The following is a 55,639-nucleotide window of genomic DNA, read 5'->3' as shown; positions in this document are numbered from 1 at the left end:
GGCTTTCATACTCCTTGGAGACGAAGGGATAGATGTGGAGGCGGCCGAGCTTGGCGACGATCAGATCGGGATTGGTCGGCGGCTCGAGCTGGATCGCGATATCGGATTCGAGCCGCGCGACGTCGGCCTGCTCCATCGCGCAGCGCAGATCGACCGTGATCTTGCGGTACGTCTTCTGGAAGTCGATCAGCCGCGGCAGGATCCAGAAATTGCCGGGGCCTTCCGTCACCGCGACGCGAACGGTGCCCGAGGTGTCGTTCGAGGACCGCGCCGCGCGGCGGAAGACGTTGAAGGCATGACGCTCCATATGCGTGACGTCGGCGATCATCGCGGCGCCTTCATCGCTGAGCGTCAGCCCGCTCTGGTCGCGCAGGAACAGCTTGCACCCAATGCTCTCCTCGAGCCGGTCGATGCGGCGCATCAGCGTGGTGGAGGTGAGGCCGAGCTCTTCGGCGGCATTCCGAAAACTTTTAAATTTTGCGCACGCTAAAAACAGCTTCAAATCATCCCAGGACGCGCCCAGGGCTTCTTCACGGTGCTGCATCATCGCAGCACCCCGGTGCAATAACTGCTGCATACTCCTGATCCCCAACCGCTAAGCTCGTCGTAGCGGGGCATGAAAGCCTCGAACGATAGAGGCGCGACATGAGTATGGAAAGGGGCACGTTTGCCGCAAGGCATGATTTCGATGCCTTGCCGCTGAGCCCGGACGTCGACGTCCGCTGTGCGCAATTTTCCGAAATTGGAGCGCTTTCGGAGATGGCGCACCGGCTGGTGCCGGGCGTGCAGATCGGGACGGCGGAGCTTGCCAAATATTACGTCTTCGATCCCCAGAGCATCCTGACATTCAGCCGCAAAGGCAAGCTCGTCGGCGGCATGGCCTTCCTGTTTCTCAATGACCGCGGACATGACGCGCTGCTGCTCGACGAGATTTGCCTCACCGCGCCCGAGACGCGTTATCTCGCATCGGCAGACGAAGACGTCGCTGCCATCTACATCTGGGCGATCGCGGCGACGGGCCGCGGCATCGCCGGTCTCGGTAAGGCCGCGGCTCATCTGCGGCAGATAAGGTTTCGCGATGCGGATTGCTATGCGCAGCCGTCAACGGTGGCCGGACGCGACATCATGAAGGCGACAGGCTTTGCGCCCGTCCCGAGCTTCCAACCCGACCTTTGGTGCTACGAGCGGCCCTGGCATCGACAGCCGATACGCATGCCGGGAGCGATCATCCAATCAAGGAGCTTTGCAGATGCACGGTACTAGGATTCCAGTCGCCAAGCCCTGTTCCCGCGCCATCACCATCCGCCTCGCGCGCGACCCAAGCGATCTCATGCTGGTGACCGCCATCCGCTCGGCGGTCTACCTCGCCGAGCAGGATTGTCCGTTCGAGGAGGAGTTCGACGGCAACGACATGGTCGCGGCGCATTTCATCGGCTTCGTCGGCAACGAGCCTGCGGGCTGCCTGCGGGTGCGCTTCTTCGGCGATTTCGCCAAGGTGGAGCGGCTTGCGGTGCGTCACCAATATCGGCGCTCGCGCGTCTCGTTCAAGCTGGTGCAGGCCAGTGTCGATTATGTGAAGCGCAAGGGCTTTCGCAAGATCTACGGCCAGGCGCAGGACCGGCTGGTCGATTTCTGGGCCCATTTCGGTGCCAAGCCGCTCGGTCACAACCGCAAGATCACGTTCTCGGATTTCTCCTACACGGAGATGCTGCTGGAGATCGAGCCGGGCCCGGACGCCATCACGCTGGACAGCGATCCCTATGTGATTATTCGTCCCGAGGGCGATTGGGACCGTCCTGGCGTGCTCGATGCCTCGGCCGGGCGGGCGGTGACCTCGCCGCTGCGGGACCTCGCGCTCGCCGACCGCTGAAACAGGTGCAGCTGCGCGCAACTCGATGCTGGTTTCAATGCACGATGATCCGCCGATCCTGGTCTGTGCGGATCTTCAGGTCGAGTACCTGACTCCCGGCCGCCGTCACGTTATCCGCGACGGCGATGCGACGGCGGCGCGCTGCCTGGAACTCCTGACGCTGTGGCGCAGCAATCTATGGCCGGTGATGCATCTGAAGCGCATCGCGCAGGCGGCCTGGTTCAATCCGTCATCCAGGCTGACCGATTGGATCGCGGAGACCAGGCCACAACCGGGCGAGATGACGTTCGAGCACCCGCTGCCGTCCGCCTACAGCTCGTCGCGGTTTGGCGGCCACATGTCCGCTATCCGCACCACACGCTGCATCCTGATCGGCTTTTCCCTGGACGAGACCATCCTGGCCACTGCCGTCGAGGGGTTTCACCGCAGTCATCGCTACCATGTGATCACCGACGCGGTGGCTTGCCGGCAGCCGGGCACGGACGATGCCGCGGCCTACCGGCATGCGGTAGTGGATGTCATTGCGAATTTTGCTACAATCCAGTCCAGCGCCGAACTGATCAGAACCAGCGGCGCCGTTGCGGTGTAGGCGGCCGCGGCCGGTCGATGGGGTTGAGAATTGTCGCGGGGAGACGAGCTCAAGGAGCTGGCGAGCGATCTGTCGCATGCCGCCGAGAAGGCGCGCAGGCTTGGGCTGCCTACCACGGTCTACTTGCTCTCGATGGCGCTGATGGAGGTGAGGGAAGCCGTTTCCGCCACCGACGAAGTGGACGACGACGGCGCGGCGTGAGAGCTGCCCAGCCCGATTCTGCGATCCGCGGTCCTGTCATGTGCGGCTTTGTGCATCGCTGCTGAGCGCTTGCCGCCGACGAATTGGCATTGCAAGTTTTGCGTCGTGGCAATAGCCAAGTACTTGAGACAAGTACTCGCCATCGAGTGATGACGCCGGCCCGCCGGCGGCGTGACGCTTTTAGGGATCATCGCAAATGTCCATGCTGCCCAATTCGCAAGAGGCCCGGGATGTGGCCTATCAGCTCCATCCCTACACCAATGCGCGCACGCATCAGCAGGCCGGTCCGCTGGTGATCGAGCGCGGCGAGGGGCCTTACGTCTTCGACGCGTCGGGCAAGCGCTATTTCGAAGCCATGGCGGGCCTGTGGAGCGTCGGGCTCGGCTTCAACGAGAAGCGACTGGTCGAGGCGGCGCACAAGCAGATGCAGGCGCTGCCGTTCTACCATACGTTCTCCGCCAAATCGCACGGTCCCTCGATCGACCTCGCCGAGAAACTGGTCGCGCTCGCGCCGGTGCCCATGAGCAAGGTGTTCTTCACCAATTCCGGCTCGGAAGCGAACGACACCGTGTTGAAGCTGATCGCCTATCGCTCCAACGCGCTCGGCCAACCGCAGCGCAAGAAGGTGATCAGCCGCCTGCGTGCCTATCACGGCGTCACCATCGCATCCGCCAGCCTCACGGGCCTGCCGAACAACCACCGCTCGTTCGACCTGCCGCTGCCGAACATCCTGCATACGGGCTCGCCGCACTTCTACAAGGACGGCGCCCCCGGCGAGAGCGAGGAAGCCTTCGCCACGCGCCGGGCCGAGGAGCTCGACGCCCTGATCCAGAAGGAAGGGCCGGATACGATCGCGGCGTTCTTCGGCGAGCCGGTGATGGGGGCGGGCGGTGTCGTGGTGCCGCCGGCGACCTATTGGGACAAGATCCAGAAGGTCCTGAAGAAGTACGACATTCTCCTGGTCGCCGACGAGGTGATCTGCGGTTTCGGCCGCACTGGCAAGATGTTCGGCTGCGAGACCTACGGCATCAAGCCCGATGCGATCGTCGTCTCCAAGCAGATCACATCGAGCTATTTCCCGCTCTCGGCGATCATCCTGAACGACCGCATGTTCGAGCCGATCGCGGACGAGAGCAACAAGATCGGCGTGCTCGGCCACGGCTTCACCGCAGGCGGCCATCCGGTCGGCTCGGCGATTGCGCTGGAGAACCTCAAGATCATCGAGGAGCGCGGCCTAGTCGCACACGCGGCCGAGCTCGGTGGCTACATGCAGGGCCGCTTGCGTGAACTCGCCAGCCACCCGCTGGTCGGCGAGGTCCGCGGCGTCGGCATGATCGCCGCGCTCGAGCTCGTGCTCGACAAGGCGCGCAAGACCGCCGCCACTACGCCGGGCGCCGTCGGCGGCATCGCCAGCCGCATGCTCCAGGAGCGCGGCGTGATCTCGCGCAACATGCTCGATGCCATCGCGATCTGCCCGCCGCTGATCACGACCAAGACCCAGATCGACGAACTGGTGGACGCGATCTCCGGCGTGCTGAACGACATGAAGAGCGAAGTGGCGAAGCTGACGCCGGCGTAAGGCTTCGTCGCTCTCTCCGTCGTCATTGCGAGCGCAGCGAAGCAATCCAGAATCCCTCCTCGGAGACAGTCTGGATTGCTTCGTCGCAAGAGCTCCTCGCAATGACGATCGAGTGAGCGGAGCGGCCCTACGCCCGCTGCACCCCGATCACGCGGCCTTTCTCGATCGCGAGCGCGAGCTCGCCGCGCTTGAGCTTCAGCGCGGCGTCCCCGAACAGCTCGCGGCGCCAACCGCGCAAGGCGGGCACGTCGGCCTCATCGTCCGCCGCGATCTCCTCTAAGTCGTCGACGGTCGCGATCACCTTGCTTGCGACTGCGTGGCGCTCGGCGGTCATCCGCAACAGCACCTTCAACAGCTCGACGATGGCGGCGCCGTTGGAATTGTTGCGCGGTTTCTCCAGCTTGGGCAGCTTCGAGAAGTCCCGCGCCAGCCCCCGCTCGACCGCGGCGATGATGTCCGCGCCCCATTTGGATTTCTCGAACCCCTTCGGCACCGAGCGCAGATGGGCGAGCTTCTCCAGCGTGGTCGGCGCGTGGGTCGCGATATCGGTGACGGCTTCGTCGCGCAGCACGCGGCCGCGCGGCACGTCGCGGCTCTGCGCCTCCTGTTCGCGCCAGGCCGCGACCTCCATCAGCACCGCGAGGTCCTTGGGCTTGCGGACCCGCGTCTTCAGCCGCTCCCAGGCGCGCTCGGGATGGAAATCATAGGTGCGGGGCGAGGTCAGGACCTCCATCTCGATGGAGACCCATTCGCTGCGGCGGCGCTTCTTCAGGTCGGCGTCGAGCGCGGCGAACACGTCGCGCAGATGGGTGACGTCGGAGACCGCGTAATGCATCTGCTCCTTGGTCAGCGGCCGGCGCGACCAGTCGGTGAAGCGGTGGGTCTTGTCCGGGCGGTGGCCGGTGACCTTCTCGACCAGCGCGTCATAGGCGATGCTGTCGCCGTAACCGAGCACCATCGCAGCCACCTGGGTGTCGAACACCGGGTGCGGGATGATGCCCGCCTGGTGCCAGATGATCTCAATGTCCTGGCGGGCGGCGTGAAACACCTTGAGCACGCCCTCGTTGCCCATCAGCTCGAAGAACGGCTTGAGATCGATCCCCTCGGCCAGGGTGTCGATGACCACGGCTTCCTCGGCGCTGGCCATCTGCACCACGCACAGCAGCGGGTAGTAAGTGGTCTCGCGCAGGAATTCGGTATCGACTGTTATGACGGGGTGCTTGGCCAGCCGGCTGCAGGCAGCCGCGAGGTCAGCGGTGGTGGTAATTAAATCCATGAACGGCCCATGACACTTGGTATCAGCCGTTCCGCCGAAAGTGCTGTGATGTCAAGGGGCTCTAAGCGAATTCGAGCCTTGCATCGGGCCGGAATCGTCCCTTTCCGACGAAATTCCTATTCGTAACGGATCCGGTGCGAGGATTTGCGGGCGCAGGGCAGCGCCACCACGATCACGCACATGGCGACCAAGGCCAATCCCAGGAACTCGAAAACCAACAGATCCACGGCGAAATCTCCAGAAACATTGATAGATTTGTCGGGGGTGCGTTGAGGGTCTGTTAATTCTCGTGGTTACCGGCGCCAGGCCGGGCCGGATGGTGGACGAGAAGTTAATTGGGCGCAGCCATGGTCACGCCATCAGCTTCGGCAAGCCGGTCGCGAGGATGTCCACGGCGGCGCGCACCTTCGGCGGGAGCCGGGGTGAGCGCGGCCAGAGAGCGTGGCACTCGTAGAGGAATTGGGGCTGACTGCTGAAGAGATTGACCAGCGCACCCGTGTCGAGGCGCTCGCGGACCAGCCAATAGGGAAGCCAGGCGAGACCCATGCCTTGTGCCGCGGCATCGGCAATCGCCTCCAGGTCGTCGAGTCGGAGCCGGCCCGATGGCATGATCTCGCGCGGAGGCGCGCCCTCCTGCGGAAAGAGCCACGGCCGGACACGCCCTGAGCCGCGATAGATGATCGCTTGATGGGCGGCGAGATCGTCGAGCGATTTCGGCCTGCCGCTCGTGCGCAAATACGACCGCGCGCCACATACCACCATGCGCTGGCTTGCGATGCGCCGTGCGATCAGGCCGGACTGGTCGTCGAGATCGCCGGTTCGGATTGCCAGATCGTAGCCGGCCTCGACGATGTCGGCAATCGGATCGCCGAACGAGAGGTCGAGTTCGAGATGCCGATATTTCCGCGCGAGCTTCATCAGCAACGGCGCAATGCAGTGCCGTCCCAGCAGGGCCGGCATGGTGACGCGCAGCCTGCCGCGCGGCTCCGACAGCTGGTCGGCAACGACGCAATCTGCGGCTTCGGCCTCGCTCAGCACCGCGCGGCAGCGTTCGTAGTAGGCCTGGCCGGCGTCGGTCAGGCTCTGGCGCCGCGTGGTGCGGTTGAGGAGCCGTGCCCCGAGGCGCTCTTCGAGGAAACGGACGTGCTTGCCCACCATCGGACCCGACATCTCCAGGGCATCGGCCGCAGCCGCGAACGAGCCGAGATCGACGGCCCTGACGAACACGGCCATGCTGGTCAGGCGGTCCATGATTGAAAACTCCTGGTTTCGACTGTTGGTTTGCTTGGGCGATTTATTCTCTTCGCACGGATCGGCATAGCTCTATTCAGTTCAACTGTTTTGGAGTGCATCCATGGCCCGTGCCGTTCGCTTTTATCGCCATGGTGGTCCCGACGTGCTGCGCATCGAAACCATCGATGTTCCGCCACCGGCGACGGGCGAGGTGCAGATCCGGGTCAAGGCACTCGGCCTCAATCGCGCCGAGGCCTTGTTGCGAACGGGGACCTATATCGAGCGCGCGACATTTCCATCTGGGCTGGGTCTCGAGGCGGCCGGCATCGTTGAAGCGGTCGGGGACGATGTGACGAGCTTTGTGCCGGGCGATGTCGTGAGCATCGTGCCGCCGCTGTCGATGGTGCGATGGCCGGCCTATGCCGAGCTCGCGACGTTTCCGGCCGAACTCATCGTGAAACATCCGCCGGAGCTCGGCTTCAAGAAGGCGGCGGCCGTGTGGATGCAGTATCTGACGGCCTACGGCGCTTTGGTCGACATCGCCCGACTTGGTCGAGGGGACATCGTCGCCATCACCGCTGCATCCAGCAGCGTCGGGATTGCGGCGATTCAGATTGCGAATCGGGTCGGCGCGACGGCGGTCGCGCTGACCAGGACCTCGGCCAAGCTTGGGGCCTTGCGCGATGCCGGCGCGGCTCATGTCGTCGCCTCGGACGAAGACGACATTCGGGCGCGGCTGGAGGCGATCGCCGGATCTAACGGGGTCCGCGTCGTCTTCGACGCCGTCGGTGGTCCCGCGTTCGAGCCGCTGACCGCGGCCATGTCGCCGGGCGGGATCCTGATCGAATATGGTGGATTGAGTCCTGAGCCGACGCCGTTTCCGCTCTTCAACGTGTTGACGAAGAGCCTGGTGTTGCGCGGCTACCTCGTGCACGAGATCATCCGCGATCCGGCGCGCCTTGCGCAGGCCAAGGCGTTCATTCTCGACGGGCTGTCGGATCGCACGTTGCAGCCGGTCATCGCCAGGACGTTCCGCTTCGAGGACATCGTCGAAGCGCATCGGTTTCTGGAGTCGAACGATCAGTTCGGCAAGATCGTGGTGACGATCTGATCGAGCGCATTCCCAACGCATTCGGCGCCCCGCATGACGGGGCGCCGAAGCTTGTTCGTGCGATGGACAGCCGATTTTACGGCAGCTTCAGCGACGTCTCCGCATTGTACGGCTTGAGCGTCTCGTCGGCGGCTTTCTGGGCGGCGGCGAGGGCTTCCTTCGGCTGCTTCTTGCCGTTGAGGACCAGCATCACCTCGTCCTCGAGGTTCTTGCGCACCGGCACGGTCTTGTAGGTCGCAAACCACGGCTTTGCGACGTCGAGCTGCTCGACGGCGGTCTTGGCGTCCGGGTTCTTGCCCAGGAATTCGACCATCTCCGGCGTCTTGTACGCGGCCATGTTTGGCGCGAAATAGCCGGTGGCGCGGCTCCACCAGCCGCTCTTCTCGGGCGAGGTCATCCACTTGATCAGCGTCCAGGCGGCCTTCTGCTTGTCGGCCTCAAGCCCGGCCGGCATGATCAGGGAGGCGCCCCCGATCGGCACCGCGTTGCGGACGTTGCGCGGGATGAAGGCGACCTTGTAGGCGAACTTGGCGTTGTCGCGCACGTAAGTGAGCGAGCCCGTCGACAGCATCATCATCGCGGCATTGCCCGAGATGAAGGAGGTGCTGACGGCGGGACCAGGCGTGGCGCCGGGCGTGTGGACCTTGTGCTTGTAAATGAGGTCATTCCACCAGGTCAGTGCACCCAGCATCGAGGGCGTGTCGTAATAGACCTCGCCGCCGAACTCCTCGTTGTAGTAGCGGCCGCCATTGCTCATGGTGAGCGTTTCCATCATCCAGCCGCAATAATCGTAGGCGCAGGGGATTGCGATGCCCCATTGGGTCACCTTGTCGCCCTCGCGCTTGGTCAGCTTCTTGGCCCAGTCGGTGAGCTCGGCCCAGGTCTGCGGCGGCTTGCTCGGATCAAGGCCCGCTTCCTTGGCCTTGTCGGCGTTGATGTAGAGCAGCGGCGTCGAATTGTGGAACGGCACGCCGTAGACCGAGCGGTTGATCACGGCATTGCCGTGCAGCGCCGGGAAGAACTGGCCGAGGAACTGCTCCTTGGTGGTGCCGTCGGCCTTGATCAGCGCATCGAGATTGGTGAGCTCGTTCTCGATCTGCATGTCGAGCAGGAAGTTCGCCGACATGATCACGGCGGCCGGCGGCTTGCCGGCCTTGATCGCGGCGCGCGTCTTGATCAGCGTGTCGTCATAGGAGCCGGTGTAGACGGCAGTCGCCTTGACGTTGGGATGAGTCTCGTTGAACTCCTTGATCAGGGTGCCCATGTCGCGGGCGAGCTTGCCGTCGACGGGGACGGGAAAGAACAGGTCGACCTCGGTCGGACCTTCGGCCTTGGCCGGAACGGCGAGGGCGCCTGCCATGGTGCCTACCATAGCAAGGCCGAGCATGAGCCTGCGGGAGAACAGCATCGGAAAATCTCCTATTTGATGCCTGAGGTGACGAAAGAGCTGATGAAGCGTTTCTGGAAGATCAGGAAGGCGACGAGCAGAGGCGCGATCACCATGAGCGTGCCGGCGGCGATGGTGCCCCAGGCCTGCGTGCCTTCGGCGGTCTTGGTGAAGACGGAGAGGCCGATCGTGAGCGGGCGCTTGTCCGGCGAATTGATCACCATCAGCGGCCACAGGAAGTCGTTCCAGTGGCTGGTCACGGAGATGATGGCGAAGGCCGAGAAGCTCGGCATCGACAGCGGCACGTAGATGTGGCGGATGCGCTGGAATAGGCCCGCGCCGTCGATCAGGGCTGCGTCTTCCAGCTCGGTCGGAATGGCCTCGAACGCCTGGCGCATCAGGAAGGTGCCGAAGGCCGAGGCGAAGAACGGCATCATCACCCCGGTGAGCGTGTCGTAGAGACCGAGCTGCGCCACCAGCGACAGGTTCGGCACGATCAGCAGCACCGGCACCAGCATCAGCTGCATCAGGAACAGGTAGAAGATCGGCGTCTTGCCGGCGAAATCCAGGCGCGCGAAGGCAAAGCCCGCCAGCGTGATCGTGACGAATTGCACCAGCAAAATGCCGGTGCAGATGATCGTGGTGTTGAGCGTGTAGCGCGGGAAATCGCCGATCTCCCAGGCGTCTCTGACATTGTCGAGCGTGGGTTTGAGACTCGGCATCAGCTCGGCCATGGTGTTGATGCCGTCGGAGGCCGGCCGCAGCGTCGCGATGACCATCCACAGGAAGGGGATCAGCCAGACCATTGCGAGCAGCACGGTCAGGGCGAAGCCGAGCTTGGGCGTGATCTCGCCGCGGGTGGCGAGCGGGGCGTCCTTCCACAGTGTATCGATCAGCTTCATGGCCCGCCCTCGCGGTTCGCCATGGTGCGGAAGGACAGCGCGGTGAGGGCCATCAGCGCGGCCAGCGTCAGCAGCGTCGCCGCCGAGGCCTTGCCGATGTCGTAGTGCTCGACCGCCTGCTGGTAGATGTAGAACAGCACGAGATTGGTCGCGTTGGACGGCCCGCCCTGGGTCATGACGAAGACGTGGTCGACCTGCGTCACCGCATTCAGCGTGGCGATGACGGTGACGAACAGGAAGGTGGGCTTGAGCTCCGGCAGGATGATGTGGCGCAGCCGCCGATATGGTCCGGCGCCGTCGAGATGCGCGGCCTCCATCACGTCCTCGGGCACGGCCTGGAGGCCGGCGAGGAAGAACAGCATGTAATAGCCGGCGTTCTTCCAGATCGTGATGACCATGATCGCATAGAGCGCGATGTCGGGATCGCCGAGCCAGTTCGGCAGCACCGGCAGCAGCCGGCCGATGTAATAGTCGAGCAGGCCGACATTCGGCAGGAAGATGAACAGGAACAGCGCCGAGGCCGCGACCATCGGAATCAGCACCGGCAGGAACAGCGCGGCACGCAGCGCGCTGGTCACGGCGTTGGTGCGCGCCAGCGCCAGCGCGAACAGCAGCGCCAGCGCGATGCTCGGCACCGCCGTGCCGACGGCGTAGATCAAATTGTTGACGACGGCGCCCGCGAAGGCGGGATCGGCAAGCACCGCGCTGATGTTCTCAAAGCCGACGAAACGCACCGGCGCCTTCGGCGTCGCGCGCTGATAGAGCGCATCGATCAGCACGCGCCCCATCGCGCCATAGGTGAACAGCGCGAGGAAGACCAGCGAGGGCAGGAGCAGCAGATAGGCCGGCAGCGAGGCCTTGAAGCGGCTCGTGAAGCGCTTCAGAAGGTGCAGACGCGGTGCCGCCGACGTCGCGACCGGGAGAGCCGCGGGTTCAGCGAGGCTCATCTCATCGCGCCCGGAAATTGAGCGCGTAGTCGCGGCCGTCCACTCCTGCCGGCGGCTCGAAGGGGAAGCGCAGACTCTGGTCGAGGAAATCGTGGCTGTGCACGACGAGGTTCCCGTCGTCGATCAGCACGACGCCGTAGGCCGGCGGCTCGTGGCTGGCGAGATGCTCGCTGGCCGCAACGTCGAGCTCGAACCAGACCTGGTGGTTGGTGCCGCGCAGCGTGGAGAACGGGATCTTGCCGTAGCTGCCGAAGATCGGCCGGTGCACATGGCCGAAGAAAAGGTGGCGGATCCGCGCGCGATAGGGCGCGATGACTTCCGCGAATTCGGCGCTCTGCTTCAGCGCGATCTCGTCCATGGCGTGGACGCCGACCGGGAAAGGCGGATGGTGCATGAACACGACGAATTCCTGGTCGGCGGATGCGGCGGCGAGCGTGCTCGCCAGCCAGCCGAGGCGCCTTGCGCACATCTCGCCGGCATGGCTGGTCTCGTCCAGCGTGTCGAGGAAGACGAACAGGCCGTGCTCGGTGGTGCGCGTGCCCTGCACGAAGCCGTTGGCATCGCGCGGCGCCGCCTTCAGCGCGTCCAGGCAGGTGACGCGCTTGTCGTGATTGCCGACCATCGCGATGTAGGGAATCTTCAACGCCGTCATCGCCTCGGCGAAGTTGGCGTAGGACTCAGGCTCGCCCCAATGGGTGAGATCGCCGGTCACGACCGCAAACGCAGCGTCGGACTGGTGCTTGTTGATGTCGGCGATCGCCGCATCCAGCCGGGCGCGCGGATCGAGGCCGTAGAGCATCGAGCCGGGATTCGCGAGATGCGTGTCGGTGAGGTGGATGAATTTGAAGGGCATGGCGCGCCTAAATCGGGACGGTTGGAGGATCGGCGCCTCCGGCAAGACGGCGCTGTCAGCCCGTTAGAGCGCGTGTGTTTCAGTTTGATGACAGCGGTTCCCCTGGCCTGCTGAACATGTGGACACGCTTCGGCGGGCAGATGCGACGGGGACGGCGCCTCACGATTGCGCTGCAGTGGAGAAGCTACCTTGCCGTGAAGATGCGGTCATGGTTTGCTGGTCCAAGCCTCATTGCATCACGAGTTTCCCCAATGCCGCCGCGAGTCTTCCGCAAGCTGGGATTGCTTGCTTCTCTCTCCGTCCTGCTTGCCGTGTTGAGCACCGGTCCGCGTGCGACCGCGGCCGAGTTCAACTTCGCCCGCTACAAGGAGACCGATCTCGACGAATTCCTGGCGCGCCGGCGGCCCGCCACCGGCATGGACGTCTACCCAATGTCGCCGCTGAAGCTCGATGTCACGCTGGCCTCTCACGGCGAGCCGTGTGCCAACGGAGCGCTCAAGCGGTCTCTGATCATGAGCGGCATGCCCAAGCAGGATGCCGACAGCCTGCAGGCGACCAACTGCATCACGGTGCGCTCCGCCAAGGGGCGCGAGCTCAAGGTCTTCATGCAGGACGTGGTTTACGGGTTTCTCCCGAACGAGGTGCCGGTCGGCGGCAAGCTCTCGCTTTATGCGATCCATGCCTTCACCTCGCCCGACGGGCCGGGACTGCTGGTCAGCGAATTCCTGACCCCGCGCAGCTTTCCACGTGCCGACAAGCCGGCGGACACGACGATGACATCCTGCGGATGCTGGACCCACGACGAGCATCCCGGTGTCGATTTCACCGCCGACAAGCCGGGCGCTCCGGTGGCAGCGATGGCGGACGGCGTTATCGTCAAGATCGAGGCCGGCGAGCAGGCCCCGGCCGATTTTCCCGGGATCGGCGGCTGCGGCCGATACGTCGTGCTCAAGCACACCTATCCCAATGGCGGCATCGTCTACACGCGCTACGTCCAGCTCGGCCGCGTGGTCGGTCCGAAAGGCGAGACACTTAGGGTGGGAGCGACCGTTAAAGCGAAGGACACGATCGGCGAGATCGGCCCGAGCAAGGTGCTGCATTTCGAGCTTCGCCCCGTCGCTCCCGGCAACACGACGACGGACAAGGCCTGGAGCGAACGCTACGGCAAGATGCCGGACATGGAGTGGTCACGCTACGAGACCGTCGATCCTCAGAAATTCGACGTGGCATCGTTCGGCGGCGTCAGGAAGGCGACGAAGTAGGGGGTTAACGATCGATCGTGCGCAAACGCTCGATTTCGGCGATCAGTCTTGGAATGTCCTGCCGCGCGTGAGCGATGAAGTCCTGATCGGCTTCCGTTGCGCCGGTGAGGTAAATATCCTCGCCTTCGGTCTGGATGAAGTCAGATCCGCTGATATTCTCGCGCGTCTCGATGAACGATTTCCACGGACCGGCGGTAGCCTGTTCGCATCGCGCTTTGATCGCCTCGATCTCGTCGGCAGTGAGTGGATCATTCATGTCGGCGACTCTCCGTTGCCCGCTCGATCTCGCTTCGCAACATGGTCGGCCCACCAGCGGATCCAATCGCGCGCATAGGCCCTGTCGACCGGCGTGATCCAGTCGGCATCCTGGAGTGACAGCTGGAAAGCCTCCAACACTTCGCCGACAAATGGTTTGACATCGATCTCCGCGATATCTTGCGCATCAACCTCGACCACAGGGCCCTTTGCGCCGAGGTGCTCGACTGCATGCGCGTGCTCGGTCAGAAAGAGGGGCCGCCCGGATTCCAGCCTCACGAACATCGAGGCGGCCCAGCCGAGGCCGTCGTCCTGATAATGGATCAACGTGAAGCCGAAGCGTTTTGCGAGGTCTGCGATCCGAATTGCGAGGGAGCAGAGCGGCATTTCGGGTCCGGAGAACCGAAAGTCGTCCGGGAGTTGCGTGATCACGACCGATCGCTCTCAGTTCGCTGGACCAGAGTGACCGAGTGGGCGGACGCATTGCTGCCGGAGATCTCGCGTTTGCGCCGCGTTTGCTCGATGTGTCGATAGAGCCTCTGCAATTGATCGGCGGCTTCAACGCTACCTTGCTGGATTGCATGTTTGAGCCAGCGGACGGCCTCGTCCTGATTGGCCTCAACGGACAGCGTGCCCATCCCGTATTTGATGGCCAGCGCGGTCGTGTAAACCGGTCCGGCTCCGAGTTCGACCGCTTTCAGCAGGTGGTCGAAGCACCGCCTGTCCTTCTCGAGATAGGGGAGGTTGCCGAGCCTTCGGTCATACGCGCTACTCAATTCGAGATGCGTTTCGACGTCTGCGGGGGCCATGGTAGTTTCGACCTCATCGATCAGACGATCGACCTCATCACGCACGAGGCCTGCATTCTCGCCCATCTTCGCGAGAATCACGCGTGCGGACATGTTGCCTTCCTCGATCGCTTGGCGAACCAGCGTGAGCGCTTCCGAATAGCGTCGGGCAACAAGTAGTTCCGCCACTTCGAGGCGCCATTCGGGATGCATATTCCGCTTGCCTCACGTCCCGCAGAACGTCTGCAACACGCGCTGATCCGGCAGCGGCGGATCGGCGTAGGCTGCATACTCCGGCTGGTCCTCGAACGGCTTCGCCAGCACCTTCACCAGCTCCTCGAACGGCGCGTAATTTTCGTCGTTCACCGCGGCCTGGATCACGGCCTCGACGCGGTGGTTGCGCGGGATGAAGATCGGGTTGACCGCGTGCATGGCGGCCTGCCGCTCGGCTGCGCTCTGTGGCTCCAGCGCGATGCGCGCGCGCCAGCGGCCGGCCCATTCGTCGAAGGCTGCGGGCTCCATGAACTGCGCGCGCACGTCGGCGCCCTCATCGGCCGCGGCGTCGCCCAGCTTGCGGAAGGTGAGGGTGAAATCGGCCTGGTTCTTGGCCATGGCATCCAGCAGGTCCTGGATCAGCGCATCGTCGCCGTCGCGCTCGGTGAACAGGCCGACCTTCCGCCGCAGGCCGGCCTGATAGGCGGCGCTGAACTGATCGGAGAACGCGCCGAGAATGTCCTGCGCCTCGGCCACCGCCTTCTCCTGCTCGTCCGAAAACAGTGGCAGCAGGCATTCGGCGAGGCGCGTCAGATTCCACAAGCCGATGCGCGGCTGGTTGGCATAGGCGTAGCGGCCCATCTCGTCGATCGAGGAGAACACCTGGGCAGGATTGTAGGAATCCATGAAGGCGCACGGACCATAATCGATGGTCTCGCCCGAGATCGAGCTGTTGTCGGTGTTCATCACGCCGTGAATGAAGCCGACCAGCAGCCAGCGCGCGATCAGCTCGGCCTGGCGCGCGACCACGGCGGCGAGCAGCGCGTGATACGGCCGCTCCGCCTGAAGCAGCTCCGGATAGTGACGCGCGATGACGTGGTCGGCGAGCCGGCGGATCGCCTCGGTGTCGCGCCGGACGGCGAAGAACTGGAAGGTGCCGACGCGAATGTGGCTGGAGGCGACGCGGGTCAGCACCGCGCCGGGCAGCGCGGTCTCGCGGATGACATGCTCGCCGGTAACGACCGCGGCGAGCGAGCGCGTGGTCGGGATGCCCAGCGCGTACATGGCCTCGCTGACAATGTATTCGCGCAAGACCGGACCGAGCGCCGCGCGGCCGTCGCCGCGGCGGGAGAATGGGGTGGGGCCGCTTCCCTTGAGCTGGATGTCGCGGCGGACGCCGTCTTTGTCGATGACCTCGCCGAGCAGGATGGCACGGCCGTCGCCGAGCTGCGGCACGAAATGCCCGAACTGGTGCCCGGCATAGGCCATGGCGATGGGATCAGCTCCGGCGGGAACCGTCTTGCCGGCCAGGATCTCGGCGCCATCAGGGGTCTCCAGCACATCAGGATCAAGCCCGAGCTGGACCGCCAGCGGCCGGTTCAGCTTGATCAGCCGGGGGGCGGCGACGGGGGTCGGCGCGACGCGAGCGAAGAAGTTGTCCGGCAGCGCCGAATAGGAGTTCTGGAAGGGGAAATGCACCGTCATGACCTCAAGATAGGGCTGGAACGTCAATCGGCAAAGGTTCGTCCCCGGATAAGCCAAAAATGGGCATCTGAGGTCCAAATCCGGCCGTTCCCTTGGTTGCCGCCCCCGTCCTGCCGGGGTAAACCCTGCCGCAACTTCGGACCGGCCATCACGGGCCGTTCGATTCGCTTCCTTCCGAAATTGATTTTGGGACGACCATGCATCGCTACCGGTCACATACATGCGGCGCGCTCCGCGAGAGCAACATCGGCGAGACCATCCGCCTCTCCGGCTGGGTCCATCGCGTCCGCGACCATGGCGGCGTGCTGTTCATCGACCTGCGCGACCATTACGGCCTGACCCAGTGCGTGGTCGACCCGGACTCGCCGGCATTCTCGCTGGCCGAAAAGCTGCGCTCGGAATTCGTGGTCAAGATGGACGGCAAGGTCCGCCGCCGCCCCGATGGCACCGACAATGACGACCTGCCGACCGGCAAGGTCGAGGTCTACATCAGCGAGATCGAGGTGCTGGGACCGGCCGGCGACCTGCCGCTGCCGGTGTTCGGCGACCAGGAATATCCCGAAGACATCCGCCTCAAGTATCGCTTCCTGGATCTGCGTCGCGAGAAGCTGCACCAGAACATCATGACGCGGGTCGAGATCATCAAGTCGATGCGCCGGCGCATGGAGGGGCAGGGCTTCTTCGAGTTCAACACGCCGATCCTGACCGCGTCCTCGCCGGAAGGTGCGCGCGACTTCCTCGTCCCGTCGCGCATCCATCCCGGCAAGTTCTACGCGCTGCCGCAAGCGCCGCAGCAGTACAAGCAGCTGCTGATGATGTCGGGCTTCGACCGCTACTTCCAGATCGCGCCCTGCTTCCGCGACGAGGACCCGCGCGCCGACCGTCTGCCCGGTGAGTTCTACCAGCTCGACGTCGAGATGAGCTTTGTGACGCAGGAAGACGTCTTCGCGGCGATGGAGCCTGTGATCACGGGCGTCTTTGAAGAGTTTGCCAAGGGGAAGCCGGTGACCAAGGGCTGGCGCCGGATTCCGTTCGCCGAGGCGTTGCGCAAGTACGGCAGCGACAAGCCGGACCTGCGCAATCCCATCGAGATGCAGGACGTCTCCGAGCATTTCCGCGGCTCCGGCTTCAAGGTGTTCGCGCGCATGCTCGAAGATCCCAAGAACCAGGTCTGGGCGATCCCGGCACCGGGCGGCGGCAGCCGCGCCTTCTGTGACCGCATGAACTCGTGGGCGCAAGGCGAGGGCCAGCCCGGCCTTGGCTACATCATGTGGCGCGAGGGCGGCGAGGGCGCAGGTCCTCTCGCGAACAACATCGGGCCCGAGCGCACCGCCGCGATCCGCGCGCAGCTCGGCGTCAAGGAAGGCGATGCCGCCTTCTTCGTCGCCGGCGATCCCGACAAGTTCTGGAAGTTCTCAGGTCTCGCCCGCAACAAGGTCGGCGAGGATTTGAACCTCACCGACAAGGAGCGGTTCGAGCTCGCCTGGATCGTCGACTTCCCGATGTACGAGTACAACGAGGACGACAAGAAGGTCGACTTCTCGCACAACCCGTTCTCGATGCCGCAGGGCGGCCTGGAGGCGCTGAAGTCGCAGGATCCGCTGACGATCAAGGCGTTCCAGTACGACATCACCTGTAACGGCTACGAGATCGCCTCGGGCGGCATCCGCAACCACGTGCCGGAAGCCATGGTGAAGGCGTTCGAGATTGCAGGTTACGGCGAGCAGGAAGTGGTCGACCGCTTCGGCGGCATGTACCGCGCCTTCCAGTACGGCGCGCCGCCGCATGGCGGTATGGCCGCCGGCGTCGACCGCATCGTGATGCTGCTCTGTGGCACCACGAATCTGCGCGAGATCTCGCTGTTCCCGATGAACCAGCAGGCCATGGACCTCCTGATGGGCGCTCCGTCGGAAGCCACCACAAAACAGCTCCGCGAGCTGCATGTGCGGGTCAACCTGCCGCAGAAGTGAATTTGACGGTTTCTAGTCTGGTGCCCCGGACGCAGCGCGGCACGCGAGTGATGCGCTGCTGAGCTGGGGCCCAAGAATTCCGGTGAACTTGCTCTTTTCGTCTTCGTCGTGTTCAAGTTGACGTTAATCGTGACATCGATCTAAGGTCGCGTCGTGGACGGAGAGCTCAATGAGCAACAGTCGCGTCGCCGCCCTAGTCTTGGCAGTGATTGCGCTCCTTATCGCCGGCATGATGCTCGACTTTTACTGGGACTGCCGCCTCCTGAAGGGGGGAACGATGAAAGACTGCATGCCCGGTCGCCCCGGACCGACGGGACTTCACTGACGACACGAGTTGAAGCCCTCCCGAGCCGCATCCGGGAGATCGAACTACAGCCCCGTCGAGGCCTCGATCCTGAACTGCGCCAGCGCGCTCTGCGGGTCGGTTTGCGAGAGCTGCATCAATTGCATCAACGGCACCTTGGCGCGGGGCGTCAGTTTGATGGTCAGCGTCTGCCCCGGCGCTTCCACGAATCCGGCGAGCGCGTCGACCGCGCCCCTGGCATCGCTATTGGTCCCTGCGATCTTCTCGCCTTGCGCCCTGATCATCGCGACGATGGCGCTGCGGGCAGCATCGCGGCTGACATTCTGCATGCGTGCGAACTGCGCCACGACGAGATCGACCACGCCGCCGTCACGCAGCGAGGCCTCAAGCGCGCCGGTTTCGACCAGCGCTGCCTGACCCATCGCCTGCGCCGGGTCGGTCGTGAACAGGCCGCGCGGCACATTGACGAGCGCGACGCGGGTCTGCAGCCTGGCGAGGTTGCCGAGATCGAGCGTAGCGGGGGCGAGCGCGAACGCGCCCGACGATTCCGTCCAGGCCGCGCCGAGATCCAGATCGATCGCCAGCTTGTCCACGCCTGCCACGATCAGCGGCTGCAGCGCCGGATTGGCGGGATCGGTCGGCGCGACCATCTTCACGACCAGATTGACCTTGCTCGGGATCGGCCCGACGAACTCCCCCCAGTTCAGGCTGATCGTATCGATGGTGAAGAGCTGCCGCGTCGTCTTGTACGGCGAGACCACGCCCTTGATCTCGGCACCTTGGAGCACGCGGAATAGGCCGACCATCTGATCGGGCGAGGGCGGCCGTCCCGGCGTTTGGAGACTCGCCGCCCAGCGCATCAGATTTGCCACGCTGAAGGACTTCAACGCGAAGCGGTCCATCTTGAACTGGCCCTGCGGCATCGGGATGTCGAGGCCCTCCAGCGTTATTCTGTCCTGATCGTATTTGACCGCGTCGAGCCGTCCCGTCCCTTGCGGCGTCTCGGCCGTTTGCCGGCCAATTTCGGCCTTGCCGATCTGGAAGCCGTCGAAGAGGTCGGCCACCTTCTCGATCATGTCACGCGACTGTGCCGGCGTTGGGATCGAGCCGTCGGCCGGCACCAGCGCGATGATCTCGGCCGGCCGGAATTTCGAGGGCCGGATGGCAATGTCGTCGAAGGTGAACCCGTCCACCTGCATGCGCATGCCGGGAGCCGCCGTCACGACATAGGAGTTGACCGAGATGCGCCGATAGATCCTGTGAAAATTGTCGTCGTTCGATCCTTGCGGATCGAGCGCAGCCCTCACGGCGGTTGGGTCGAATTCGTAGATGGCCAGGCCGGACAATTCGCCGGTCATCTTCGCGGGCCTGCCCGGCTGGGTCAGGTCGACCGTAAGGGCGACGCGGTCCATCTTCGCCGTTTCGATCTTGCCCCGGTTGACGTTCTGGATGGACACGCCCGAATAGACATAATCACCGCCGCCGGCATTGCCGCCCGCATCGACGTTGACCTCGAGGGTCGGCACCGCGATCTCCGACGCCGAGATGTTCGCGTATTGCGCGAGGATGAAGCGGTACATGTCGATAATCGAGCCGGTCACCGGCGTGCCCTCTGCGCGGGTCGGGCCGGAAAAATCGCGCGCGGTGATCTGCGGGAGCTTGTAGTTCGCCTTCACGGTGATCCGCTCGGTGGATGTAAAGCCGACCTCGACGCCCGACGCCTCGATGCTGTCGGCCGAGAAACGAGCCTCGTCCGGCTGGCGCACACCGACGGCCGTGATCTTGGCGACCTTCAAGGTGGCGAGCTGCGCCTGGGCAGGCTCGACTTTGATGTCCTCCACCGTCAGCGTCCGGGTCGCGAGCTCGAACCCGATCTTGCCATGGCTCGCCTTGCCCCCACCCGAGCGGATCTGCGCGAACACCGCCTCGACCTCGGCGGTCGCCCGGTTCTGCACATACAGATTGAAGCCGAACCATCCGCCCGCGGCGAGCACCGCTCCCACGACGAGGCCGATCAGGATTCGCTTCATTCCCAGCTCCGATTGCCGATTTTGGATCGCGCAACCTGCCATATTCGCGAAACGCCGCGAGGTCCAGAGAAAGCTATGGTTTCAAATATTTGACGGCGCGCCCTGTTGACGGGGATGCAATCGGATGTTGCCACCGGGCCTTCGGCCGTGCTTCATCCCGTTTCCATGACCCGGAAATACGGTCCGCTTGGGCCGTCGAATCGCATTTTTGAGGCCGGTAACGCGAGGCGAGACACCGCATGTCGTCCTATTCTGATGATCTCCACCAGGCGGCGCTCGCCTACCACCGTCTGCCGCGCCCTGGAAAGCTCGAGATCCAGGCAAGCAAGCCGCTTGCCAATCAACGCGACCTCGCGCTGGCCTATTCGCCGGGCGTCGCCGCGGCCTGCACCGAGATCGCCAAGAATCCGGCCGAGGCGGCCACGCTCACCACGCGCGCCAACCTGGTTGCCGTGGTCTCCAACGGCACCGCTGTGCTCGGCCTCGGCAATATCGGTCCGCTGGCCTCCAAGCCGGTGATGGAAGGCAAGGCGGTCCTGTTCAAGAAATTCGCCGGCATCGACGTGTTCGACATCGAGATCGCCGCCGACACCATCGACCGCGTGGTCGAGACCGTGGCCGCGCTGGAGCCGACCTTCGGAGGCATCAATCTGGAGGACATCCGCGGGCCGGAATGCTTCGAGATCGAAGCGCGCTTGAAGGAGCGCATGAAGATTCCGGTCTTCCACGACGACCAGCACGGCACTGCGATCATCGTCGCCGCCGCCATCACCAATGGTTTGAGGCTGAACGGCAAGAAGCTGTCCGAGGTCAAGATCGTCGCGTCGGGGGCAGGGGCCGCGGCGATCGCGACACTCAATCTCCTGGTCTCAATGGGCGCGCAGCGCAAGAACATCTGGGTCTGCGACATCGACGGCCTCGTGCACGAGGGCCGCAACACCTCGATGGACCGCTGGAAGGCGGTCTATGCGCAGAAGACCGACAAGCGCACGCTCGCCGACGTGATCGGCGGCGCCGACATCTTCATCGGGCTCTCGGCGCCGGGCGTGCTCAAGCCGGAGATGGCCAAGGCGATGGCCGACAAGCCTTTGATCATGGCGCTCGCCAATCCCGTGCCGGAAATCATGCCGGAAGAGGCGCGCAAGGCGCGCCCCGACGCCATGATCTGCACCGGCCGTTCCGACTACCCGAACCAGGTCAACAATGTCCTCTGCTTTCCCTTCATCTTCCGTGGGGCGCTCGACGTCGGCGCCACCGCGATCAACGAGGAGATGAAGCAGGCCGCCGTCGAGGCGATCGCGCAGCTCGCGCGCGAGGCGCCGTCGGATGCCGTCGCGCAGGGTTTCGACACCGGCGAGACGCAGGGCTTCGGTCCGGGCTCGCTGATCCCGAGCCCCTTTGATCCCAGGTTGATCTTGCGCATCGCGCCGGCCGTGGCGAAGGCGGCGATGGAATCGGGCGTCGCAACGCGCCCCATCACCAATTTCGACGAATACACCGCGCTGCTCGAGCGCTTCGCCTTCCGCTCCGGCCTCGTCATGAAGCCGATGTTCGCCAAGGCCAAGACCCAGCCGGTGCGCGTGATCTATGCCGAAGGCGAGGACGAGCGCGTGCTGCGCGCCACGCAAGTCGTGCTGGAGGAAAAGCTGGCGCGGCCGATCCTGGTCGGCCGTCCGTCGGTCGTGGAGGCGCGCATCAAGCGCTTCGGCCTCTCGATCCGGGCCGGCAAGGATTTCGACCTCGTCAATCCCGAGGACGATCCGCGCTACCGCTCCTACGTGCAGTCCTATGTCGAGGTCGCCGGTCGCCGCGGCGTGACGCCGGATGCAGCCCGCACCGTGGTGCGCACCAACAATACGGTGATCGCCGCGCTCGCGGTCACGCGCGGGGAAGCAGACGCCATGCTCTGCGGCGTCGAGGGCCGCTACATGAGCCATCTGCGCCATGTCCGCGAGATCGTCGGCTTCTCGCCTGGAATCAGCGACTATGCGGCGCTGGCGCTATTGATCACCAGCAAAGGCGCCTTCTTCATCGCCGACACGCAAGTTCGCCCCAATCCGAGCGCGGAGGAGCTTGCCGAGATCGCATCGCTCGCCGCGGTCCACGTCCAGCGCTTCAACATCAAGCCAAAGATCGCCTTCGTCTCGCATTCGGATTTCGGCAGCTACGACACCGATTCCTCACGCAAGATGCGGCTGGCGACCCAGCTTCTGAAGGACAAGCATCCGGAGATCGAGGCCGACGGCGAAATGCAGGGCGACACCGCACTCTCCGCAGCTGCGCGAAGGATGGTGCTGCCGCATTCCAAGCTGGAGGGCGAGGCCAACATCCTGATCATGCCGACCCTGGATACCGCCAACGTCGCCTATCAGATGATCAAGTCGCTCGCGGACGCGCTGCCCGTCGGCCCGATCCTGGTCGGCCCGGCGCGCCCCGCGCATATCCTCACCCCCTCGGTGACGGCACGCGGCATCCTCAACATGACGGCCGTGGCCGTGGTAGAAGCGCAGGAACGCGCCTCGCGGCAGCAGCCGACGTTGTTTACGTAAGGCACCGCTGTCGCGCCGCTGGAGGTGCAATCCTTCTCCCCTTGTGGGAGAAGGTGGCGTAGGCGGCCTTCGGCCGCCGTTCTTAGCGACGCCGAAGCGAAGCTTCGGCCGTGGCGCCGGATAAGGGGTTGTTTCCGCGAGTCGGGATCTCGCGAGTTGCCCGTGCCGATAGATACCCCTCATCCGTCTCGCCGCTTCGCGGCGAGCCACCTTCTCCCACAAGGGGGAGAAGGGAAGAGACCGGCAATTTTGAATTCCTATCAGTTCGCCATTTCCCCGTTTGTAAACCGGCGCACGACTCTCCATAATCCCCTTCAAGCGTTCTGCGTTCTGCGCTCTGAGCTTGCCAAGAGGCCGATCATGCCAGCGTTCGTGACTTTCGGGCGAATCCTGTTCGCCGTGCTGTTCATCTACACGGGCGCGACCAAGCTGTTTGCCATCCAGGCCACCGCCGACGTCATCGCAACCAAGCTCGTGGTGCCCGATGTCGTCGCGCCTTATGCCCAGCAGGTCGAGACGGCGACCGCCATGACCACGCCGCAGCTGTTGGCGATCGCGATCGGCGGGCTCGAGATCATTGCAGGGCTGATGATCGCGTTGAATTTCGGCGCGCGTTTCTTCGCGATGCTGCTGATCGTCTACGTCGCCGTCGCGACCGTCCTGTTCTACGATTTTTGGAACATGGCGGCGCCCGACAACGCAAAGATGCTGGTCGACGCGCTCAAGAACCTCTCGATCATCGGCGCGCTCTGCATGATCATCGGCTATGGCCGCACCACGCGTCCGGCCGAGGCGGCCTACGGCGACGTCTAGCGGTCACTCCGCTCTCGGCGGCGCGATCTCGCGCATCCAGCGGGAAATCGTCGCGCTGCTCGCTCCATCGCTGCCGCGCTGTCGGCCGAGCAGGGCGGCCTCCCGTGCGGCGCGGGGCGTGATGCCGTAGGCGGCCTTGAACGAGCGCGTGAAATGCGCGTCGGTGCCGAGCTGCCAGCGCCGTGCCACCTCGCTGATCCGGGGGCCCCGCGCGCCCGAATTGGCGAGGTCGAAGAAGGCGCGGTGCAGCCGGCGGCTGCGGATGTAGTCGGCGATGCCGCCGACCGGGGCGAACAGCCGGTACAGCGAGGCCCGGGACAGGCCGAAATGGGCGGCGATCGAATTGGCCGACAGATCCTCGCTGGCAAGGCCAGCCTCGATATATTGGCGGATCCGCATCAAGGACGGGCTTGCCGCGACGCCATGGTCGGCATCGGCCTCGCCCCGTTCGATTTCGTTGCGAAGGCACGCGGCCAGCAGCGACACCGTGCCCTCGACCACGGATTGGCATTCGTCGAGGCTCATGCGCGGGGCAAATTCGAACAGGGCGGTGAGATGCCCCGCCAGCAATCGCGCGATCACGCTGCTGCCCGGCAGCACCAGGCCATGCAAATCATCGACCCGCAAGAGATGGGCGGCGAACATCGGGCGCGGCACGACCAGCGTGACATTCTCGAACGCCGTCGCCTTGGTCTCCAGCGCCTGGGCGAGATCGAACAGGCAGATGTCGCCGGCGCGTACGCGCATCGGCCGTGTGCCGGCAACGCCGCCATAGCCGCCCTTCAGATAGAGCTGGAGGATGATGTGGTCGACGCCGCTGCGCGCGATCGTTTCGGCCGTCCGGCGGAAACGCTGGCCGCTGGCACGGCTCAGCCCGATCAGCACCGGTCCCATGGCGTAGGAGCTGAGGTCGGCGCGAAACGGGCCCGGTTCGCCGGCCGCGAGCTCGTCCACCTCGAACAGCGTGGCGACGGCTTCCCGCCACGCTGCGATGTTCGCCTCCGTCTCCATCTGATCGGCGCTGAAGCCGAATACCGGCAGCAGGGACGATATCGGGGCGACATCGTCATTCAATCCGGAAGCGTCCGTCGGACTAGTCGTCGTGCAGTCGTCGCTCATTCTGGCCGTGGGTTAGTTTTTGCTCTTTTGTCTCAGTCTATTGATGCGGTGTGTCGCAGCCGTTGGCCCGTATTGACGCCGCGCCTCGGACGTTGGCTATAGCGCCACGACCGCCGTCGGGGCCGATTTTCGGGTCTCGGCAAATATGCTAGCCGGCTTTGCGCTGGCCGGCGGCGGGACCAATTTTAACGCGACACATCAACAGTATGTCCAACGGTATGATGTTGCCGGTACTGTGCATGGGGTTGTTTTTCCAGTTTGAGTCGGAGCCGGCGTAAGCGCCGCCACTGCCGGCAGGCTACCCCCGCCGCCACGGGGTCACGGTCACCTCATGCGCCGCGTCGAGGAGGTAGGGCGCACCCGGCCTCATCCCGCGCGCAGCCAGCACCTCGTGAGGCGTCCGCTGGGGTACGCCGACGAAGCAGCCTTCACCGCCGGGCAGCCGCACATGCGGAGCCTCCGACAGCCAGAACGTGTCGTAGCGGTCCATGAACAGGTCGAACACGACCGGGCCGCCGATGATGGCGACCATGCCGGATGCGACGTCGGCGAAGGCGCAGGCCTCTTCGAAGCTCGCATGCTCAGGATTCCACAGCGTCGCGTTCGGCATCTCGGGATAGACGGTGAGGTCCCTGATCTTGCGGGTCAGGATCAGCCGCTTGCGGCTGGCCGAATTCGGCTGCTGCTCGTGCGAGTTGCGGCCGTGCACGATCAGCGCGGCGCGATCGAGCGCCTGCTCGAAGAACCGCTTGTCACCTTCGAATTTCAACGTCTCAGGCATGATGTGCGACGGATCGGCGAGCATGCCGTCCGCGGAGACGATGACGTAGCCTTCGATACGGAAAGACAAGTGCGACGGCTATTCGGAAACGGTGGTCACCACCGAATTGACCGGGCGCTGACTCACCGTCGGCAGCTTGAGGTCCTTGAGCAGCTCCTGGTCGTATTCCGGCAGCGTCGAGGCCGGGAACTTGGCGCGCATCGCGACCACCTTGTAGCCGCCGGCCTTCAGCCGCTTGAGCAGCTCGGGCAGGGCCTCCGCGGTGTGCTTCTGGAAGTCGTGCATCAGGATGATGCCCTTGCCCTTTGTGTCGAGCTTCTTCATCACGGTCTCGACGATCTTCTCGGGCTTGGAAGCCTTGAAGTCGAACGAGTCGATGTCGCAGGAGAAGCTCGCGACATTGCGGTTGCCGAGATAGGTGACCATCTCGGGCGGATGCTGCAGCGCCGGGAAGCGGAAGAACGGCGCGGGCGAGATGCCGCCGAGCGCCCACTTCACCGCCGCAAAGCCCTTCTCGATCTCGTCCTTGCGCTGCGCTTCGTTGAGCTTCTTGTTGTTGAGGTTGGCGTGCGACCAAGTGTGGGCGCCGACGGTGTGGCCGGCTGCGTAGACCTGCTTGAGGACCTCCGGCTCGTAGGTCGCGTGCTTGCCGATGATGAAGAAGATTCCGGTGGTGCATTCGTCCGCGAGCGCCTTCAGCACCGCGGGCGTGTTGCGCGGCCAGGGGCCGTCGTCGAAGGTCAGCACGACCTCCTTGTCACGCAGGAAGTCGAGCTCCTTGAAGTGTTCGAAGCCGAAGCCGGGACCGCCCGTGGTGTCGATCTCGACCGTGCGGGCGACGCCGAGGGCGCCCGGCGTGTTGCAGGCCGCGCGGGCCGGCTGCGGCGGCTGTTTCGGCGGGGGCGGATTGACGAAGCCCGCTGGCGCCGCAGCCGCTGCTGCGGGCGCTGGAGCTGCAGGGGATGTTGCAGCCGCTGGTGTTGCCGCCGGCGCGGCTTGCGGTGCGGCCGCGGGCTTCGCGGCCGGCGTCTGCGACCATGCGGCGCCGGAGAGCGCCACCGACATCGCACCTGCTAAAATCAGTCCTGCCGCCACGCGCATGGTGATGTCCCTCGAGATTGATCCCGTTGTTCCGCCGTGGCTTTTCGCCTGCGGCAAAAACCGTCCTGCCCAAAACAATCCTAGCCTAGATGGTGGGCCATCGCCATTGCAACGGCTGTTTGATGCCGCGTCGCAATTGTGCCCAGCCGGATGGCGTGCACTTGAGTCGTGCACGTGAGTCAAGTGTCGGCCAGGGCCCTTGCAATGGCGGTCTTGATCCGCGTGTCGGCCGGCTCGACGGCGGATGGAAATACCTCGGCGATATAGCCGTCGCGGCCGATCAGGTATTTGTGGAAGTTCCAGCGCGGAACTTCCTTCGGTCGGGCTTCCGCGGCCCATTTGTAGAAGGGATGCGCCCGCGCACCGACCACCGCAGCCTTGGCCGTAATCGGGAAGGTAACGCCATATTGGTGGTGTGCGGTCTGCGTGATCTCGCTGCTGCCACCGGGCTCCTGGCCGCCGAAATCGTTGGACGGCACGCCGATCACGGTGAGCCCGCGCCCGCGAAACTCGTTCCAGATTTCCTGCAGGCCGGCATATTGCGGCGTGTAGCCACAGAGCGAGGCCGTGTTCACCACCAGCAGCGGTTTGCCGGTGAACGTGGCGAGGCGGATGTCGTCGCCTGACAATGCGGGGAAGGAGAAGGCGTAGGCCGAGATCCGGCTCATGGCGCCATCGGCGAGGGCGCGCGTGACAGGCGCGAACGCGCCCGCAAGCGTGACGCTCAGCACGGTTCTGCGATTCATCATGACGGCGTCCCCCGAGATGATCCGAGGGCAGATTACTCCGCCACTGCGGCCTCGCGCGTCAACACCGCGTTATCGGTCCTGCGAGAGAGCTAGTACAGGCGGACGATGAAGTCGGTACCTTCGCCGGTCTCGCCCTGGTTGATGCCCTGGTCGGAGACGATGATCGAGCCGCCTGACGTCAGCATCTCGTTGATTTTCGCCATGGTCTCAGTGGGGACCGAGATGCGGTTGAGGGCTTCGGCTGGGCTGTCCGGCGTCACCACCGGTTTTGCGGCGACGGGGATCACGGCGGCACCGCGCTGGCGGCGCGCCACGCGGTTGTCGTCCTCGCGCGCCACGGAACGGGCGGACACGGGCAGCGACACCACCGACCAGTGCAGCGTGTTGGCATCGGCCTTGTCGAGCTCGGCGGTGAAGACATGCGTGCCGAGCGGCCGGTCGCTCGCGGCGATCGTGACAGGCACCTCGAACAGCGGCGCAAAATTCTGCCGCACATAGAGCTTGGAATCCTTGCGGCTGATGAAGACGGCAATCTGGCCGGCCCGCTTGGGTGTGTCCGGCTTTGCCGCCGGCGCAGGATCGGTGAGGCGGCCCTCGTCCTTCTTTGCATCGGGTGCGGTGGCGAGCGCCGGCGCATCGGGTGCCTTCGCGGCTTCCGTTTTGACCGGGTCGACCTTGTCGGCAGGCTTGTTCTCGGTCGCCGGCTTGGCGGCGTCTTCGGACGCAGGCTTGGCCGCTTCGGCCGTCTTGACCTCGTCGGCCGTCGCCGCGGCTTCCTCGCGCGCAGCCGCATGGCCGGTGGTCACGTCCGACAACACGGTGTGGCCGACCGAGGTGCGCAGCTCGACCACGCTGTCGGCGCTGGCCGTCTTGGTCTCGACCGGCTTGGCTTCGGTCGTGCCCTTATCGGCCTTGTCAGCGACATTGGTCTGCGGCGCGAGGCTCGCGGCGGGCTGCGGCGGCACGCGCATGGAGGCGAGCACGGGATGGGAGAAGCTTTGCGGAGACACCTGGCCGGGCGCCACGATCACGCGCGCGCCCATCCTGGTCCAGTTCCACATCTTCATCGCGAACGCCATGGGCATGCGGATGCAGCCATGCGAGGCCGGATAGCCCGGCAGCGCGCCAGCATGCATCGCGACGCCGGACCAGGTGATCCGCTGCATGTACGGCATCGGCGCGCCGCTATAGAGGTTGGAACGGTGGAATTTGTGCTTCTGGATGATGCTGAACACGCCCATCGGCGTCGAGTGGCCCTTCATGCCCGTCGACACCGGTGATTCCGCGAACACGCCGGCTTTGTCGTAGACCGTCATCTTCTGCCGGTCGATCGAGACGACAATGACGAGTGGCCCTTGCGGCTTGGTGCCGGCTTCCTTCTCGACAACGACGTCCTTCTTGCTTGCGGCGCCGCGCTTTTGCGGCTTCTGGCGCGGTATTTCGGGAAGCCGGTTCGGCCGGGCGTAGTAGGGCCGGTCGGAATAGTCCGTCCAGTAATAAAATGCTGCGTTTGCTTCGCTGGTTGCGCCGATCGCACCCGCCGCCGTCAACATGGCGACCTGCCACAGCCGTGCCGGCTTGGCAGGCGAACCCCACCCGTTCACGCTGTTCATCCTCGAATCCATTATCCAAATCAGACGTTAGTCTCGCAAAGGGGATACGCGTTCACCAGCAGCGCGGTTCTGCCATCAGCTACTTTTGTCCAAGGCGTAGCAAAAAAGCCTCACGGAGCGGTAAACGGCGGCCGGGTCCGCTCCTCTGCCGCCTTCCTGACCGCCGCTTGCGTTCCTACATTGCGGGGACTTGTTAGCGGAGAACTTCATGTCATCTCGTTTCCCCGGTCTTTCGAGCATCCGTCTGAAAGGCCTCGCTTTATTCCTCCTGGCTCTGACCGCGCCAATGGCGTCGGCATCTGCGGCCGACGAACCTGATCTGATCTTCCGCCGCTCTACCGTGTTCAAATGGATGAGCCCGAACGACAAGCTCGCGACCTATGGTCTCGACGATCCCGAAGTCGAAGGCGTCGCCTGTCATTTCACGGTGCCGGAGAAGGGCGGCTTCAAAGGCTGGCTCGGCCTTGCCGAGGAGGTCTCGGACATCTCGCTGGCCTGCCGCCAGGTCGGCCCAGTCAAGTTCAAGCACAAAATGGAGCAGGGCGACGACATGTTCCGCCAGCGCCGGTCGCTGTTCTTCAAGAAGATGCAGATCGTGCGCGGCTGCGACGCCAAGCGCAACGTGCTGGTCTACATGGTCTATTCAGACAAGCTGATCGAAGGCTCGCCCAAGAACTCGACCTCGACCGTGCCGATCATGCCGTGGGGACCGGCGGACGCAAACGTCCAGAAGTGCGGCGAGTTCTTCACGCAATGAGGCGCTCCGCGTTCACTCCTGCAACGCGCTCGCGTTCACCCGGCGGCGATCGCGCGGCGTCGCAAGGCGCGATCCGGTCAGTCGCACGAACGTCTGCGGCGCCGCCTCGAGGCCGCGGCTCGATTGCAGCGCCATTGCGCCGGTGCTGCCGCGAATGATCGGTTGATCTGCGCGCTCCGTCGGTGGATTTTCATCGCGCGGCGTTGCGCGATTTCCCGCCATCATGGCCATCCCTCACGTGAATGCGCCCGATGATCCGGGCGTCTCGGTTTCGATGGCTTGGGTCGTTGCTGAACCAATTCCGGTTCGACAGGATCCAGCCTTCTTTTGCCGCCCTTTCAGCAGAAAAACGTAAAATGCATGTGAAGCGTGCGCGGCGGCCGCGTGACAACGCCTGGGCGGGGTGCACGTCCGTGCCGGCGCCGGAACTTGGCAGGCGACTTTGGCCTGCCGCCAGACCTATCTGAAATAACTGGCATTTTCCGAGAATTGTTTCGTCGCCGTGGCCGGGACGAAACAATTCTCACGAAGACGAAACCATTTTAAGTTTTTCGCGCATCACGCGCGAAACCGCCCATGGTTATCAGGCTGATAACGACGACGGCGCACCGCCGGCAATCGAATTGGGACACAGATCATGCGCGCGCTCAGCTTCATCCTTGCTTTCGGTTTCGTGCTCGCCGGCTCCTCGTTGGCGGGTGCGCCCGACGGCAATCTCCCCGGTGTCGGTACCTTCCAGTACAGCGGCTCGCCCGTTGCGGTTCCGGCCGCTCAGCCGATCATGGTCGCCGCGCGCTTCTGACTGCACACAACGAAACAGCCGGCAAAACTATCATGTTGCTTCGTCTCTGCGCCGCAGCGTTCGTGTCCCTTCTGACGATCAGCTCCGTTCAGGCGCAGGTCCGCTCACCTTCCAGGCTACCCGATCCGCGTGGCGAATTCGTGCGCCAGTGTGCGCCGCACATGCTCGGGCGCTGGCAGCATCCGGAAGCGGTCTGCGGCTGCCTGCACGATCACGCCGCCGCGGCCGTCGAGGATCGCGATCTGCGCGAAGCGCTGCTGCGCGGCATCAGCGAGACCGGCGTGCCCACCATCGAGACCGATTGGGTACCGGCCTCCAAGCACAGCGAGATCGGCCCGACCTTCACCAAGATCGCCAAACCGACCCTGCAGTGCATGTTCGATCCGGCGAAATAGTCCCGGATCCTTACTTCGTTTTCGGTCCGTGCCGCGGCACGCAGGAACTCGTGCGCGAGACTCCCTTGTCGGTCATCTTCGCGCCGCGCACTTCCCTGAGCTGACCGGCGGGGCAGGTTCCGTCATCCACGAGCACGCGCTGGCCGAGCTTCAGATCGCCGATGTCCTGCTCGCGTCCGACTGTGGCAGCGGGTGCCGTCGAGACAAGCGCGATGGAGATCAGCAGCGAGAGGCAGGTCGCGTGGCGCAGCAGCATGATGTGAGGTCCCGGAATCGATGCCGCAATCTAGGGAGCGGCGGGCGATTCTGATAGTGAAGCTTCGTCAGGCCCGGCGGGCCGGTTTTCCCTTTGCGGCCAAGGCTGCGCGCGATTCCCTCGCGAGACGTTCCGCGGACGCCACGAGCTGCGGCACGGGATGTCCGGAAAATCCCAGCACGAAGCCGGGCAGGGGACGCCCGCGCGAATAGGTGTCGGCCAATAGCCAGCCTTCGGCGCCGGCCGCCTGCTTGGCCAGCGCCGCCACCGCCGGATCGACGGCAGGATCGAACCGGGCGACAAGATGCAGGCCTTGTGAGGGCACCGGCACCGAAAGCGCGCCACCGGATGCGACTTCCAGCCTCTCGGCGAGCACGTCGCGCGCCTCGCGATAGAGTTTCCGCACGCGCTTCAGATTCGCGGCGAAGGCGCCGGAATTGAGCATGTCCGCCACCGCGCCCTCCATCAGCGTGCCGGGAAAGCGGTCGAGCGCCGCCCGCGCCGTCGTCACGTCCGCGATCAGGCGTTCGGGCAGCGCGCAATAGCCGATGCGCAGGCCCGGAAACAGCGTCTTGGCAAAGGTGCCGAGATAGATCACGCGCTGGAGGCGATCGATGCCGGCGAGCGACATCAGCGGCGCGCCGTCATAGCGGAACTCGCTGTCGTAATCGTCCTCGAGCACGAATGCGCCGGCCAGTTTGGCCCAGTCCAGAAGCTCGAGCCGTCGCGGCATCGACATCTGCACGCCAAGTGGAAACTGGTGCGACGGCGTAACGTAGGCCGCGCGGGCGGACGGTGCCGCGATGCGGCCTTTGGCGACGCGCATCCCGTGCTCGTCCACCGCGACAGGCACAGTGCGATAACCGCAATGGACGATGGTTTTTCGCGCGGCGGGATAGCCCGGGTCCTCGCACCAGACCTGGTCGCTGGATTTCAGGATCGCGCTCAGCACGATGCGCAGCGCGTGCAGCGTGCCCGAGGTCAGCATGATCTGGTCGGGATCGCAACGCAGCCCCCGCGCCGACAACAGATGGTCGGCGATCGCCACGCGCAGCTCGCGGCTGCCGCGAGGGTCGCCATAATGCAGGTGCTCGGTTCCGAATGCGCGCATGCGGCGGCCGACGAAAGCGCGAAAACGCTGCACGGCGCGTTCGTCGATATGGGTGCAGCCAAGCGCAAACGCGCCTTGCTTTGGCGCTTCGAGAACGACCTTCGGCTTGTTCGGCTCGGCGGCGCGCTGGGGTATACGCGCCGCGACGAACGTTCCGGAGCCGACCGTCGCGTCGGCAAAGCCGTCGGCGATCAGGCGCTCATAGGCGGTGACGACGGCGTTGCGGCGGAATCCGGTCTGCCTGGCCAGCGTCCGCGACGGCGGCAGCGGCTCGCCCGGCCTGACCAGGCCGGAGACGATCATCTCGCACAGCGCCTGATAGAGCCGGTGCGCGGCGGAAGCGCCGGCCGTGACGTGAGGGCCGCTGAGGTCGAGCGGAAGCTCGGGCTTGGTTCGGGACGACGAATTGGTCGGAATTTTTTGCATGGAATTGGAACTATCGCAGACCAAATGCGCCGCTACAACTGCTCCGGATTTCTTCCATCCGAGCAGGAGCGGCCGTGAGCCAGACCGAGACCTCGAATTCCTATCCGACATCGGCACGCAACCAGGTGAAGCGCCGGCACGACCGCGGCTTCTATGATCACGACACGGTTCATCGCATCCTGGATTCTTCGATGCTGTGCCACGTCTCCTACGCAATCGACGGCCAGCCCTATTGCACGCCGACCTTCTTCTGGCGCGAGGGCACCAGGCTGTACTGGCACGGATCGAGCGCCAGCCGCATGCTGCGCAACCAGAGCAAGGGCGAGCGCGTCTGCCTGACGGTCGCCCATCTCGACAGCCTCGTGCTGGCACGCTGCGGCTTCAACCATTCCGCCGACTACCGCGCCGTGATGGCGTTCGGCACGGCCTATCTCGTCACCGATCCTGATGAGAAGGAGCGCGCGGTGATCGCCATGGTCGATCGCTTCTTCCCGGATCGCACCGCCGGCCTGCGACAGAGCACCACGCAGGAAATCAAGGCGACGTCCTTCATCGCAATGGAAATCGAGGAAGCCTCGGCCAAGATCCGCGCCAAGGGCGTCGCCGACGATGACGAGGACTATGCGCTGCCGATCTATGCGGAGCGCATTCCGGTCCGCACCGTGCTCGGCGCCCCCGAACCGTGCCCGCGCCTGCTCGATGGTGTCAGCCGGCCTGCGACTCTGAACGGCTATTCCGAAGGCCGGCTGCTCGAAGATGCATTGCGGGATGCATATTTTCTGGAGTACCCGAACGGCTGAAATCGGCTAGTTTGCGCGCTCCCTGGGACCATTGGAATGTCTGGAGTCGCCCGAATGAATGCCGAAACGCAGCAGAGGATTCTTGACGCCGTCGACAGCGGCTTCGAGGCTCAGCTCGCAACCACCCGCGATTTCGTCGCGATCCCTTCGACCCGCGGGGCGGAGGGACCATGCCAGGACATGATCGGCGATCTCCTGCGCGAACGTGGCTACGAGGTCGACGACTGGCATATCGACGTCGAGGATTTGAAGGATCTGCGCGGCTTCGGTCCGATCGAGCACGACTTCTCGAAGGCGCGATCCGTGGTGGGAACTTACCGTCCGAGAACCAATGGCGGCAAGTCGCTGATCCTGCAAGGGCACTGCGATGTGGTGCCGGCCGGTCCGCTGGAATTGTGGGAAACGCCGCCATTCGCGCCGGTCATCAAGGACGGCAAGATGTTCGGCCGCGGTGCCTGCGACATGAAGTCCGGGACGATCGGTGCGCTCTATGCGCTGGACGCGATCAAGGCCGCGGGCTTCAGGCCGACGGCGCGGATCCATTTCCAATCGGTGATCGAGGAGGAGAGCACCGGTGTCGGCGCACTCTCGACGTTGCAACGCGGCTATCGCGCGGACGCCTGCTTCATTCCGGAGCCGACCGGCGGCAAGATGGTGCGCTCCCAGGTCGGCGTGATCTGGTTCCGCCTCCGCGTGAAGGGGTATCCGACCCACGTTGCCTTCGCAGGCTCCGGCGCGAACGCGATCATGGCGGCATATCACCTGATCCAGGCGCTGCAAAAGCTCGAGATCGAATGGAACGAGCGGGCCAAGGCCGACCGTCACTTCAAGACGATCGACCATCCCGTCAACTTCAACGCCGGCATCATCAAGGGCGGTGACTGGGCCTCGAGCGTACCGGCCTGGTGCGATGTCGACTGCCGGATTGCGGTGTTGCCGGGCTGGTCGATCGCCGATCACCAGAAGGAGATCATGGCTTGCGTCGCCGCCGCTTCGCGCAATCACCGCTTCCTCGCCAACAATCCGCCGCAGGTCGAATGGTCCGGCTTCCTGTCGGAAGGCTATGAGCTGACCAACGCCGCGGAGCCCGAGGCTGCGTTCGGGAAGGCCTTCAACAGGGTCTATGGCGGTACGCCAGAGGACCTCGTCTTCACGGCGCTGACCGACACGCGCTTCTACGGCCTCAATCACGGCATCCCGAGTCTGTGTTTTGGTGCCAGCGGAGGCGAGATGCACGGCTTCAACGAGTTCGTCGACCTGGAGTCATTGAAGAAGGCGACCAAGGCGATGGCGCTGTTCATCGCGGAATGGTGCGGCGCGGAGAAGGCGTAGCGGTCTCCCCATCGCCACTGCGGTAGGGTGGGCAAAGGCGCACTTGCGCCATGCCCACCACCTTTCTCTCGGATGAACCAAGATGGTGGGCACGCTCCGCTTTGCCCACCCTGTACCCTCGTAGCGGTCGCTGCCCAATCCACCGGCTCCCTCAATCCTTTAAGCTTAAAAGAAAGACTAGGATGCCGCCCTGACCGGTGGCAGACTGGCTTCGGTTCGTCGGACGAGTCCTCGGGAGCAACGATGCGCGATTGGGATGACGCTTACGCCAATTCGGCCCACATCCCGGGCTCGGACAAGATGCCGGCGCTGTGGGCGGAGCGGGCAGCGGCCTACCGCGCCGGGCTGAAGAAATTTCGCCCCGACATCGCCTACGGCGCCGGCGAGCGCCAGAGGCTCGATCTGATCCTGCCTGACGGCGACAGCAAGGGTCTCGTCGTCTTCGTCCATGGCGGCTACTGGATGCGCTTCGACAAATCGACCTGGACCGATCTCGCCGAAGGTGCGCGGCACCATGGCTGGACGGTGGCGCTGCCGAGCTACACACTGGCACCAGCTGCCCGCATCTCCGATATCACTGCGGAGATCACCGCCGCGATCGCCAAAGCGGCATCGCTCGTCTCGGGGCCGATCCGGCTCGCCGGCCATTCCGCCGGCGGCCATCTCGTCACACGCATGCTGTGCGGCGACAGCCGGCTCGAGTCCGCCGTCTACAACCGCATCGCCGGTACGCTCTCGATCAGCGGCCTGCACGACTTGCGTCCGCTCCTGAAGACGGGGATGAACGAGACGCTGCGCATGACGATGGAGGAGGCGACGCTGGAAAGCGCGGCGCTGCATCTGCCACGAGGGCGTTCGCCAGTGACGGCCTGGGTCGGCGGCAGCGAGCGGCCCGAATTCATCCGCCAGTCCGATCTGATGGCGAACATCTGGACCGGCTTCGACGTGCCGACGCACCTCGTCGTCGAGCCCGGCCTCAACCATTTCACGGTGATCGACGGGCTCAAGGATCCGTCGTCACAGATCACCGCGCGCCTGATCGGCCTCGATGAATGAGGCCAGGGACGATCGATCGAGAGGGGCCAGCCATGACGTCCAGCGATTACGATCCCACAAGCGAAGGCGCCGAGACCGATTTCACCCGGCGCATGTCCTACGGTGATTATCTCGCGCTGGACGCGATCCTCGGTGCGCAGCATCCGCTGTCGGAGGCGCATGACGAGATGCTGTTCATCATCCAGCATCAGACCACGGAACTGTGGATGCGGCTCGCCATCCACGAGCTCGCCGCTGCGCGCCGTGCGATCTCACGGGATGAGGTGCAACCCGCGATGAAGATGCTGGCCCGGATGTCGCGTATCTTCGAGCAGCTCAACGGCGCCTGGGACGTGCTGCGCACGATGACGCCCAGCGAGTATACCCGCTTCCGCTCGCAACTCGGACAATCCTCGGGCTTCCAGTCGCGGCAATACCGGCTGATCGAATTTCTGCTCGGCAACCGCAACCACGCCATGCTGAAGCCGCACGCGCACGATGCGGAGACGATCAAGCTGCTCGAAGCCGAGCTCGCGACGCCGAGCCTCTATGACGAGGTGCTGCGGCTTGCCGACCGCAACGGGCTCAAGATGCCTGCTGCGGTGCTGGCGCGCGACGTTCGCGAAACCCACAGCTTCAACGAAGGCGTGCTGCAGGCCTGGCGGATCGTCTACGAGGCGCCGGAAACCCACTGGATGCTCTACGAACTGGCCGAGAAGCTGGTCGATTTCGAGGATTATTTCCGGCGCTGGCGCTTCAACCACGTCACCACGGTCGAGCGCGTCATCGGCTTTAAGCGTGGCACCGGCGGCACTGGCGGCGTCAGCTATCTCAAGCGCATGCTCGAGGTCGAACTGTTTCCCGAACTCTGGCGCGTGCGTACGATTCTGTAGGGATGTCCATGACCCGGCTTCGCGTCTACGACGATACTAGAGCCTTGTTCCATTTGCCTGACGGCGTGATCTATCTCGACGGCAACTCGCTGGGTGCGCTGCCGCTGGGCGTTGCCGAGCGTGTCAACCGCGTGATCACCGAGGAATGGGGCAACGAGCTGATCCGCGCCTGGAATAGTGCAGGCTGGTATGTGCAGCCGCGCCATGTCGGCGACCGCATCGCGCGGTTGATCGGCGCGGAGGCCGGCTCGGTCATGGTCGGCGACACGCTGTCGCTCAAGGTCTATCAGGCGCTAGCTGCCGCGCTCGACATGAGCGTCTCGCGCAAGGTGATCCTGTCGGATACCGGTAACTTCCCGACTGACCTCTACATGGCTGAAGGCCTGATCGCGACGCTCGGACGGGGCCATCAATTGCGCCTGGTAGCACCGGAGGAGATCGAGGACGCATTGTCTGAGGAGATCGCCGTTCTGTACATCACCGAGGTCGACTACCGCACCGGCCGCCGCCACGACATGGCGAAGTTGACAGCGAAAGCGCATGCGCTCGGCATCGTCACGGTCTGGGATCTCGCCCATTCCGCCGGCGCGCTGCCGGTCGATCTCGCCGGGAGCGGCGCCGATTTCGCCGCGGGGTGCACCTACAAATATCTCAACGCCGGCCCCGGCGCGCCGGCCTTCCTCTATGTCGCACCGCGCCATGCCGACGGCGCGCGCGCCGCGCTGTCGGGGTGGATGGGCCACGCAAAACCGTTTGCTTTCGAGCTTGCCTATGCGTCCGCGGGCGGCGTCGAGCGCATGCGCGTCGGCACCCCGCCGGTGCTCGCCATGGCGGCGTTGGAGGCCTCGCTCGATATCTGGGACAAGGTCGATATTACCGAGGTTCGTGCGCGTTCGCTGGCGCTGGGCGATCTCCTGATCGGTGAAGTCGAGCGCCGTTGTCCGCAACTCAAGCTCGTGACGCCGCGCGACCATGAGCTGCGCGGCTCGCAAGTCTCCTTCGCCTTCGCCGGCGGCTACGCCGCGATGCAGGCCCTGATCGCCCGCGGTGTCGTCGGCGACTTTCGCGCGCCCGACATCATGCGCTTCGGCCTCACGCCGCTGTACATCGGCGAGAGCGAGATCGTGCGGGCCGCGGAGATCATCGAGGAGGTGATTTCGGGGGAGATGTGGCGACGGCCGGAATATCAGGTCGTGCATGCAGTGACGTGAGGGCGGTCTCGCGCCCCCGGGCGCAGTGCAGCGCTTCCCGGCTCTGCGCGCCGATGTCAGCATCGCCATTACCTCGGACGTCATTGCTTTGCGGCTTGAAGCAATTCACGTTGAGCCAACAAGAAGTTGGGAGGAGATCCGATGACGCCGCTCGAGAAGCTTAAAGCGATGAAGATGCCGTTCGCCGAACTCAAGGGCGTCGAGTTTGTCGAGGCGGAGAAGGACCGCGTGGTGGCGCGGATGACAGTCCGGCCCGAACTCTGCACGCTTTACCACACCATCCACGGCGGGGCCGTGATGGCGCTGGCCGATTCCGTCGGCGCGGCGGCGACCGTGATCAATCTGCCCGAGGACGCCAAGGGGACGACCACGCTGGAGAGCAAGACCAATTTCATCGGTGGGGCCAAGGAGGGGGCCACGGTCATCGCCACCGCGACCCCGGTGCACAGAGGGCGGCGGACCCAGGTCTGGACCACCAGATTGGAAACCGAGGACGGCAAATTGGTTGCGGTGGTGACCCAGACCCAGCTGGTCCTGTGAAACTATGGGACTTTGATTTTATTAACGAATTGGTCGCTTCGGTGCCCGAAACTTGGGCAGGTCTCCGTCTTGAAAATCATGGTGCGATGCACAATATAGGAGGCCTAGGGATTCGAACGCCTCCTCGAGGGACACCAAGAGGAGTTCTGACGTGGTACTTGAAGACACCGTCCGTACCGTTCCCGGCTATGTGCGGACCCTGATCCAGCAGGAAGAATTGCCGCTCCTGCGCGATCACCTGCTGAGGCTTGATGCCGGCAGCCGGCACGACCGTTTCAACGGCTTTCTCGACGACAGCTTCATCGAGCGCTACGCCGCCCGCTGTGCCGAGGACGGCACCGTCATCGTTGCCTATATCGTCGAAGGCGTGGTGCGCGGCGCGGCCGAGCTGCACCCGCCGGAGGACGGTTCCTTGCCGGAGGTCGCCTTCAGCGTGGAAGCCTCCGCGCGCCGCCAGGGCGTCGGCACCGTGCTGTTCCGCCGCCTGATCGCAGAGGCCCGCTGGAAGGGCTACAAGCAGCTGCGCATCACGACGGGCGCGGACAATCATGCGATGCGGGCGCTCGCCAGGAAGTTCGGGGCCCATCTGGCTTTCCGCCATGGTGAATCGACCGGCACGATCGACCTCGCCAAGACGCCCGAGGCCGAGCTTGCCGATCTCGCGGCCTCGCCGTTCACGGCCGGGCGCGCGCTTCTCAGCTTCAACAGCACGTGCTGGAAGCTGATCTCGAGCATGTACGGCAATCGCGCCGCATAACCGGGAAATTGCGGACAGGAATCAAAAAGCGGACCGGCCAGGCCGGTCCGCTTTCGTGTTCGGTGCGATGAAAGGAATGCTCAGCTGCGCGTGCCGGCGCCGAAGCGGCGGACGACGCGGCGTTCGACCACGACGGAGCGCTGCGCGCCCTGTTCGCCGGCGATCACGCGGGTGGCGGTGATGCGGCTGTTGGAGCGGGCCTGCTTCTTCACCTCGGCCTGGACGACGTCGAGCGGCATCCCCATCAAGGCTGCGGCGATCTCGGCCTGCTGCGCCTGGTCGTCTGTGATGCCGACAGCGGCGAAGATCGCCTCGTCCAGGGTCGGGGGATCGTGGCGGACGCGCCGCGTGCCATATTTGGTATTCCAGTCTGCGCTCATAACGGCCTCATCTTGATGCCGGGATACCTAGTGCCGCCAATGTTGCATTGCAATATGAAATCGGTGCGGCATCTCAGCTATGCACCGGTCTGGTGTCACAGCGGTGACGCAGCACCTGCGCCGACCTCCACCCGTTGCTGAGGCCAACGTTTCAGGGCGGCGTGTCCAGCTTCGGTGAGCCGGTAGATTCCCCGCTCCGTGCGTTCGAACCAGCCATACACATTGTTAAGTAAGATCTTGCCGGCATCGGGGCAGCGTTCGCGCAGCTCGCGCACCGGCTTCGGCCCTTCGGCAAGGGCCGACGCGCAGGCCAGCGCCTGCTGGCGATAGGCCGTCATGATCGGTGCGCGGGTGCTGCCGCCGAGCACGGGGTCGCCCTGGCGGCGCTGATGCTCGGCGACGAGACGCGAGCGCACCTTCGGCTCGCGGCGCGGCGCCGCGGTCGGCGGCTTCACCAGCACTTCGACCTGGCCGCGATCGGTCACGCCGAGCATGCCGAAGCCGAGGCGGCGGCAGAGATTGCGATAGCGTGCGTCGCTCTCGCGTCCCTTGCCGCGCGCGGACATCTTCGCTGCGATCCAAACCTCGTCACCGGCCGGCGCGCGATCGACCGCCTGCAGGATCAGCTCGAGATTAAAGGCAAGCTTGAGCTCGCCGATCACCACCACTGGCGGATCGCCCGCGCTGAGGCCGACGAGATCGCAACCACCGATCTCGCCCTTGACCGTGAAGCCGAGCTCTTCGAGGAAGCGTTTGACGGGCAGGTAAAGCGCGGTTTCCAAGGGACGTCCGATCAGAGAATCAGTTGCAGCCAGTCTAGAGCGTTCTCGGCCCCGATTGAATCGGAGCCGGTGCCTCTAACGTTTTGATCGGAACGCGACTACACCCGGCCACCGACCGGGATCAGGGCGCCCGTGACGCCGCTCGCGGCATCGCTGGCGAGGAACAGGATGACTTCGGCGAGCTCCTGGGGCGTCACCCATTTGGAAAAGTCGGCTTTCGGCATGTCGGCGCGGTTGGCCGCGGTGTCGATGATCGAGGGCAGCACCGCGTTGACGGTAACCTTGCCCTTCCACTCGTTTGCGAGGGCCTCGGTCAGGCGATGCACGCCGGCTTTCGACGCGGCATAGGGGCCCATCCCGTTGCCGGCCTGCAGTGCGCTCATGGCGCCGATATTGACGATGCGGCCGGCCGTGGACTTGGCAAGGTGCGGCAGCGCCGCGCGCGAGGCGTTGAGCGCGGTCAGCACGTTCAGCTTATGCATGCGCTGCCACGTCGCGATGTCGCCATCGCACACAGTCTCGAAGGCGAACCCGCCGGCGATGTTGATCAATGCGTCGAGCCGGCCGAAATGCTTTGCCGCCGCATCGACGGCCGCTTTCGCCTGCGCTGGGTCGGACAGGTCAACGCCCGCGATGTCGATGTGGTCAGCGCTTGCGGCGGTTTGCGAAGACGCGTGATCGATGCCAGCCACGCGCGCGCCGCGTACCAGCGCCGTTTCCGCGACTACTTGGCCGAGCGCGCCGCGTGCGCCCGTCACGATCAAGATCTTGCCTTGCATGATCGTTCTCCCGGCACAGCCGCCCTATGCTTGCAGATAGCGCGTCTTCAGCGCGTCTCGCTCTGCCGTGCCGAGCTTGAGCCCGTCGCGCAAATAGGTTTCGAGATCGCCATATTCGCTGCCGACCGCTTCGAACGCGGCCGCAAGGTACGAGGCCTCGACGCTGCCGATCGCGTCGAGGACGTCGGCGGGCAGATCGAAGACGTTCGACGGGTCGCGCTTGTAGTGCCGGTTGGTCAAGAGATAATCCTCGGCGATGACCTCGTCCGCCACGCCGAGCGCATGCAGGATCAGCGCGCTGGCGAAGCCGGTGCGGTCCTTGCCGGCGGTGCAGTGAATCACGAGCGGCGCGCGATCTTCCAGCAAATGACCGAACAGCGCGCGGAAGCTGTGCGTGTTGTGGCGCACATAATTGCGATAGGACTCGCGCATGAGCTCGAGCGCCACGGCCGCGGTCAGCGTGCCCTTCGCGAGCTCGGCGCGCAGCCCGGCCACGACAGTCGGTTCGATCGGCAGCGAATGCACCGTGATCTCGTCCACGACGCAGATGCCGGCCGCGCGCTCCTCCAGGCCACGGAAATCGAACGCGCTGCGCACGCCAAGCGCGCGGACGACCTCGATGTCGGCAGCAGTGAGCTGGCCGAGATGGTTGGAGCGGAAGATGTGCCGCCAGCGTGTGGTGCGGCCATCAATGGTCGGGTAGCCGCCGAGGTCGCGGAAATTGCTCGCACCCTGAAGGGCGAGATGGCGGGCGGGGGAGTCCTTCAGGGAGGAGTCTTGCATGGGATCAGCTTGGGTTATGGTTCCACCGGATGCACGTTTGGCGTCCTTGCGGTCTATTACAGGGGGCGATCATGGGCCGGCACAAGGCCATTGTTTTGACGGTCAGCATGCTGGCGGGCGCAATGGTCGGCGCGCGGCAGGCCGATGCGCAGACCTTCCACACCTACCGCTGCGCCGATGGTACGCAGTTCATCCTGGGCTTTTATGACCACGACAAGCGGGCCTTCGTCCAGATCGATGGCCAGCCGGTTACGCTCGCCAAGCGGCTGGCGGTTTCGGGGATGCGCTATTCGGGGGCGGGAGTCACGCTGAGGATTCCCAAGACCGGGCCCGCTACGGTCAAACACCTGAAGCGGCCGGTTACGGCCTGCGCGGTGGTCGACAAGCCCGGGATCTAGGCGCGGGCGCGCCTGGAATCAAAAAGGGCCGAAACGCCGTTGTTTCGACCCTTTTTCAAACTGCCGCTGCCGCTTGCGAAAGCCCGGCACTGTCAGACCAGCAGCTGGCATCAGCGTTCCCATTTGGGCTTGGCTTCGTCGACCGCATCCTGGTGATACCAGCTGTCGCTGCAGATCGAGACGTTCGCGGGCAGCGAAGCCTGATCGGCGGGAAGGCGGGTCTCGCCATAGCGGCGTCCGGCGAGGGCCGCACGGCCGCCGACGGGGAATTGGTAGATCTTTGCAGATCCGTGACTCAGACCATTGTTCATCATTGCGATTCTCCTTGGTCGAAGCGCCTTGGCCTCCATGGTGCGCCCGACTCGTTCGATTGTGGTTACTGGAATCCCCATATCGGCCGCTCATCCCCGATTGGAAAGTGCTGAAAAGGAAATCAGTTTCCGCTCAATTTGTAGGCAGGAAGCCTTCTGCATCCTCCAAGGCACGCTACCGCTGACCAACGCGTGGGCCATTCCGAAGGTTGCTGAGGAGGGGTGGGGGAGTTTGCGAAAGTTACCGGACGTTGATGCGCGTTTCATCGGCAATGCGCGGTCGGCGTCCGCTGCTTCTAAATCGGGCGTTTTCCGCCGGATTTTTGCAGCGCAGCTTCGGGCCAAGGTGCGCGGCTATGACGCACGGTGCCGTGGAGGGCCCGTCTGTGGCGAAGAGGAGCCGGAAGCGGTGGAAAACCGCCCGTACTGCGGCCTTTTGGCACGCGAAATGCTTGGGAAAGGCTGGCCGATGATGGCCGGGTACAAACGTGCGGGGGCCCTCCCGGGCCCCCAACCTTTCGCATCATCTACAGAGAGGCTCAATGACCAAGTACAAGCTCGAGTACATCTGGCTCGACGGATATACGCCGACTCCGAACTTGCGCGGCAAAACTCAGATCAAGGAATTCGCGTCGTTCCCGACGCTCGAGCAGCTTCCGCTCTGGGGCTTCGACGGCTCCTCCACCCAGCAGGCCGAAGGCCACAGCTCCGATTGCGTGCTGAAGCCGGTCGCGGTGTTTCCGGACGGTGCGCGCACCAACGGCGTGCTGGTGATGTGCGAAGTCATGATGCCCGATGGCAAGACCCCGCATCCGTCCAACAAGCGCGCCACCATCCTGGACGATTCCGGCGCCTGGTTCGGCTTCGAGCAGGAATACTTCTTCTACAAGGACGGCCGTCCGCTCGGCTTCCCGACCGCCGGCTATCCGGCGCCGCAAGGCCCGTACTACACCGGCGTCGGCTACTCGAACGTCGGCGACGTCGCCCGCAAGATCGTCGAAGAGCATCTCGACCTGTGCTTGGCTGCCGGCATCAACCATGAAGGCATCAACGCGGAAGTCGCCAAGGGCCAGTGGGAATTCCAGATCTTCGGCAAGGGCTCCAAGACCGCTGCCGACCAGATGTGGATGGCCCGCTACCTGATGCTGCGCCTCACCGAGAAGTACGGCATCGACATCGAATTCCACTGCAAGCCGCTCGGCGACACCGACTGGAACGGCTCGGGCATGCACGCCAACTTCTCGACCGCCTATATGCGCGAAGTCGGCGGCAAGGAGTATTTCGAGGCGCTGATGGCCGCCTTCGAGAAGAACCTGATGGACCACATCGCCGTCTACGGCCCGGACAACGACAAGCGTCTGACCGGCAAGCACGAGACCGCGCCGTGGAACAAGTTCAGCTACGGCGTTGCCGATCGCGGCGCCTCGATCCGCGTTCCGCACTCCTTCGTCAACAACGGCTACAAGGGCTATCTGGAAGACCGCCGTCCGAACTCGCAAGGCGACCCCTACCAGATCGCTTCGCAGATCCTGAAGACGATCTCGTCCGTGCCGACCGACAAGAAGGCCGCGGCCTAAGATCCTCCCGGCCCGGGCTGGGGGCTGGCCCGGGTTGGCTTGCAATCCGCCGGAGCGAAGGCTCCGGCGGATTTTTTGCATTTTGATGATCCCAAGACACCCGGCGCTGCGCCGCGAAACTTGTCCATCGCCGCCGAAAGCGGGATAGAGTGCATCTGGATGCGCGCAGGGCCGGGGACACGGCTGGTGATTGAAGGCTTCTACAAAGTGAGATTTCAGCTCGGCGATACCGTCGGCCGAAGCGTGATGCATGCCGGCGAAGGCAAGATGCTCGGCGGCAATTCGGCCTTCGCCCATATCGGCAGCTACGAGAAGACGGGCAGCGGCGTCGACATCGTGATCAAGACCGTCCGCCATAATCCCGATCCGAGCTACCGCGCCATGGCCGGCACCGACGATGCAACCCTGATCGCGAAGGGCTGGGCCGACGGCGATCTCTATCGCTTCAAAGGCGAGCTCAAGGAGCTGCCGGGCGTTCCGTTTCAGTCGCTGATGACGCCGATCACTGACGAGGAGGTGCCGATCGCCGGCGGCGTCGGCGAAGCCGGCATCAGCGACGGTCTCTACTCCATCCATTTGCGCATGCTCGACGGCCTCGACGGCGGACTGACCGGAGTGATGCTGCTCAACCAGGGCCGCATCCTCGGCGGCGATGCGGCTTTCTATTATCTCGGCAGCTACACCGCCGCGAAGGGACGCTGGAAGGGCCAGATCCTCAACCAGGAGCACACGCCGGCCAAGGACGATCCGATCTTCGGCGGCCACGAGGTCGGCATCGGCTTCTCCGGCAGCTATGACGCGGAGCAGGCGGTGCTGGAGGCAACCGCGCTGGCCGGCAAGCGGAGCTTGCGCCTGACCGCAGCGCTCAAGCTGATGCATCGCGCCTGAGCCACCCATCGCAGACGCGAACCGACTTGAGCCTTGAATTTGCCGGGCCACAGACGCAACGTGACGATCATGCGGACTTTCCTCCTTGCCATGCTCTTTGCGCTCGCCGCGCCCCTGACGGCGCAGGCGCAATCAGCCGATCTCGTGTTGTGCGACCGTCTTGCCGCCGATCCCAGCGATCCCGACAAGCCGGGCGACGTGAAGGGCGTCGCGGAGATCGCTTCCGCCGACATCGCGACCGCGGTCAAGTTCTGCAAGCAGGCGGCAAACGCCTCGCGCCGCGCGATGTTCGAGCTCGGGCGCGCTTACGCGGCGAACCGGCAGACCGCGGAGGCGATCGCGGCCTGGCGCAAGGCGGCCGACAAGGGATCGAGTGCGGCGATGGTCGAGCTCGGTGTTACCTACGCCACCGGCTCGGGCGTCGCCAAGGACGAGGCGCAGGCGCGTAAGCTTTTCGAGAAGGCGGCGCAGGCCGGCAACCCGCGCGGCGTCAGCAATCTCGCAGCGCTCGGTGGCGCAGGTGGCGCCGCGCCGGCCGATCCCGCCCAAGCCCGTGCGCTGCTCGGCAAGGCCGCCGAGACCAATGCGGAAGCGCAGTACCAGCTCGGCCTGATGTTGTCTGAAGGCGATGGCGGCGCAAAGGACGATGTCGCGGCGCGCGCGCTGTTCGAGAAGGCGGCGGCGCAAAACCATCCAGGCGCGCTGGAGCGGATGGGCGCCTTCGCGCAGGAGGGGCGCGGCGGTGCGAAGGACAAGGACGCCGCAAAGGCCTACTACGAGCGCGCCGCCGCGCTCGGCGACGAGGATGCCAAGAAGGCGCTGGAGCGCATTCGCTGTCCCTATGCGATCAAGGACAAGCAGGGCAGGCTGGTCACCACGCTGTGCTTCTAAAGCGCGATGCGATCAGGATGAATCGTCATCGCGCTTTAGCCTATTGTGATCTTTTCGGAAAACCGCTTCACACTTTTCCGGATCATGCTCTAGTTCACTTCATGTAGTAGGCGAGATCGTTGCGGGCATCGCGGTAGGTGGTCTCGAGATAATGCGGATATTTCCGCGCGGCCTGTTTCACCGCGCGCGCCACGCAATCGTCGAAATCGCCGTTCCAGTCGAAGTGCTTGTTGTAGGCGTCTTCGAATTTGACCGCCGTGATGATGGCTTGCCGGATCGCCTGATCGTCGGCGCGCGGATGAGCGCGCTTCACATAGCCGAACATCGGCCCTTCATGGGCGTGGGCGCGTTCATGGCGGTACTGGATGATGAATTCCTCCGGCGAGAAGGTGCGATTGACCCGCACCTCTTCGGCGGTGGGGCGGCCCGCGATGGTCTCCAGCCGGTAGCGTTGGCGCCAGAGCGCGTAGGCGGCATCGAGCAGCGGCTGCTTCGCGGCGCCGGCGATGATCGCGCTGAGCTCGTCCTCGGCTGATTGCGTGTCCATGCGCGATTGGTCGTGCGTCCGTGGGAGCAGGTTCGAGCCTGGTCGCCGATCGGCCGAGGAGCTTTTTTCGGAGGCCGGCAAATAAACCTCCAAAACAACCCCATGCACAGTAGCCAAGTCCCTGAAATCATTGACTGCGGGTTTTACGAAGTGAAGTTTTGACCCGTCGGGCAAAACAGGGGCATAATGGCATCACGGCGGGCGGAGGTCCCCGGGGTGGCGATGCGCGCAGAAGCCGGTGGCTTCGCTGTGGCGTCGGTGCTAGGTAGCCCGCAATTCATTTTCGATTTGCAGGTTCAAGACGTTGCTGGACGGGCTCTACAAGGTTGAATACGGCGTCAACGATGGGTTCGGCTGCAGCATCATGTGCCTGCACGACGGAAGGATGCTGGGCGGCAATTCTGGCTTCGCGCATCTCGGTACCTATGTCGAGCGCGACGGCGAGATCATCGCCCAGGTCATCACCGAGCGGCACAACCTCGACCCCAGCTACAAGCCGCTGATGGGCGCCGACGTCGCCTCGATCGGAGCGCGTGGCCGGCTCTACGGCAACCAGATCCGTCTCGAGGGCGGCGCGGACACCATGCCCGGCGCCAGGTTCTGGGCCAATCTCACGCGCCTCGACGACGAAGGCTTGCCGCCGAGCGGAACGGTCGGACCGGGCGGCATCGCCAACGGGCTCTATGGGATGGGCTTGCGCGCGCTCGACGGCGTCGATGCTGGACTGTCCGGCGTGATGCTGCTGATCGACGGGCGCATCCTCGGCGGCGATGCGTTCTTCTACTATCTCGGCGCCTATTCCTCGGCGGACGGCCGCTGGAAGGGCGAGATGCTGAACCAGGAGCACACGCCGGCGAAAGGCGAGAACCCGGTGTTCGGCGGCCTCGAGGTCGGCATCGGCTTCTCCGGGACCTGCACGGAAGACAGCGGCGAGCTCGAAGGCATCGCGCTCGCGGGAAAGCGGAGCCTGCGGCTGACGGCGTCGCTCAAGCTGATGCGAAGAGCGTAGGGCGCCGATCGTTCTGTCGCGTCTGCTCCGGAGGCGACAATCAAGTCGCGCATCTGGATGTCCGCATTGGGCCATAGGCGCCATTAACCAACCACACCTAGCATTTAGCAAGAAAGCGCCGAACCAGTTCGGCGACCTTATCGGTCGCCTCGTCCAACGCGAAATGACCTGCTTCAAGCAGGTGGACCTCCGCGTCAGGCACATCGTCGACGTACGCAGTTGCCCCCGCCACGGTGAACGAAGGATCGTACTTTCCCCAGACCACTAGCATCGGTGGCTGAACTTCGCGAAGCCATTTCTGCCAGCGCGGATAGGATGCGACGTTGCTGCGATAGTCCAGGAACAATTTCGCCTGAATATCCGCCTGACCCGGACGGGAGAGAAACGCGTGCTCGTCGGTCCAGCTATCCGGATCATACCGCTCGGGATGCGGGCTGGTCCCGACATGCCGCAGCCGGGTTGCCTCCAGCGAGGTGAAATTGGCCTTGAGGTTATCGAGTTCGCCGGCCGGATCGGCCCAGTACCTGCGGCGGGCGTCCCACAGCGAACTCAAACCCTGCTCATGCGACACCGCGTTCTGGACAACGATGCTGCGCACCCGTTCGGGATGAGCGAGCGCTAGGCGGAAGCCGACGGGCCCGCCATAGTCCTGAACGAACAGGACATACTTGGCGAGGCCGAGCTTCGTCACAAACGTGTCCATGATCTGCGCGAGCCGGTCGAACGTATAGGTGAAATCGGATGTCGGCGGCGCGCTGCTGTGACCGAAGCCGGGATAATCAGGCGCAATCAGGTGATATCGATCGGCAAGGAGCGGCAGCAACGGCTCCCACATCCGCGATGAGGATGGAAAGCCGTGCAGCAGCAGCACGGTCGGCGCATCGACCGACCCTGCCTCCCTGTAGAAGATCTCGAGGCCTTCGATCTCGATGCTGCGATAGGCGATCGACTGTCGTGTCGAACGCAGATCGCGATTTGTTGCCCGCACGCTCATACCGACCTCCTAACCATAGAGAAACGGCGGGCTGAATTGGATCAGCATGAGCAACGCGATGAGGGCGAGTGCCGCCAGAACACTTGTCTTGCGCATGGTCACATTCTCCTCGTTCGCTCGACGGGATCAGGCTTCGCCATCGACATCGATGATCGCCCCTGCGAATGCGCGCGGCGCCTCCTGGGGCAGATTGTGCCCAATGCCGCCCGAGATGGTCCGATGCTCGTACTTGCCAGAGAATTTTTTGGCGTAGGCGGCCGGCTCCGGGTGCGGCGCGCCGTTGGCGTCGCCTTCCATGGTGATTGTAGGCACGGCGATGGCAGGACCCTGCGCGAGTTTCGCTTCGATGTCCTCGTATCTAGCCTCGCCATCGGCAAGCGCCTGCCGCCAGCGGTAATTGTGAATGACAATCGCGACATGATCCGGATTGTCGAAGGCGCTCGCGCTGCGCTCGAAAGTGGCATCGTCGAAATTCCACTTCGGCGACGCCAGCTGCCAGATCAGCCTGGAGAATTCCCGGCGATACTTGTCATAGCCGAGCTGGCCGCGCTCGGTGGCGAAATAGAACTGGTACCACCATTGCAGTTCCGCTTTCGGCGGCAGCGGCATCTTGCCGGCCTGCTGGCTGCCGATCAGATACCCGCTCACAGATACCATCGCCTTGCAGCGTTCCGGCCACAGCGCCGCCATGATGTTGGCGGTCCGCGCGCCCCAGTCGAAGCCGGCGACAACAGCCTTCTCAATCCTAAGCGCATCGAGTAAAGCGATCATGTCTAGCGCAATCGCCGAAGGCTGACCGTTGCGAAAGGATGTCGGGGAGAGAAACCGCGTCGATCCGTAGCCGCGAAGATACGGGATGATCACGCGATAGCCGGAGCCGGCGAGCAGCGGCGCGACATCGACGAAGCTGTAGATGTCATAGGGCCAGCCGTGCAGCAGCAGGACCGCGGGTCCATTTGTCGGGCCGGTCTCCACATAACCGACATTGAGCAGGCCAGCATCGATCTGCTTGAGGGCAGAGAAAGCCGTATTCGTGCCCGGCTTGATCGCTGGTAGGCTGCCCGATTTCGTCCGGTTGAGATCCGCATCGGCTGCGGCGGTCAGCTTGGTAAGGCCAGCCTGCGAGGTGCCGGCCAGAGCAAATTGAGCCGTGGCGAGCGTCATCGCGGCGGTGCCGAAGAAGTTGCGGCGCTGAACGTCGATCTTGTCTGACATGGTAATTTTCCTGTCGTTGGCCCGTCCAGCTTTCGGTCGAGCTTGGTTGCGAGCTCACTGTGCAACGACACGGCGATTTCCGCCCGTTAACTGATGTTATTTGGCGCGAAACGGCGCCATTCCGGCGGTTCGCATGCCGGTCCAGCCTTCCGCGGGCGGCCATTAACATCGCTTTACATCTATGAACTCGCGCCGCGCGCGTAGGCGGCGGCACCATGGCCAGGTTGAAACGGGGAGAATTAGACATGATTCCGCTCCTGGCCGAAGCGATCGAAGCTCATGGTGGCGAAAGCCGCTGGCGGGCGCACGGCCGTCTCAGCGCATCGTTCGTCATCACGGGCGAACTCTGGGACCTGAAATGCGTGCACCAGAGTGGCCTTCCAAGGACGGTGCATGTCGATCTGCACCGGCAATGGGCGTCTGTCGACGATATCGGCAAACCTGGACAACGGAGTGACTTCACCCCCGACCGCGTCGCGATCCTGTCCGGCGGCAGCAGGACAATCGCCGAGCGCAGGAACCCGCGCGCATCGTTCGATGGCCACGACATGCGTACCGCCTGGGATCTACTGCACCGGGCCTATTTCGGCGGCTACGCGCTCTGGACTTGCCTGACCGTGCCATTCCTGCTCACGATGCGCGGCTTCACGCTGCGCGAGATCGAACCATGGCGCGAAGGCGCGGAAATCTGGCGCGGATTGCGGGCCGTGTTTCCGGAGAGGCTAGCCAGCCACAGCCTCGAGCAGGACTTCTATTTCGGACCCGACATGCTGATCAGGCGCCACGACTATCACGTGCAGATCGCCGGCAATTTTCCTGCCGCCCAATACTTCTCCGAGCCGGTCGTGATCGACGGCATCACGATTCCGACCAGGCAGCGCGCCTATCTGCGCGACCGTGATTTGAAGCCGATCCCGGAAGATCTGATGGTCGGCATAGATCTATCTGTGGTTCGTTTCAGCCCGGCCGAGTCGAATGCCGGATCGTGACCCTATATTGGGCGCATCTCCCATGACCTAACTGTGTATTGATTTGAAGCTCCGCCCGCGACATGCTTCCTCATTGGCCTCGACCGCAGTACTGCTAATTTTCCCGGAATAGTTGTGAAATGCGCGAAATAAACGGCAACGAAGCAACGCGCGCGCCGCGGATTGCATCGCGACGATTGTCGAAGTAGCGGGCGATGCCTTCCAGCCTCCCAGCAAAGCACAGAGGCGCACAGCCATCTCGCGCGAGCGAGCCTGATTCCCTGGGCGTAAGATTCGGCCGGTTTTGTCTTTACGAAAAATCCCGATTGCTCGAAAAAGATCAGGGTCCCGTCAAGATCGGTAGCCGCGCGCTCGACATTCTGTGCCTGCTGGTTGGTCGTGCGGGAGACATTATTCACAAGGACGAGTTGCTGGCGCACGCCTGGCCGAACCTGACGGTGGACGAGGCCAGTCTCCGCGTCCACATCGCAGAGATCCGAAGGGTGCTCGGCGACGGCAAGGACGGTGCGCGCTTCATCACCAACGTACCCAATCGGGGATACTGCTTCGTTGCGACCATCGAACAGCGCCAGCCGGCGCAGGATGCCCCGAAGCCGGCGGCAATGGTCTCGGGCGAACCGTCGTTTCCGCTGCTGCTGACCCGCACGATCGGACGGGAAGATGTGGTTCAGCGCCTCTCGGAGCGATTACTCGCCGAGCAGTTCATTACGCTGCGGGGACCTGGCGGCATCGGGAAGACGACGGTTGCGCTTGCGGTTGCCCACGCATTGTCGGGCCGCGCGCAGGAAGTGCGCTTCGTCGATCTTGGGCCCCTGAAGGAAGGCGAGCTTGTTCCAAGCACCGTCGCTTCGGCGCTCAATCTGGTCGTGCAAACCGCGGACCCGACCTCAAGTATCGTGCAATTCCTGGGCGGCCGGCGCGTCGTGCTCATTCTCGACAGCTGCGAGCACGTCATCGAACATGCCGCACGGCTCGCCGAAGCCATCTATCTGCAGGCGCCTGGCACCAGCATTCTTGCCACCAGCCGAGAATCCTTGCTGGTTCAGGGAGAGCAGATCGTCGAGTTGCCGCCGCTCGCAACCCCCCCCGCGGACCAGGCGCTCACATCGGAGGAGATGCTGGCCTATCCGGCGGTCCGGCTCTTTACGGAACGAGCGACGGCGGCCGGATACAGCGTGGAGATGAGTCCCGACAATATGCGGCTCCTCGCCGGCATCTGCGAGAAACTCGACGGCATCGCGCTCGCCATCGAGCTCGCGGCCGTTCGCCTCGGCGCGCACGGCCTGCGCGAGATCGATGCGCTGCTGGACGGTCGGCTGAAACTGGAATGGCGGGGGCGTCGTACGGCACCGCCGCGCCACCAGACGCTGAGCGCAATGCTGGACTGGAGCTACAATCTCATCACCGACGCCGAACGGCTGGCGCTTCGGCGGCTTGCCGTGTTCGCCGGGGCGTTCACCCTGGAAGCTGCAATAGCGGTTGCCGGAGCTGAGCCCGACGACGAGCAGGTCATCGACATGATCGGGCAACTCGTCGCCAAGTCCCTGCTGTCAGCCAGGCCAATCAAATCGTCGATGCGGTATCGGTTGCTTGACACCACCCGGACCTACGCGCTGAAAAGGCTCAGCGAAAGCGGCGAGGCCAATACCATCGCGCGACGGCACGCGGAATACGTGATGAGCGCGCTGGTCCGTAGCGGGTCGAACGGAAATGCCCTGGGCCTGCCGGCGCGCTCCGAACTGCTCGGCGACGTGCGTGCCGCGCTGTCATGGGCCTATTCGGATGAAGGTGCGGCAGAATTGCGCGTTCCCTTGAGCGGCGCTAGTGCTCCGCTGCTCGTCGAACTGAACCTGCTCAACGAGTGCAGCCGGGTGGCGCAACGCGCCCTCGGAGCGCTCGACGACACCAACCGCGGCGGAATCTGGGAAATCGAACTGCAATCGGCGCTCGGTCACGCAGCCATGTTCACAGAGCGCAACAGCGAGCAGGCCGAGGCCGCGCTGCTACGAGGGCTCTCCGTCGCAAGGAAATTGTCGGATCGACCCAACCAATTCCGGCTGCTGTCGCGCCTCAACATGTTCTACCGGCGAACCGGCGAATGCGACCGCCTGGTACCGTCCGCGGAGGCGGCCGAGGAAGTGGCACGCGAGATCGGCGATCCCGCAGGACTTGCCGGAGCAAGCGTCCTGCTCGGCGTTTCCCATCATTTGGCCGGCAATCAGATCCTTGCGCAGCATCACCTCGAAAAGGCCATGCAAAACGACATCGCGCTGCGCGTTGCCGGTCCCAGCCACTTCGCCTTTGCGCGCACGCCACGCATTCCGCTGGCGCGAACATTGTGGTTGCGGGGATTTCCTGATCAAGCGGTGGAACTCGCCCGTGCGGTCACCAATGATGCCGCGCCAAAAGACGTTGTGATGTACAGCATCGCGCTGTGCTGGGCTGCATCAGTATTTGGCTGGGTCGGCGATTGGGCGTGCGTGGAAAAATTGACCGCGCGCCTGAGCGAACACGCCTTGATGCACGGCTTCGTTCCGTATCAGGCCGTGGCCGACGGATTCCGTGGTCAGGTGATGGTAGCCCGCGGCGACGTGAAGGACGGCGTCGATCTTCTCCACGACGTGCTGCCCCGCCTGCACGCCGACCGCTACGAACTCTACGCATCCGGGTTCAGCGCCGACCTAGCGCAAGGGCTAGGCCGGCTAGGGCGGGTTGAGGAAGCGCTTGAAGCGCTCGACAACTCGATGTCCCGTACATCCGCCGGCGGTGAGATTTTTGATATGCCGGAGTTGCTCCGGCTTCGCGGCAAGCTGAAGGCCCAGGGCGGCGACGAAGACGGCGCGAGGCAGAGCCTCAAATCATCCATTGAACTCGCCGAGACGCAAGGCGCGTTGTCCTGGCGGCTGCGCTCCGAGATTACGCTGGTCGTGCTTTCCGGCAAACAGGGTAAGAAATCCGCGCTGACGGCTTTAGCCCAGACGTTGGCTCGCTTCAGTGAGGGGCTTGAGACAGCCGATTTGCAGTCGGCTCGCGGCCTGCTCCAGTCCTGATCATTCTCGGTGGGCGACGCTTCGCGTTATCGCGAGGCAAGCGAGCGGCCCAGCGGAGCATAACGCGCTTTTACATCACCTAACGAGCAATCTCCCAGGTTCTGCGCAAGTGTGGCGGCGTCACGAACCGCCTGGCCGGCCATATCGACGGCCCGCAAACCAAGGAGATTAAAATGATCGCGCAGTCCACTTCCGAAACGATCGACCAGGATCGCCGCCAACTGCTGGGTACCGCCGCCATGGGCATCGTCGCCGCGGGAGCCGTCAGCCTTCTGCCGTTGCAGCCCGCCTCGGGCAAGACCGCTGGCGAAATCCGCCCCTTCCACGTCCATGTTCCCGAGGCCACTTTGATCGACCTTCGTCACCGCCTCGGGGCGACGCGGTGGCCGGAGAAGGAGACCGTGACTGACGACAGTCAGGGCGTGCAGCTCGCGACCGTCAAGAAGCTGGTCCAGTACTGGCAGACGGACTACGACTGGCGCAAGGTGGAAGCACGGCTCAATGCACTGCCGCAATTCATCACCGAGATTGACGGGATTGACATCCACTTCATTCACGTTCGGTCCCGGCACGACAATGCGCTGCCGCTGATCGTAACGCATGGCTGGCCCGGCTCGATCATCGAACAGCTGAAGATCGTTGATCGCCTGGTTAATCCCCTTGCCCACGGGGCGGCAGCGTCGGATGCTTTTGACGTGGTGATCCCGTCGATCCCCGGCTACGGGTTTTCCGGCAAGCCCGAGACCACCGGCTGGGATCCGCAGCGCATCGCGCGCGCCTGGATCGTGTTGATGAAGCGGCTCGGCTACATGCGGTTCGTCGCGCAAGGCGGCGACTGGGGCAACGCCATCACCGAACAGATGGCGCTTCTCGGCGCACCCGAACTTGTTGGCATCCACACCAACATGCCTGCAACTGTTCCTGACGACGTTGCGGCTTCGCTCCAGGCCGGTGGGAAGCAGCCGTCAGGTCTCTCCGGCGAAGAGCAGAACGCGTGGAACCAGCTCGACTTCTTCTACAAACACGGCCTCGGCTACGCTATCGAAATGGCCAACCGGCCGCAGACGCTGTACGGCATCACGGATTCGCCGGTCGGCCTCGCAGCATGGATCCTCGACCACGATACACGCAGCCATCAGCTTATTGCCCGAGTCTTCGGCGGCGAGACCGCCGGGCTCACGCGGGACGACATCCTCGACAACATAACGCTGTACTGGGTGACGAACACGGCAATGTCATCGGCGCGACTTTATTGGGAGAACAAGCTTCAGTTCTTCCAGCCGAAGAATGTCACTATTCCGGTCGCAGTGAGCGTGTTCCCGGACGAGATCTACGCCGCCCCACGGAGTTGGACGGAACGTGCCTATCCCAAGCTGATCCATTTCAACCGGCTTGATCGCGGCGGACACTTCGCCGCCTGGGAGCAGCCCGAGCTGTTCAGCGCGGAGATGCGCGCCTCGTTCCGCTCTTTGCGTCAATCGTCCTGAAAAATGGAGGCGCGCGAGGATATTGCGCGCCCCCATCAGCACCTGACGCCCCTTGCCACTCAAACCAAACACGGCGTGTTCACCTGATGGCGCCGACAATGGGAGTTTCCAATGAGAATCCTGATGGTCATGACTTCGCACGATCAACTCGGTAACACCGGCCGCAAGACCGGTTTCTGGCTCGAGGAATTTGCGGCGCCCTACTTCACCTTCCTTGATGCCGGCGCGGACATCACCGTAGCTTCGCCCCGGGGCGGTCAGCCG

At 64.2% G+C, this 55,639-nt stretch carries 56 protein-coding genes and 1 pseudogene (2 of these 57 cut by a window edge); 29 read left to right on the top strand and 28 right to left on the bottom strand.

The features are described from left to right. Positions 1–577: the 5' portion of a LysR family transcriptional regulator gene (locus I6F36_RS08180; RefSeq protein ID WP_036000552.1), read on the bottom strand. 464 nt of this gene lie to the left of the window's left edge; only the first 577 of its 1,041 coding nucleotides appear in the window; its start codon is at positions 575–577; its stop codon lies off the left edge, out of view. A 68-nt stretch (positions 578–645) separates the two neighbouring features. Here I6F36_RS08180 and I6F36_RS08175 point away from each other — a divergent pair, with 68 nt between their 5' ends. From I6F36_RS08175 to I6F36_RS08155, 5 genes are all read left to right on the top strand, one after another. Beyond that, on the top strand, positions 646–1,263 hold the full coding sequence (locus I6F36_RS08175) for a hypothetical protein (RefSeq protein ID WP_036022739.1): 618 nt from the start codon (positions 646–648) through the stop codon (positions 1,261–1,263). Then, complete coding sequence (locus I6F36_RS08170) at positions 1,250–1,870, top strand: GNAT family N-acetyltransferase (RefSeq protein ID WP_036000546.1); 621 nt, start codon at positions 1,250–1,252, stop codon at positions 1,868–1,870. The genes I6F36_RS08175 and I6F36_RS08170 overlap by 14 nt, the downstream gene beginning before the upstream one ends. 25 nt (positions 1,871–1,895) lie before the next feature. Further along, the gene (locus tag I6F36_RS08165) at positions 1,896–2,459 is read left to right on the top strand and encodes an isochorismatase family protein (RefSeq protein WP_109143983.1); all 564 of its coding nucleotides are present in this window, start codon (positions 1,896–1,898) and stop codon (positions 2,457–2,459) included. Positions 2,460–2,489: 30 nt separating this feature from the next. Next, positions 2,490–2,660 carry a hypothetical protein gene (locus I6F36_RS08160; protein ID WP_167361657.1) on the top strand — a complete coding sequence of 57 codons (171 nt, stop codon included), beginning with the start codon at positions 2,490–2,492 and terminating at the stop codon, positions 2,658–2,660. A gap of 196 nt (positions 2,661–2,856) precedes the next feature. Next, complete coding sequence (locus I6F36_RS08155; RefSeq protein WP_225171261.1) at positions 2,857–4,239, top strand: aspartate aminotransferase family protein; 1,383 nt, start codon at positions 2,857–2,859, stop codon at positions 4,237–4,239. A 127-nt stretch (positions 4,240–4,366) separates the two neighbouring features. Here I6F36_RS08155 and rnd read toward each other — a convergent pair whose 3' ends face one another. Together rnd and I6F36_RS08145 are read right to left on the bottom strand one after the other, a co-directional pair. Next, the gene (rnd, locus tag I6F36_RS08150; RefSeq protein ID WP_036000537.1) at positions 4,367–5,515 is read right to left on the bottom strand and encodes a ribonuclease D; all 1,149 of its coding nucleotides are present in this window, start codon (positions 5,513–5,515) and stop codon (positions 4,367–4,369) included. A gap of 351 nt (positions 5,516–5,866) precedes the next feature. Next, complete coding sequence (locus I6F36_RS08145; RefSeq protein WP_225171260.1) at positions 5,867–6,766, bottom strand: LysR family transcriptional regulator; 900 nt, start codon at positions 6,764–6,766, stop codon at positions 5,867–5,869. A gap of 103 nt (positions 6,767–6,869) precedes the next feature. Between I6F36_RS08145 and I6F36_RS08140 the strand changes: the two genes are divergently transcribed. After that, a complete protein-coding gene (locus tag I6F36_RS08140) occupies positions 6,870–7,859 on the top strand; it encodes a zinc-dependent alcohol dehydrogenase family protein (RefSeq protein ID WP_225171259.1) in 990 nt (329 codons plus the stop codon). Positions 7,860–7,935: 76 nt separating this feature from the next. Here I6F36_RS08140 and I6F36_RS08135 read toward each other — a convergent pair whose 3' ends face one another. From I6F36_RS08135 to I6F36_RS08120, 4 genes are read right to left on the bottom strand one after another with little or no spacing between them, the layout of a single operon-like run. Then, positions 7,936–9,267 carry an ABC transporter substrate-binding protein gene (locus I6F36_RS08135; protein ID WP_225171258.1) on the bottom strand — a complete coding sequence of 444 codons (1,332 nt, stop codon included), beginning with the start codon at positions 9,265–9,267 and terminating at the stop codon, positions 7,936–7,938. Positions 9,268–9,278: 11 nt separating this feature from the next. Beyond that, complete coding sequence (locus I6F36_RS08130; protein WP_225171257.1) at positions 9,279–10,148, bottom strand: carbohydrate ABC transporter permease; 870 nt, start codon at positions 10,146–10,148, stop codon at positions 9,279–9,281. After that, positions 10,145–11,095: a carbohydrate ABC transporter permease gene (locus tag I6F36_RS08125; protein ID WP_225171256.1), complete on the bottom strand. Its 951-nt coding sequence runs from the start codon at positions 11,093–11,095 to the stop codon at positions 10,145–10,147. The genes I6F36_RS08130 and I6F36_RS08125 overlap by 4 nt, the downstream gene beginning before the upstream one ends. Before the next feature lies 1 nt (position 11,096). Then, complete coding sequence (locus I6F36_RS08120; protein WP_225171255.1) at positions 11,097–11,948, bottom strand: phosphodiesterase; 852 nt, start codon at positions 11,946–11,948, stop codon at positions 11,097–11,099. Between the two features lie 251 nt (positions 11,949–12,199). Between I6F36_RS08120 and I6F36_RS08115 the strand changes: the two genes are divergently transcribed. After that, on the top strand, positions 12,200–13,210 hold the full coding sequence (locus I6F36_RS08115; RefSeq protein WP_225149514.1) for a M23 family metallopeptidase: 1,011 nt from the start codon (positions 12,200–12,202) through the stop codon (positions 13,208–13,210). A 4-nt stretch (positions 13,211–13,214) separates the two neighbouring features. Here the strand turns inward: I6F36_RS08115 and I6F36_RS08110 are convergent, their stop codons facing one another. Genes I6F36_RS08110 through I6F36_RS08095 form a run of 4 tightly spaced genes read right to left on the bottom strand, consistent with a single transcriptional unit; the run spans position 13,215 to position 15,951 of the window. Then, positions 13,215–13,466 carry a hypothetical protein gene (locus I6F36_RS08110; protein ID WP_225114145.1) on the bottom strand — a complete coding sequence of 84 codons (252 nt, stop codon included), beginning with the start codon at positions 13,464–13,466 and terminating at the stop codon, positions 13,215–13,217. Beyond that, entirely contained in the window at positions 13,463–13,897 is a 435-nt protein-coding gene (locus tag I6F36_RS08105; RefSeq protein WP_225114144.1) for a hypothetical protein, read from the bottom strand. The genes I6F36_RS08110 and I6F36_RS08105 overlap by 4 nt, the downstream gene beginning before the upstream one ends. Further along, the gene (locus I6F36_RS08100; protein WP_225114143.1) at positions 13,894–14,466 is read right to left on the bottom strand and encodes a hypothetical protein; all 573 of its coding nucleotides are present in this window, start codon (positions 14,464–14,466) and stop codon (positions 13,894–13,896) included. Before I6F36_RS08100 ends, I6F36_RS08105 begins: the two co-directional genes overlap by 4 nt. A gap of 12 nt (positions 14,467–14,478) precedes the next feature. Next, positions 14,479–15,951, bottom strand: coding sequence for a YdiU family protein (locus I6F36_RS08095; protein ID WP_225149516.1), 1,473 nt, complete (start codon positions 15,949–15,951; stop codon positions 14,479–14,481). Positions 15,952–16,148: 197 nt separating this feature from the next. Here I6F36_RS08095 and aspS point away from each other — a divergent pair, with 197 nt between their 5' ends. Continuing rightward, positions 16,149–17,921, top strand: coding sequence for an aspartate--tRNA ligase (gene aspS, locus I6F36_RS08090; protein ID WP_225171254.1), 1,773 nt, complete (start codon positions 16,149–16,151; stop codon positions 17,919–17,921). A 369-nt stretch (positions 17,922–18,290) separates the two neighbouring features. On the opposite strand, the gene I6F36_RS08085 is transcribed toward aspS, so the two are convergent. Beyond that, entirely contained in the window at positions 18,291–20,255 is a 1,965-nt protein-coding gene (locus I6F36_RS08085; protein ID WP_225146677.1) for a hypothetical protein, read from the bottom strand. 239 nt (positions 20,256–20,494) lie between these two features. Here I6F36_RS08085 and I6F36_RS08080 point away from each other — a divergent pair, with 239 nt between their 5' ends. Both I6F36_RS08080 and I6F36_RS08075 read left to right on the top strand, forming a co-directional pair. Then, the gene (locus tag I6F36_RS08080; RefSeq protein ID WP_225140286.1) at positions 20,495–22,804 is read left to right on the top strand and encodes an NADP-dependent malic enzyme; all 2,310 of its coding nucleotides are present in this window, start codon (positions 20,495–20,497) and stop codon (positions 22,802–22,804) included. Positions 22,805–23,164: 360 nt separating this feature from the next. Then, positions 23,165–23,617, top strand: coding sequence for a DoxX family membrane protein (locus I6F36_RS08075; protein WP_036000486.1), 453 nt, complete (start codon positions 23,165–23,167; stop codon positions 23,615–23,617). Between the two features lie 3 nt (positions 23,618–23,620). On the opposite strand, the gene I6F36_RS08070 is transcribed toward I6F36_RS08075, so the two are convergent. From I6F36_RS08070 to I6F36_RS08050, 5 genes are all read right to left on the bottom strand, one after another. Then, a complete protein-coding gene (locus I6F36_RS08070) occupies positions 23,621–24,736 on the bottom strand; it encodes a helix-turn-helix domain-containing protein (protein ID WP_225146678.1) in 1,116 nt (371 codons plus the stop codon). 298 nt (positions 24,737–25,034) lie between these two features. Further along, positions 25,035–25,586 (bottom strand): dihydrofolate reductase, encoded by a 552-nt coding sequence (locus tag I6F36_RS08065; protein WP_225171253.1) that lies wholly within the window; start codon positions 25,584–25,586, stop codon positions 25,035–25,037. Between the two features lie 9 nt (positions 25,587–25,595). Then, the gene (locus I6F36_RS08060) at positions 25,596–26,618 is read right to left on the bottom strand and encodes a polysaccharide deacetylase family protein (protein WP_036000479.1); all 1,023 of its coding nucleotides are present in this window, start codon (positions 26,616–26,618) and stop codon (positions 25,596–25,598) included. 179 nt (positions 26,619–26,797) lie between these two features. After that, positions 26,798–27,367 carry a glutathione peroxidase gene (locus tag I6F36_RS08055; RefSeq protein WP_036022762.1) on the bottom strand — a complete coding sequence of 190 codons (570 nt, stop codon included), beginning with the start codon at positions 27,365–27,367 and terminating at the stop codon, positions 26,798–26,800. A gap of 89 nt (positions 27,368–27,456) precedes the next feature. Further along, positions 27,457–28,980, bottom strand: a complete 1,524-nt coding sequence (locus tag I6F36_RS08050) for a L,D-transpeptidase (protein WP_225114137.1) — start codon at positions 28,978–28,980, stop codon at positions 27,457–27,459. Positions 28,981–29,188: 208 nt separating this feature from the next. On the opposite strand from I6F36_RS08050, the gene I6F36_RS08045 reads away from it, so the two are divergent. Continuing rightward, the gene (locus I6F36_RS08045) at positions 29,189–29,737 is read left to right on the top strand and encodes a CreA family protein (RefSeq protein ID WP_036000425.1); all 549 of its coding nucleotides are present in this window, start codon (positions 29,189–29,191) and stop codon (positions 29,735–29,737) included. Between the two features lie 12 nt (positions 29,738–29,749). On the opposite strand, the gene I6F36_RS08040 is transcribed toward I6F36_RS08045, so the two are convergent. Beyond that, a complete protein-coding gene (locus tag I6F36_RS08040) occupies positions 29,750–29,962 on the bottom strand; it encodes a hypothetical protein (RefSeq protein WP_036000463.1) in 213 nt (70 codons plus the stop codon). Between the two features lie 412 nt (positions 29,963–30,374). Between I6F36_RS08040 and I6F36_RS08035 the strand changes: the two genes are divergently transcribed. Beyond that, the gene (locus I6F36_RS08035; protein ID WP_167361658.1) at positions 30,375–30,539 is read left to right on the top strand and encodes a hypothetical protein; all 165 of its coding nucleotides are present in this window, start codon (positions 30,375–30,377) and stop codon (positions 30,537–30,539) included. Positions 30,540–30,571: 32 nt separating this feature from the next. Continuing rightward, positions 30,572–30,934 (top strand): hypothetical protein, encoded by a 363-nt coding sequence (locus I6F36_RS08030; protein WP_036000421.1) that lies wholly within the window; start codon positions 30,572–30,574, stop codon positions 30,932–30,934. A 10-nt stretch (positions 30,935–30,944) separates the two neighbouring features. Here the strand turns inward: I6F36_RS08030 and I6F36_RS08025 are convergent, their stop codons facing one another. Both I6F36_RS08025 and I6F36_RS08020 read right to left on the bottom strand, forming a co-directional pair. Then, the gene (locus tag I6F36_RS08025; RefSeq protein ID WP_225114136.1) at positions 30,945–31,190 is read right to left on the bottom strand and encodes a DUF6719 family protein; all 246 of its coding nucleotides are present in this window, start codon (positions 31,188–31,190) and stop codon (positions 30,945–30,947) included. A gap of 67 nt (positions 31,191–31,257) precedes the next feature. Further along, entirely contained in the window at positions 31,258–32,727 is a 1,470-nt protein-coding gene (locus I6F36_RS08020; RefSeq protein WP_225171252.1) for a PLP-dependent aminotransferase family protein, read from the bottom strand. Between the two features lie 74 nt (positions 32,728–32,801). On the opposite strand from I6F36_RS08020, the gene I6F36_RS08015 reads away from it, so the two are divergent. The 7 genes from I6F36_RS08015 (at position 32,802) to I6F36_RS07985 (ending at position 39,295) form a co-directional block, all read left to right on the top strand. Further along, the gene (locus I6F36_RS08015) at positions 32,802–33,527 is read left to right on the top strand and encodes a pyridoxamine 5'-phosphate oxidase family protein (RefSeq protein ID WP_025035905.1); all 726 of its coding nucleotides are present in this window, start codon (positions 32,802–32,804) and stop codon (positions 33,525–33,527) included. Between the two features lie 54 nt (positions 33,528–33,581). Beyond that, positions 33,582–34,859: an ArgE/DapE family deacylase gene (locus I6F36_RS08010; RefSeq protein WP_225171251.1), complete on the top strand. Its 1,278-nt coding sequence runs from the start codon at positions 33,582–33,584 to the stop codon at positions 34,857–34,859. A gap of 243 nt (positions 34,860–35,102) precedes the next feature. Then, positions 35,103–35,915 carry an alpha/beta hydrolase gene (locus tag I6F36_RS08005; RefSeq protein ID WP_225171250.1) on the top strand — a complete coding sequence of 271 codons (813 nt, stop codon included), beginning with the start codon at positions 35,103–35,105 and terminating at the stop codon, positions 35,913–35,915. A 32-nt stretch (positions 35,916–35,947) separates the two neighbouring features. Further along, on the top strand, positions 35,948–36,787 hold the full coding sequence (gene kynA, locus I6F36_RS08000) for a tryptophan 2,3-dioxygenase (RefSeq protein ID WP_036033884.1): 840 nt from the start codon (positions 35,948–35,950) through the stop codon (positions 36,785–36,787). An 8-nt stretch (positions 36,788–36,795) separates the two neighbouring features. After that, a complete protein-coding gene (gene kynU / locus I6F36_RS07995) occupies positions 36,796–37,998 on the top strand; it encodes a kynureninase (RefSeq protein WP_036022791.1) in 1,203 nt (400 codons plus the stop codon). Positions 37,999–38,139: 141 nt separating this feature from the next. Then, on the top strand, positions 38,140–38,538 hold the full coding sequence (locus I6F36_RS07990) for a PaaI family thioesterase (protein WP_036022775.1): 399 nt from the start codon (positions 38,140–38,142) through the stop codon (positions 38,536–38,538). 151 nt (positions 38,539–38,689) lie between these two features. Next, on the top strand, positions 38,690–39,295 hold the full coding sequence (locus I6F36_RS07985; RefSeq protein WP_036000398.1) for a GNAT family N-acetyltransferase: 606 nt from the start codon (positions 38,690–38,692) through the stop codon (positions 39,293–39,295). An 80-nt stretch (positions 39,296–39,375) separates the two neighbouring features. Here I6F36_RS07985 and I6F36_RS07980 read toward each other — a convergent pair whose 3' ends face one another. From I6F36_RS07980 to I6F36_RS07965, 4 genes are all read right to left on the bottom strand, one after another. Continuing rightward, complete coding sequence (locus I6F36_RS07980) at positions 39,376–39,675, bottom strand: hypothetical protein (protein WP_036000395.1); 300 nt, start codon at positions 39,673–39,675, stop codon at positions 39,376–39,378. 95 nt (positions 39,676–39,770) lie between these two features. Then, positions 39,771–40,457, bottom strand: coding sequence for a DUF2161 domain-containing phosphodiesterase (locus I6F36_RS07975; RefSeq protein WP_057029000.1), 687 nt, complete (start codon positions 40,455–40,457; stop codon positions 39,771–39,773). Between the two features lie 98 nt (positions 40,458–40,555). Continuing rightward, positions 40,556–41,236 (bottom strand): SDR family oxidoreductase, encoded by a 681-nt coding sequence (locus I6F36_RS07970; protein ID WP_225171249.1) that lies wholly within the window; start codon positions 41,234–41,236, stop codon positions 40,556–40,558. 24 nt (positions 41,237–41,260) lie between these two features. Continuing rightward, positions 41,261–42,004 carry a tyrosine-protein phosphatase gene (locus I6F36_RS07965; protein ID WP_036000457.1) on the bottom strand — a complete coding sequence of 248 codons (744 nt, stop codon included), beginning with the start codon at positions 42,002–42,004 and terminating at the stop codon, positions 41,261–41,263. A gap of 86 nt (positions 42,005–42,090) precedes the next feature. On the opposite strand from I6F36_RS07965, the gene I6F36_RS07960 reads away from it, so the two are divergent. Beyond that, complete coding sequence (locus I6F36_RS07960; RefSeq protein WP_036000389.1) at positions 42,091–42,417, top strand: MliC family protein; 327 nt, start codon at positions 42,091–42,093, stop codon at positions 42,415–42,417. A 110-nt stretch (positions 42,418–42,527) separates the two neighbouring features. On the opposite strand, the gene I6F36_RS07955 is transcribed toward I6F36_RS07960, so the two are convergent. Beyond that, positions 42,528–42,731, bottom strand: coding sequence for a DUF2735 domain-containing protein (locus I6F36_RS07955; RefSeq protein WP_036022780.1), 204 nt, complete (start codon positions 42,729–42,731; stop codon positions 42,528–42,530). Between the two features lie 539 nt (positions 42,732–43,270). Here I6F36_RS07955 and I6F36_RS07950 point away from each other — a divergent pair. The 3 genes from I6F36_RS07950 to I6F36_RS07940 all read left to right on the top strand — a co-directional run bounded on the left by I6F36_RS07950 (position 43,271) and on the right by I6F36_RS07940 (position 46,084). After that, positions 43,271–44,305 carry a glutamine synthetase beta-grasp domain-containing protein gene (locus I6F36_RS07950; RefSeq protein WP_036000382.1) on the top strand — a complete coding sequence of 345 codons (1,035 nt, stop codon included), beginning with the start codon at positions 43,271–43,273 and terminating at the stop codon, positions 44,303–44,305. A gap of 186 nt (positions 44,306–44,491) precedes the next feature. Beyond that, on the top strand, positions 44,492–45,193 hold the full coding sequence (locus I6F36_RS07945) for a GrlR family regulatory protein (RefSeq protein WP_036022782.1): 702 nt from the start codon (positions 44,492–44,494) through the stop codon (positions 45,191–45,193). 69 nt (positions 45,194–45,262) lie between these two features. Then, positions 45,263–46,084, top strand: a complete 822-nt coding sequence (locus I6F36_RS07940; protein WP_036000453.1) for a tetratricopeptide repeat protein — start codon at positions 45,263–45,265, stop codon at positions 46,082–46,084. Between the two features lie 94 nt (positions 46,085–46,178). On the opposite strand, the gene I6F36_RS07935 is transcribed toward I6F36_RS07940, so the two are convergent. Next, positions 46,179–46,631 carry a hypothetical protein gene (locus I6F36_RS07935; RefSeq protein ID WP_225171248.1) on the bottom strand — a complete coding sequence of 151 codons (453 nt, stop codon included), beginning with the start codon at positions 46,629–46,631 and terminating at the stop codon, positions 46,179–46,181. Between the two features lie 304 nt (positions 46,632–46,935). Between I6F36_RS07935 and I6F36_RS07930 the strand changes: the two genes are divergently transcribed. Further along, a complete protein-coding gene (locus I6F36_RS07930) occupies positions 46,936–47,640 on the top strand; it encodes a hypothetical protein (protein WP_225140293.1) in 705 nt (234 codons plus the stop codon). Between the two features lie 97 nt (positions 47,641–47,737). Here I6F36_RS07930 and I6F36_RS07925 read toward each other — a convergent pair whose 3' ends face one another. Further along, complete coding sequence (locus tag I6F36_RS07925) at positions 47,738–48,634, bottom strand: alpha/beta fold hydrolase (RefSeq protein ID WP_225171247.1); 897 nt, start codon at positions 48,632–48,634, stop codon at positions 47,738–47,740. A gap of 126 nt (positions 48,635–48,760) precedes the next feature. Next, on the bottom strand, positions 48,761–49,849 hold the full coding sequence (locus I6F36_RS07920) for an alpha/beta fold hydrolase (protein WP_036022787.1): 1,089 nt from the start codon (positions 49,847–49,849) through the stop codon (positions 48,761–48,763). A 245-nt stretch (positions 49,850–50,094) separates the two neighbouring features. Here I6F36_RS07920 and I6F36_RS07915 point away from each other — a divergent pair, with 245 nt between their 5' ends. The 4 genes and pseudogenes from I6F36_RS07915 to I6F36_RS39520 form a co-directional block, all read left to right on the top strand. After that, positions 50,095–50,838, top strand: a complete 744-nt coding sequence (locus I6F36_RS07915) for a hypothetical protein (RefSeq protein WP_036022789.1) — start codon at positions 50,095–50,097, stop codon at positions 50,836–50,838. A gap of 305 nt (positions 50,839–51,143) precedes the next feature. Beyond that, positions 51,144–53,888: a winged helix-turn-helix domain-containing protein gene (locus tag I6F36_RS07910; protein WP_225171246.1), complete on the top strand. Its 2,745-nt coding sequence runs from the start codon at positions 51,144–51,146 to the stop codon at positions 53,886–53,888. A 173-nt stretch (positions 53,889–54,061) separates the two neighbouring features. Beyond that, entirely contained in the window at positions 54,062–55,375 is a 1,314-nt protein-coding gene (locus I6F36_RS07905) for an epoxide hydrolase family protein (protein WP_036022790.1), read from the top strand. A 111-nt stretch (positions 55,376–55,486) separates the two neighbouring features. Then, positions 55,487–55,639: pseudogene (locus I6F36_RS39520) on the top strand (type 1 glutamine amidotransferase domain-containing protein) (its annotated part continues 516 nt past the right edge of the window); the annotation flags it as partial.

Source organism: Bradyrhizobium sp. BRP19, assembly GCF_020194195.1.
Lineage (GTDB): Bacteria > Pseudomonadota > Alphaproteobacteria > Rhizobiales > Xanthobacteraceae > Bradyrhizobium > Bradyrhizobium yuanmingense.
Note: the sequence above shows the minus strand (reverse complement) of the source record. Positions and strands in the feature narration are given on the sequence as shown.

Excerpts from the sequence above, each read along its gene's own strand:
- I6F36_RS08175 (WP_036022739.1), top strand. The coding sequence starts at position 646 with ATGAGTATGGAAAGGGGCACGTTTGCCGCAAGGCATGATTTCGATGCC.
- I6F36_RS08170 (WP_036000546.1), top strand. The coding sequence starts at position 1,250 with ATGCACGGTACTAGGATTCCAGTCGCCAAGCCCTGTTCCCGCGCCATC.
- I6F36_RS08165 (WP_109143983.1), top strand. The coding sequence starts at position 1,896 with ATGCTGGTTTCAATGCACGATGATCCGCCGATCCTGGTCTGTGCGGAT.
- I6F36_RS08155 (WP_225171261.1), top strand. The coding sequence starts at position 2,857 with ATGTCCATGCTGCCCAATTCGCAAGAGGCCCGGGATGTGGCCTATCAG.
- rnd (WP_036000537.1), bottom strand. The coding sequence starts at position 5,515 with ATGGATTTAATTACCACCACCGCTGACCTCGCGGCTGCCTGCAGCCGG.
- I6F36_RS08145 (WP_225171260.1), bottom strand. The coding sequence starts at position 6,766 with ATGGACCGCCTGACCAGCATGGCCGTGTTCGTCAGGGCCGTCGATCTC.
- I6F36_RS08140 (WP_225171259.1), top strand. The coding sequence starts at position 6,870 with ATGGCCCGTGCCGTTCGCTTTTATCGCCATGGTGGTCCCGACGTGCTG.
- I6F36_RS08135 (WP_225171258.1), bottom strand. The coding sequence starts at position 9,267 with ATGCTGTTCTCCCGCAGGCTCATGCTCGGCCTTGCTATGGTAGGCACC.
- I6F36_RS08130 (WP_225171257.1), bottom strand. The coding sequence starts at position 10,148 with ATGAAGCTGATCGATACACTGTGGAAGGACGCCCCGCTCGCCACCCGC.
- I6F36_RS08125 (WP_225171256.1), bottom strand. The coding sequence starts at position 11,095 with ATGAGCCTCGCTGAACCCGCGGCTCTCCCGGTCGCGACGTCGGCGGCA.
- I6F36_RS08120 (WP_225171255.1), bottom strand. The coding sequence starts at position 11,948 with ATGCCCTTCAAATTCATCCACCTCACCGACACGCATCTCGCGAATCCC.
- I6F36_RS08115 (WP_225149514.1), top strand. The coding sequence starts at position 12,200 with ATGCCGCCGCGAGTCTTCCGCAAGCTGGGATTGCTTGCTTCTCTCTCC.
- I6F36_RS08110 (WP_225114145.1), bottom strand. The coding sequence starts at position 13,466 with ATGAATGATCCACTCACTGCCGACGAGATCGAGGCGATCAAAGCGCGA.
- I6F36_RS08100 (WP_225114143.1), bottom strand. The coding sequence starts at position 14,466 with ATGCATCCCGAATGGCGCCTCGAAGTGGCGGAACTACTTGTTGCCCGA.
- I6F36_RS08095 (WP_225149516.1), bottom strand. The coding sequence starts at position 15,951 with ATGACGGTGCATTTCCCCTTCCAGAACTCCTATTCGGCGCTGCCGGAC.
- aspS (WP_225171254.1), top strand. The coding sequence starts at position 16,149 with ATGCATCGCTACCGGTCACATACATGCGGCGCGCTCCGCGAGAGCAAC.
- I6F36_RS08085 (WP_225146677.1), bottom strand. The coding sequence starts at position 20,255 with ATGAAGCGAATCCTGATCGGCCTCGTCGTGGGAGCGGTGCTCGCCGCG.
- I6F36_RS08080 (WP_225140286.1), top strand. The coding sequence starts at position 20,495 with ATGTCGTCCTATTCTGATGATCTCCACCAGGCGGCGCTCGCCTACCAC.
- I6F36_RS08075 (WP_036000486.1), top strand. The coding sequence starts at position 23,165 with ATGCCAGCGTTCGTGACTTTCGGGCGAATCCTGTTCGCCGTGCTGTTC.
- I6F36_RS08070 (WP_225146678.1), bottom strand. The coding sequence starts at position 24,736 with ATGAGCGACGACTGCACGACGACTAGTCCGACGGACGCTTCCGGATTG.
- I6F36_RS08060 (WP_036000479.1), bottom strand. The coding sequence starts at position 26,618 with ATGCGCGTGGCGGCAGGACTGATTTTAGCAGGTGCGATGTCGGTGGCG.
- I6F36_RS08055 (WP_036022762.1), bottom strand. The coding sequence starts at position 27,367 with ATGATGAATCGCAGAACCGTGCTGAGCGTCACGCTTGCGGGCGCGTTC.
- I6F36_RS08050 (WP_225114137.1), bottom strand. The coding sequence starts at position 28,980 with ATGAACAGCGTGAACGGGTGGGGTTCGCCTGCCAAGCCGGCACGGCTG.
- I6F36_RS08045 (WP_036000425.1), top strand. The coding sequence starts at position 29,189 with ATGTCATCTCGTTTCCCCGGTCTTTCGAGCATCCGTCTGAAAGGCCTC.
- I6F36_RS08040 (WP_036000463.1), bottom strand. The coding sequence starts at position 29,962 with ATGATGGCGGGAAATCGCGCAACGCCGCGCGATGAAAATCCACCGACG.
- I6F36_RS08035 (WP_167361658.1), top strand. The coding sequence starts at position 30,375 with ATGCGCGCGCTCAGCTTCATCCTTGCTTTCGGTTTCGTGCTCGCCGGC.
- I6F36_RS08030 (WP_036000421.1), top strand. The coding sequence starts at position 30,572 with ATGTTGCTTCGTCTCTGCGCCGCAGCGTTCGTGTCCCTTCTGACGATC.
- I6F36_RS08025 (WP_225114136.1), bottom strand. The coding sequence starts at position 31,190 with ATGCTGCTGCGCCACGCGACCTGCCTCTCGCTGCTGATCTCCATCGCG.
- I6F36_RS08020 (WP_225171252.1), bottom strand. The coding sequence starts at position 32,727 with ATGCAAAAAATTCCGACCAATTCGTCGTCCCGAACCAAGCCCGAGCTT.
- I6F36_RS08010 (WP_225171251.1), top strand. The coding sequence starts at position 33,582 with ATGAATGCCGAAACGCAGCAGAGGATTCTTGACGCCGTCGACAGCGGC.
- I6F36_RS08005 (WP_225171250.1), top strand. The coding sequence starts at position 35,103 with ATGCGCGATTGGGATGACGCTTACGCCAATTCGGCCCACATCCCGGGC.
- kynA (WP_036033884.1), top strand. The coding sequence starts at position 35,948 with ATGACGTCCAGCGATTACGATCCCACAAGCGAAGGCGCCGAGACCGAT.
- kynU (WP_036022791.1), top strand. The coding sequence starts at position 36,796 with ATGACCCGGCTTCGCGTCTACGACGATACTAGAGCCTTGTTCCATTTG.
- I6F36_RS07990 (WP_036022775.1), top strand. The coding sequence starts at position 38,140 with ATGACGCCGCTCGAGAAGCTTAAAGCGATGAAGATGCCGTTCGCCGAA.
- I6F36_RS07980 (WP_036000395.1), bottom strand. The coding sequence starts at position 39,675 with ATGAGCGCAGACTGGAATACCAAATATGGCACGCGGCGCGTCCGCCAC.
- I6F36_RS07970 (WP_225171249.1), bottom strand. The coding sequence starts at position 41,236 with ATGCAAGGCAAGATCTTGATCGTGACGGGCGCACGCGGCGCGCTCGGC.
- I6F36_RS07960 (WP_036000389.1), top strand. The coding sequence starts at position 42,091 with ATGGGCCGGCACAAGGCCATTGTTTTGACGGTCAGCATGCTGGCGGGC.
- I6F36_RS07955 (WP_036022780.1), bottom strand. The coding sequence starts at position 42,731 with ATGATGAACAATGGTCTGAGTCACGGATCTGCAAAGATCTACCAATTC.
- I6F36_RS07950 (WP_036000382.1), top strand. The coding sequence starts at position 43,271 with ATGACCAAGTACAAGCTCGAGTACATCTGGCTCGACGGATATACGCCG.
- I6F36_RS07940 (WP_036000453.1), top strand. The coding sequence starts at position 45,263 with ATGCGGACTTTCCTCCTTGCCATGCTCTTTGCGCTCGCCGCGCCCCTG.
- I6F36_RS07935 (WP_225171248.1), bottom strand. The coding sequence starts at position 46,631 with ATGGACACGCAATCAGCCGAGGACGAGCTCAGCGCGATCATCGCCGGC.
- I6F36_RS07925 (WP_225171247.1), bottom strand. The coding sequence starts at position 48,634 with ATGAGCGTGCGGGCAACAAATCGCGATCTGCGTTCGACACGACAGTCG.
- I6F36_RS07920 (WP_036022787.1), bottom strand. The coding sequence starts at position 49,849 with ATGTCAGACAAGATCGACGTTCAGCGCCGCAACTTCTTCGGCACCGCC.
- I6F36_RS07915 (WP_036022789.1), top strand. The coding sequence starts at position 50,095 with ATGATTCCGCTCCTGGCCGAAGCGATCGAAGCTCATGGTGGCGAAAGC.
- I6F36_RS07905 (WP_036022790.1), top strand. The coding sequence starts at position 54,062 with ATGATCGCGCAGTCCACTTCCGAAACGATCGACCAGGATCGCCGCCAA.